This is a genomic window from Streptomyces sp. NPDC088747 (genome assembly GCF_044751025.1).
In the GTDB taxonomy this organism is placed as follows: domain Bacteria; phylum Actinomycetota; class Actinomycetes; order Streptomycetales; family Streptomycetaceae; genus Streptomyces.
Genome location: NZ_JBIVKZ010000003.1, coordinates 478,431 through 535,073, shown reverse-complemented (window position 1 = coordinate 535,073; position 56,643 = coordinate 478,431). Strand labels below are relative to the sequence as shown.

Annotated in this window: 51 protein-coding genes (2 of these 51 running past the window's edge); 34 read left to right on the top strand and 17 right to left on the bottom strand. The window is 70.4% G+C overall.

The annotated features are described in order from the left end of the window. Position 1 carries a 1-nt sliver of a hypothetical protein gene (locus ACIP79_RS10755; RefSeq protein ID WP_401221879.1) on the bottom strand. Its footprint begins 545 nt before the window's first position, so just 1 of its 546 coding nucleotides falls inside the window; only part of the start codon is in view: it crosses the left edge, with 1 base visible at position 1; the stop codon falls past the left edge of the window. 269 nt (positions 2-270) lie between these two features. Between ACIP79_RS10755 and ACIP79_RS10750 the strand changes: the two genes are divergently transcribed. The 5 genes from ACIP79_RS10750 (at position 271) to ACIP79_RS10730 (ending at position 6,536) form a co-directional block, all read left to right on the top strand. Continuing rightward, on the top strand, positions 271-1,083 hold the full coding sequence (locus tag ACIP79_RS10750; RefSeq protein WP_401221878.1) for an enoyl-CoA hydratase/isomerase family protein: 813 nt from the start codon (positions 271-273) through the stop codon (positions 1,081-1,083). 277 nt (positions 1,084-1,360) lie between these two features. Further along, positions 1,361-2,533 (top strand): diguanylate cyclase domain-containing protein, encoded by a 1,173-nt coding sequence (locus ACIP79_RS10745; protein WP_401221876.1) that lies wholly within the window; start codon positions 1,361-1,363, stop codon positions 2,531-2,533. A 138-nt stretch (positions 2,534-2,671) separates the two neighbouring features. Further along, positions 2,672-4,210 (top strand): histidine ammonia-lyase, encoded by a 1,539-nt coding sequence (hutH, locus tag ACIP79_RS10740; protein WP_401222118.1) that lies wholly within the window; start codon positions 2,672-2,674, stop codon positions 4,208-4,210. Between the two features lie 250 nt (positions 4,211-4,460). Continuing rightward, entirely contained in the window at positions 4,461-4,664 is a 204-nt protein-coding gene (locus ACIP79_RS10735) for a cold-shock protein (RefSeq protein WP_168510673.1), read from the top strand. A gap of 111 nt (positions 4,665-4,775) precedes the next feature. Continuing rightward, positions 4,776-6,536, top strand: a complete 1,761-nt coding sequence (locus ACIP79_RS10730; protein ID WP_401221874.1) for a DEAD/DEAH box helicase — start codon at positions 4,776-4,778, stop codon at positions 6,534-6,536. 83 nt (positions 6,537-6,619) lie between these two features. On the opposite strand, the gene ACIP79_RS10725 is transcribed toward ACIP79_RS10730, so the two are convergent. Beyond that, on the bottom strand, positions 6,620-7,357 hold the full coding sequence (locus ACIP79_RS10725) for a DUF2625 family protein (protein ID WP_401221872.1): 738 nt from the start codon (positions 7,355-7,357) through the stop codon (positions 6,620-6,622). A gap of 37 nt (positions 7,358-7,394) precedes the next feature. Further along, complete coding sequence (locus ACIP79_RS10720) at positions 7,395-7,739, bottom strand: LPXTG cell wall anchor domain-containing protein (RefSeq protein ID WP_401221871.1); 345 nt, start codon at positions 7,737-7,739, stop codon at positions 7,395-7,397. A 110-nt stretch (positions 7,740-7,849) separates the two neighbouring features. On the opposite strand from ACIP79_RS10720, the gene ACIP79_RS10715 reads away from it, so the two are divergent. From ACIP79_RS10715 to ACIP79_RS10690, 6 genes are all read left to right on the top strand, one after another. Further along, positions 7,850-8,194 (top strand): hypothetical protein, encoded by a 345-nt coding sequence (locus ACIP79_RS10715; protein ID WP_383687879.1) that lies wholly within the window; start codon positions 7,850-7,852, stop codon positions 8,192-8,194. Between the two features lie 211 nt (positions 8,195-8,405). Beyond that, positions 8,406-9,677, top strand: a complete 1,272-nt coding sequence (locus ACIP79_RS10710) for an Ig-like domain-containing protein (protein ID WP_401221869.1) — start codon at positions 8,406-8,408, stop codon at positions 9,675-9,677. A 174-nt stretch (positions 9,678-9,851) separates the two neighbouring features. Beyond that, positions 9,852-11,339, top strand: coding sequence for an ABC transporter permease (locus ACIP79_RS10705; RefSeq protein WP_401221867.1), 1,488 nt, complete (start codon positions 9,852-9,854; stop codon positions 11,337-11,339). Positions 11,340-11,395: 56 nt separating this feature from the next. Beyond that, the gene (locus tag ACIP79_RS10700) at positions 11,396-12,079 is read left to right on the top strand and encodes an ABC transporter ATP-binding protein (RefSeq protein ID WP_401221865.1); all 684 of its coding nucleotides are present in this window, start codon (positions 11,396-11,398) and stop codon (positions 12,077-12,079) included. 201 nt (positions 12,080-12,280) lie between these two features. After that, the gene (locus tag ACIP79_RS10695; protein WP_401221864.1) at positions 12,281-15,592 is read left to right on the top strand and encodes a S8 family peptidase; all 3,312 of its coding nucleotides are present in this window, start codon (positions 12,281-12,283) and stop codon (positions 15,590-15,592) included. Positions 15,593-15,757: 165 nt separating this feature from the next. Further along, complete coding sequence (locus tag ACIP79_RS10690) at positions 15,758-16,528, top strand: group II truncated hemoglobin (RefSeq protein WP_401221862.1); 771 nt, start codon at positions 15,758-15,760, stop codon at positions 16,526-16,528. Positions 16,529-16,820: 292 nt separating this feature from the next. Here the strand turns inward: ACIP79_RS10690 and ACIP79_RS10685 are convergent, their stop codons facing one another. Next, entirely contained in the window at positions 16,821-17,324 is a 504-nt protein-coding gene (locus tag ACIP79_RS10685; protein WP_401221860.1) for an N-acetyltransferase, read from the bottom strand. Between the two features lie 208 nt (positions 17,325-17,532). Continuing rightward, positions 17,533-18,453 (bottom strand): helix-turn-helix domain-containing protein, encoded by a 921-nt coding sequence (locus tag ACIP79_RS10680; protein WP_401221859.1) that lies wholly within the window; start codon positions 18,451-18,453, stop codon positions 17,533-17,535. Between the two features lie 384 nt (positions 18,454-18,837). Between ACIP79_RS10680 and ACIP79_RS10675 the strand changes: the two genes are divergently transcribed. After that, positions 18,838-19,998: an aminotransferase class I/II-fold pyridoxal phosphate-dependent enzyme gene (locus tag ACIP79_RS10675; RefSeq protein WP_401221857.1), complete on the top strand. Its 1,161-nt coding sequence runs from the start codon at positions 18,838-18,840 to the stop codon at positions 19,996-19,998. Then, the gene (locus ACIP79_RS10670) at positions 19,995-20,930 is read left to right on the top strand and encodes a 2-hydroxyacid dehydrogenase (protein WP_401221855.1); all 936 of its coding nucleotides are present in this window, start codon (positions 19,995-19,997) and stop codon (positions 20,928-20,930) included. Before ACIP79_RS10675 ends, ACIP79_RS10670 begins: the two co-directional genes overlap by 4 nt. An 84-nt stretch (positions 20,931-21,014) precedes the next feature. On the opposite strand, the gene ACIP79_RS10665 is transcribed toward ACIP79_RS10670, so the two are convergent. Continuing rightward, positions 21,015-21,920: a helix-turn-helix transcriptional regulator gene (locus ACIP79_RS10665; protein ID WP_401221853.1), complete on the bottom strand. Its 906-nt coding sequence runs from the start codon at positions 21,918-21,920 to the stop codon at positions 21,015-21,017. Positions 21,921-22,108: 188 nt separating this feature from the next. On the opposite strand from ACIP79_RS10665, the gene ACIP79_RS10660 reads away from it, so the two are divergent. Then, positions 22,109-23,149: an NAD(P)-dependent alcohol dehydrogenase gene (locus ACIP79_RS10660; protein WP_383682549.1), complete on the top strand. Its 1,041-nt coding sequence runs from the start codon at positions 22,109-22,111 to the stop codon at positions 23,147-23,149. A gap of 68 nt (positions 23,150-23,217) precedes the next feature. Here the strand turns inward: ACIP79_RS10660 and ACIP79_RS10655 are convergent, their stop codons facing one another. Continuing rightward, positions 23,218-23,670: a hypothetical protein gene (locus tag ACIP79_RS10655; protein ID WP_401221851.1), complete on the bottom strand. Its 453-nt coding sequence runs from the start codon at positions 23,668-23,670 to the stop codon at positions 23,218-23,220. A gap of 204 nt (positions 23,671-23,874) precedes the next feature. On the opposite strand from ACIP79_RS10655, the gene ACIP79_RS10650 reads away from it, so the two are divergent. Then, entirely contained in the window at positions 23,875-25,170 is a 1,296-nt protein-coding gene (locus ACIP79_RS10650) for an ArgE/DapE family deacylase (protein WP_401221850.1), read from the top strand. A 102-nt stretch (positions 25,171-25,272) separates the two neighbouring features. On the opposite strand, the gene ACIP79_RS10645 is transcribed toward ACIP79_RS10650, so the two are convergent. Next, a complete protein-coding gene (locus ACIP79_RS10645; protein WP_401221849.1) occupies positions 25,273-26,790 on the bottom strand; it encodes a hypothetical protein in 1,518 nt (505 codons plus the stop codon). A gap of 396 nt (positions 26,791-27,186) precedes the next feature. Between ACIP79_RS10645 and ACIP79_RS10640 the strand changes: the two genes are divergently transcribed. Continuing rightward, positions 27,187-27,669, top strand: coding sequence for an SRPBCC family protein (locus ACIP79_RS10640; protein ID WP_387187460.1), 483 nt, complete (start codon positions 27,187-27,189; stop codon positions 27,667-27,669). 108 nt (positions 27,670-27,777) lie between these two features. Here the strand turns inward: ACIP79_RS10640 and ACIP79_RS10635 are convergent, their stop codons facing one another. Further along, complete coding sequence (locus ACIP79_RS10635) at positions 27,778-28,371, bottom strand: DUF4291 domain-containing protein (protein ID WP_401221847.1); 594 nt, start codon at positions 28,369-28,371, stop codon at positions 27,778-27,780. A 113-nt stretch (positions 28,372-28,484) separates the two neighbouring features. Between ACIP79_RS10635 and ACIP79_RS10630 the strand changes: the two genes are divergently transcribed. The 7 genes from ACIP79_RS10630 (at position 28,485) to msrA (ACIP79_RS10600) (ending at position 35,500) form a co-directional block, all read left to right on the top strand. Further along, on the top strand, positions 28,485-29,234 hold the full coding sequence (locus tag ACIP79_RS10630; protein ID WP_401222116.1) for a hypothetical protein: 750 nt from the start codon (positions 28,485-28,487) through the stop codon (positions 29,232-29,234). A gap of 36 nt (positions 29,235-29,270) precedes the next feature. Continuing rightward, the gene (locus ACIP79_RS10625; protein ID WP_401221845.1) at positions 29,271-30,128 is read left to right on the top strand and encodes a helix-turn-helix transcriptional regulator; all 858 of its coding nucleotides are present in this window, start codon (positions 29,271-29,273) and stop codon (positions 30,126-30,128) included. 172 nt (positions 30,129-30,300) lie between these two features. Next, positions 30,301-31,947, top strand: coding sequence for a phosphodiester glycosidase family protein (locus tag ACIP79_RS10620; protein ID WP_401221843.1), 1,647 nt, complete (start codon positions 30,301-30,303; stop codon positions 31,945-31,947). 306 nt (positions 31,948-32,253) lie between these two features. Then, positions 32,254-32,619: an STAS domain-containing protein gene (locus ACIP79_RS10615; RefSeq protein WP_401221842.1), complete on the top strand. Its 366-nt coding sequence runs from the start codon at positions 32,254-32,256 to the stop codon at positions 32,617-32,619. Positions 32,620-33,357: 738 nt separating this feature from the next. Continuing rightward, positions 33,358-34,092 (top strand): ANTAR domain-containing protein, encoded by a 735-nt coding sequence (locus ACIP79_RS10610; RefSeq protein ID WP_401221840.1) that lies wholly within the window; start codon positions 33,358-33,360, stop codon positions 34,090-34,092. Between the two features lie 5 nt (positions 34,093-34,097). Further along, the gene (locus tag ACIP79_RS10605) at positions 34,098-34,832 is read left to right on the top strand and encodes an ANTAR domain-containing protein (RefSeq protein ID WP_401221839.1); all 735 of its coding nucleotides are present in this window, start codon (positions 34,098-34,100) and stop codon (positions 34,830-34,832) included. A 155-nt stretch (positions 34,833-34,987) separates the two neighbouring features. Then, positions 34,988-35,500 carry a peptide-methionine (S)-S-oxide reductase MsrA gene (gene msrA, locus ACIP79_RS10600; protein ID WP_383682567.1) on the top strand — a complete coding sequence of 171 codons (513 nt, stop codon included), beginning with the start codon at positions 34,988-34,990 and terminating at the stop codon, positions 35,498-35,500. 107 nt (positions 35,501-35,607) lie between these two features. Here msrA (ACIP79_RS10600) and msrA (ACIP79_RS10595) read toward each other — a convergent pair whose 3' ends face one another. Both msrA (ACIP79_RS10595) and ACIP79_RS10590 read right to left on the bottom strand, forming a co-directional pair. After that, a complete protein-coding gene (gene msrA, locus ACIP79_RS10595) occupies positions 35,608-36,273 on the bottom strand; it encodes a peptide-methionine (S)-S-oxide reductase MsrA (RefSeq protein WP_401221837.1) in 666 nt (221 codons plus the stop codon). A gap of 221 nt (positions 36,274-36,494) precedes the next feature. Continuing rightward, on the bottom strand, positions 36,495-37,613 hold the full coding sequence (locus tag ACIP79_RS10590; RefSeq protein WP_401221835.1) for a hypothetical protein: 1,119 nt from the start codon (positions 37,611-37,613) through the stop codon (positions 36,495-36,497). A 166-nt stretch (positions 37,614-37,779) separates the two neighbouring features. Between ACIP79_RS10590 and ACIP79_RS10585 the strand changes: the two genes are divergently transcribed. After that, positions 37,780-38,934 carry a cystathionine gamma-synthase gene (locus tag ACIP79_RS10585; protein WP_401221834.1) on the top strand — a complete coding sequence of 385 codons (1,155 nt, stop codon included), beginning with the start codon at positions 37,780-37,782 and terminating at the stop codon, positions 38,932-38,934. 37 nt (positions 38,935-38,971) lie between these two features. On the opposite strand, the gene ACIP79_RS10580 is transcribed toward ACIP79_RS10585, so the two are convergent. The 3 genes from ACIP79_RS10580 to ACIP79_RS10570 all read right to left on the bottom strand — a co-directional run bounded on the left by ACIP79_RS10580 (position 38,972) and on the right by ACIP79_RS10570 (position 40,421). After that, complete coding sequence (locus ACIP79_RS10580; protein ID WP_401221832.1) at positions 38,972-39,220, bottom strand: hypothetical protein; 249 nt, start codon at positions 39,218-39,220, stop codon at positions 38,972-38,974. Beyond that, positions 39,217-39,717: a sigma factor-like helix-turn-helix DNA-binding protein gene (locus tag ACIP79_RS10575; RefSeq protein WP_401221831.1), complete on the bottom strand. Its 501-nt coding sequence runs from the start codon at positions 39,715-39,717 to the stop codon at positions 39,217-39,219. The genes ACIP79_RS10580 and ACIP79_RS10575 overlap by 4 nt, the downstream gene beginning before the upstream one ends. Before the next feature lie 200 nt (positions 39,718-39,917). Further along, a complete protein-coding gene (locus tag ACIP79_RS10570; protein ID WP_383682593.1) occupies positions 39,918-40,421 on the bottom strand; it encodes a MarR family winged helix-turn-helix transcriptional regulator in 504 nt (167 codons plus the stop codon). A gap of 164 nt (positions 40,422-40,585) precedes the next feature. Between ACIP79_RS10570 and ilvA the strand changes: the two genes are divergently transcribed. The 3 genes from ilvA (at position 40,586) to ACIP79_RS10555 (ending at position 43,908) form a co-directional block, all read left to right on the top strand. After that, complete coding sequence (gene ilvA, locus ACIP79_RS10565) at positions 40,586-41,815, top strand: threonine ammonia-lyase (protein ID WP_401221829.1); 1,230 nt, start codon at positions 40,586-40,588, stop codon at positions 41,813-41,815. A 216-nt stretch (positions 41,816-42,031) separates the two neighbouring features. Next, positions 42,032-43,054 carry an ATP-binding cassette domain-containing protein gene (locus ACIP79_RS10560; protein WP_401221827.1) on the top strand — a complete coding sequence of 341 codons (1,023 nt, stop codon included), beginning with the start codon at positions 42,032-42,034 and terminating at the stop codon, positions 43,052-43,054. Then, positions 43,051-43,908 (top strand): ABC transporter permease, encoded by an 858-nt coding sequence (locus tag ACIP79_RS10555; protein WP_401221826.1) that lies wholly within the window; start codon positions 43,051-43,053, stop codon positions 43,906-43,908. Before ACIP79_RS10560 ends, ACIP79_RS10555 begins: the two co-directional genes overlap by 4 nt. Before the next feature lie 127 nt (positions 43,909-44,035). Here ACIP79_RS10555 and greA read toward each other — a convergent pair whose 3' ends face one another. After that, positions 44,036-44,533, bottom strand: a complete 498-nt coding sequence (gene greA, locus ACIP79_RS10550; protein WP_383682582.1) for a transcription elongation factor GreA — start codon at positions 44,531-44,533, stop codon at positions 44,036-44,038. 168 nt (positions 44,534-44,701) lie between these two features. After that, positions 44,702-45,100, bottom strand: a complete 399-nt coding sequence (locus tag ACIP79_RS10545) for a DUF4307 domain-containing protein (RefSeq protein ID WP_401221824.1) — start codon at positions 45,098-45,100, stop codon at positions 44,702-44,704. A gap of 183 nt (positions 45,101-45,283) precedes the next feature. Here ACIP79_RS10545 and mca point away from each other — a divergent pair, with 183 nt between their 5' ends. After that, on the top strand, positions 45,284-46,144 hold the full coding sequence (mca, locus tag ACIP79_RS10540; RefSeq protein WP_401222114.1) for a mycothiol conjugate amidase Mca: 861 nt from the start codon (positions 45,284-45,286) through the stop codon (positions 46,142-46,144). After that, positions 46,137-46,439 carry a hypothetical protein gene (locus ACIP79_RS10535; protein ID WP_401221822.1) on the top strand — a complete coding sequence of 101 codons (303 nt, stop codon included), beginning with the start codon at positions 46,137-46,139 and terminating at the stop codon, positions 46,437-46,439. The genes mca and ACIP79_RS10535 overlap by 8 nt, the downstream gene beginning before the upstream one ends. An 86-nt stretch (positions 46,440-46,525) precedes the next feature. Here ACIP79_RS10535 and ACIP79_RS10530 read toward each other — a convergent pair whose 3' ends face one another. Further along, a complete protein-coding gene (locus tag ACIP79_RS10530) occupies positions 46,526-49,738 on the bottom strand; it encodes a tetratricopeptide repeat protein (RefSeq protein WP_401221821.1) in 3,213 nt (1,070 codons plus the stop codon). 188 nt (positions 49,739-49,926) lie between these two features. On the opposite strand from ACIP79_RS10530, the gene ACIP79_RS10525 reads away from it, so the two are divergent. The 5 genes from ACIP79_RS10525 to ACIP79_RS10505 form a co-directional block, all read left to right on the top strand. After that, entirely contained in the window at positions 49,927-51,963 is a 2,037-nt protein-coding gene (locus tag ACIP79_RS10525) for a thioredoxin domain-containing protein (RefSeq protein WP_401221819.1), read from the top strand. A gap of 200 nt (positions 51,964-52,163) precedes the next feature. Next, a complete protein-coding gene (locus tag ACIP79_RS10520; RefSeq protein ID WP_383686785.1) occupies positions 52,164-53,417 on the top strand; it encodes a glycosyltransferase in 1,254 nt (417 codons plus the stop codon). Between the two features lie 125 nt (positions 53,418-53,542). After that, complete coding sequence (locus tag ACIP79_RS10515) at positions 53,543-55,273, top strand: ArnT family glycosyltransferase (RefSeq protein ID WP_401221816.1); 1,731 nt, start codon at positions 53,543-53,545, stop codon at positions 55,271-55,273. After that, positions 55,270-56,478 (top strand): glycosyltransferase, encoded by a 1,209-nt coding sequence (locus tag ACIP79_RS10510; RefSeq protein ID WP_383686780.1) that lies wholly within the window; start codon positions 55,270-55,272, stop codon positions 56,476-56,478. Before ACIP79_RS10515 ends, ACIP79_RS10510 begins: the two co-directional genes overlap by 4 nt. A 155-nt stretch (positions 56,479-56,633) precedes the next feature. Continuing rightward, positions 56,634-56,643, top strand: partial view of a galactose oxidase-like domain-containing protein gene (locus tag ACIP79_RS10505; RefSeq protein WP_383686787.1) — the 5' end (the start) only. The gene runs 2,261 nt beyond the window's last position; the window shows 10 of its 2,271 coding nt (coding positions 1-10); it begins with the start codon at positions 56,634-56,636; its stop codon lies beyond the right edge, outside the window.

Below are 56,643 nucleotides of genomic sequence, written 5' to 3'. Positions count from 1 at the left end.
CGGCGAAGAGCATCCGCCGCGGGCGGGGCCTGCGATGGCGTCCACGTGTCGTCTCCCGGTCCGTCATGGCCGTACCTCCCCTGACTGCCCGCGCTCCCCGGTGCGCCGCGGCGGTGCGCACGCTATGCGGCGGGCGGGAGCGGGGGCCGGGAGTTGGGGCGGGTGTCACCCGAACGGGGAGGTACGGGCCCGGGGGTGGCTTTCGGTGGGCGGCCGCTGCTGCGATGATCGGGGGGTCGGTAGTTAACCCGCGTTAACCGGGAGGGTGTCATGGCGGAGCTGGAGCAAGGGGACGAGCGGCGGTTCGGGGAGTTCGTCGTCGTACGGCGGCACGGGCACGTCGCCGAGCTCGTCCTCGACCGGCCGAAGGCCATGAACGCGGTGTCCACGGCCATGGCCCGTTCCCTCGCCGGCGCCTGCGAGGCGCTCGCCGCGGACCGGGACGTCCGGGTGACCGTGCTGACCTCGACCCATGAGCGGGCCTTCTGCGTGGGCGCCGACCTGAAGGAGCGGAACTCCCTCACCGACGCCGAGCTGGTGCGCCAGCGGCCCCTCGCGCGGGCCGCCTACACCGGGGTCCTGGAGCTGCCGATGCCGACCGTCGCCGCCGTGCACGGGTTCGCGCTGGGCGGCGGGTTCGAGCTCGCGCTGTCCTGCGACCTGATCGTGGCCGACCGTACGGCGGTCGTCGGGCTGCCCGAGGTGTCGGTCGGAGTCATTCCCGGCGGCGGCGGTACGCAGCTGCTGCCGCGCCGGGTCGGCGCCGCCCGCGCCGCCGAGCTGATCTTCTCGGCCCGGCGGGTCGAGGCGGTGGAGGGGCGGGAGCTGGGGCTTCTCGACGTGCTCGTGGATGTGGGGCGGGACCGGGCGGAGGCGCTCGCGCTGGGCGGGCGGATCGCCGGGAACTCTCCCGTCGGGTTGCGGGCGGCGAAGCGGGCGCTGCGGTTGGGGCAGGGGCTCGACCTGCGGGCCGGGCTTGAGGTCGAGGACGCCGCGTGGCGCTCCGTCGCCTTCTCGGGGGACCGGGCGGAGGGTGTGGCGGCGTTCAACGAGAAGCGTGCGCCGCGGTGGCCCGGGGAGTAGGCGTTTTTCGCCCCCTCCGCCCCTTCCCGTCCCGTTTCTGGGGGCTGCGCCCCCAGACCCCCGCTGTCGCGCTGACGCGCTCGTCCTCAATCGCCGGACGGGCTAGAAAGGATTAGCCCCTCCGGCGTTTGAGGAGCGGGGGTTCGGGGGCGGAGCCCCCGAGAGACGGGACGGGAAGGGGCGGAGGGGGCGAAGAAACCCCCGCCGGAACCGTCGTACCGCCCCCGTTAGCCCGCTAAATATCCCGAAATGCCCTCGTTCTACCTAGCCTGGAGTGATGGGCGAGGACAGACGGCTGAGGGCCGTGGTGGAGCTGGCGCAGGGGATGGCGGCGGCGCACACCCCGCGCGAGTCCTGGCGGGCGGCAGCCACCGGCGTCTGTCACGCCCTGGCGGGAAGCTTCGCCGCGCTCTCCGTCTGGGAGCGCGAGCTCGGCCGGCTGCGGGTCCTCGCGAACGTGGGCGAGCGGGCCGAGGGCGAGGAGGAGTTCCCGGAGGAGGAGGCCTACCCGGTCCACCAGTTCCCGGAGATCACCGAGTTCCTGCACGAACGGTGGGCCGGCGGCGGCGAGCCCGACGCCTGGGTGGAGACCGCGGAGGGCCCCGCGGGGGGCCACGCCGGTTACTGCCACCAGCGCGTCGCCGCCCTGCGCAGACGGGGCCGAGGCTGCTGCGTGGTGGCCCCGATCGTGCTGCACGGCCGCGCCTGGGGCGAGCTGTACGTGGCCCGTCCGGCCGGCGCCGCCGTCTTCGACCGGGCCGACGCCGACTTCGCGACCGTACTGGCCTCGGTCGTCGCCGCCGGGATCGCCCAGACCGAGCGGCTGGAGGAGGCCAGGCGGCTGGCGTTCACGGACGCCCTCACCGGTCTCGCCAACCGCCGCGCCGTCGACGCGCGGCTCGACGAGGCCATCGACCGGCACAAGGCGGACGAGAGCGTCGTGGTCAGCCTCGTCGTCTGCGACCTGAACGGCCTCAAGCGGGTCAACGACACCCGTGGGCACGCGGTCGGTGACCGGCTCCTCGAACGGTTCGGGTCCGTGCTCTCCCTGTGCGGCGCGATGCTCCCGGGCACCCTCACCGCCCGGCTCGGCGGTGACGAGTTCTGCCTGCTCGCGGTCGGTCCCGCCGCCGACGAGGTGGTCCGGGTGGCCGAGGAACTCTGCCGTCGCGCCGCCGAGTTGGAGCTCGGTGAGGGGGTGGCCTGCGGGGTCGCCTCGACCGCCGACCCGATCGGCCCGGTGCGCTCGGCCCGGCGGCTGTTCCGGCTCGCCGACGCCGCCCAGTACCGGGCGAAGGCCGTACGGGCCGCGCGGCCCGTGGTCGCCGGGCGCGAGGGTCCCGACGACCCCGTCGTCCGCCTCGCCGACGCCCCGCCCAGGGAGGGAGTGGGCGAGCGCCGCCGCTTCCGCGGCCGACCCGGACCCGGTGTCCCCGGACGCCCCCAGTGACGTACCTCCCTGGACCTCTGCCTGGACCTCTACCGAGACCTCTGCCGGGATCTCTTCCGGGAAGGAGCCGGTAAGGGGTCTACCCGCCACCCGGTAGTGACATCATCGAATTCACTGCGTACGCTCCTGAATATGGATATGCACACTGTGGTGGTGGGGACGTCCGGGGTGACCGCGTCCGACGTTCTCGCCGTGGCGCGCGCCGGCGCCCGGATCGAGATCTCCGGCGAGGCGGTGGCGGCCCTCGCCGCGGCCCGCGAGATCGTGGACGCGCTGGCCGCCAAGCCGGAGCCCGTCTACGGCGTCTCCACCGGGTTCGGCGCCCTCGCGAGCCGGCACATCAGCCCGGAACTCCGCGCCCAGCTACAGCGCAACATCGTCCGCTCGCACGCCGCCGGGATGGGCCCGCACGTCGAACGCGAGGTCGTCCGCGCGCTGATGTTCCTGCGGCTCAAGACCGTCTGCTCCGGGCACACCGGCGTGCGGCCCGAGGTCGCACAGACCATGGCCGACATCCTGAACGCCGGGATCACCCCGGTCGTCCACGAGTACGGCTCGCTCGGCTGCTCCGGCGATCTGGCCCCGCTGTCCCACTGCGCCCTGACCCTCATGGGCGAGGGAGACGCGGAGGGCCCGGACGGCGCCGTACGGCCCGCCGGCGAGCTGCTCGCCGAGGCCGGCATCACCCCCGTCGAACTGCGCGAGAAGGAGGGCCTCGCCCTCCTGAACGGCACCGACGGCATGCTCGGCATGCTGGTCATGGCCCTCGCCGACCTGGAGACCCTCTACAAGTCGGCCGACGTGACGGCCGCCCTGTCGCTGGAGGCCCTGCTCGGCACCGACAAGGTCCTCGCGCCCGAACTGCACGCCATCCGCCCGCACCCCGGGCAGAGCGCCGCCGCCGCCAACATGCTGGCCGTGCTGAAGGGTTCGGAGCTCACCGGCCACCACCAGGACGGCGCCCCGCGCGTCCAGGACGCCTACTCCGTGCGCTGCGCCCCGCAGGTCGCCGGCGCGGGACGCGACACCCTCGCGCACGCCCGCACGGTCGCCGAACGCGAACTGGCCGCCGCCGTCGACAACCCCGTCGTACTGCCCGACGGGCGCGTGGAGTCCAACGGCAACTTTCACGGCGCCCCGGTCGCCTACGTCCTCGACTTCCTCGCCATCGCCGCCGCCGACCTCGGCTCCATCGCCGAGCGCCGCACCGACCGGCTCCTGGACAAGAACCGCTCGCACGGCCTGCCGCCGTTCCTCGCGGACGACGCCGGGGTCGACTCGGGCCTGATGATCGCCCAGTACACGCAGGCGGCCCTGGTGAGCGAGATGAAGCGGCTCGCCGTACCGGCGTCCGCGGACTCCATCCCGTCCTCCGCGATGCAGGAGGACCACGTCTCGATGGGATGGTCGGCCGCCCGCAAGCTGCGCACCGCCGTGGACAACCTCACGCGCATCGTCGCGATCGAGCTGTACGCCGCCACCCGCGCCATCGAGCTCCGCGAGGGACTCGTCCCGGCCCCGGCGTCGCAGGCGGTCATCGACGCCGTCCGCGCGGCCGGCGTCCAGGGCCCGGGACCCGACCGCTTCCTCGCCCCGGACCTCGCGGCGGCCGACGCGTTCGTGCGCGGTGGCCACGTGGTCGCGGCGGTGGAGCCGGTGACGGGTCCGCTGGCCTAGGGTCCGACCCACGCGGTCGGGGTACGTGGCGGGGCCGCCGTCGGTTGTACGGTGGTCCTCGTCACGTCCGGGCCTTTCGGGGGCCGGACGCGATCAGGGGTGTGCTACTGTCACATTGATACGTTTTTGGTACCCATTTACTTTGTGCGCCTGATCGGAATCTTCCGCAGGCGCGTTTTGTTTTACCGGCATCTCCGGCTTTTCCCGGTGCATCTCCGGATTGGGGCCCCTACCTATTCAGGAGAGAAACATGGCTACAGGCACCGTGAAGTGGTTCAACTCGGAAAAGGGCTTCGGCTTCATCGAGCAGGACGGCGGCGGCCCCGACGTCTTCGCTCACTACTCCAACATCGCCAGCTCCGGCTTCCGTGAGCTGCTGGAGGGCCAGAAGGTCTCGTTCGACGTCGCGCAGGGCCAGAAGGGCCTTCAGGCGGAGAACATCGTCCCCGCCTAAGCCGGGTAGCGCTTTTCCAGAGCCGGGGCCCCGCACCTACGGGTGCGGGCCCCGGCTCGCGCTGTGCGTGTGTGCTGTCCGTGTGGCCCAGGAAGGAAATCCAGATCCAGCATGACTCGATCCGAACGTCCCGTCCGTAAGAGGCCGGCGAACGCACGCGGTACCCAGCCCCAGGCCGGCGCCGCCTCCGCGAGGAACCCGGGCCGGGGTGCCGGCGGCAACAAGGGCGGGGCCCGCAAGGTCGCGCCGCCGCAGGAGTTCTCCCTGCCCGAGAGCGTCACGCCCGCGCTGCCCGCCGTCGAGTCCTTCGACGCGCTGGACATGCCGGCGGCGCTGACGAAGACCCTGGCGGCCCAGGGCGTCACCGAGCCCTTCCCGATCCAGGGCGCCACCCTGCCCAACTCCCTCGCCGGGCGCGACGTGCTCGGCCGGGGCCGCACCGGCTCCGGCAAGACGCTCGCCTTCGGCCTCGCCCTGCTGGCGCGCACCGCGGGCCGCCGGGCCGAGAGCAAAGCGCCCCTCGCGCTGGTGCTCGTCCCCACCCGCGAGCTCGCCCAGCAGGTCGACGACGCGCTGACGCCGTACGCGACCGCCGTGAACCTCCGGGTCGTCACCGCCGTCGGCGGCATGTCGATCGGCCGCCAGGCCGGGACGCTGCGGCGCGGTGCCGAGGTGCTCGTGGCCACCCCCGGGCGGCTCAAGGACCTCATCGAGCGCGGCGACTGCACGCTCGGCCAGGTGGCCATCACCGTCCTCGACGAGGCCGACCAGATGGCCGACATGGGATTCATGCCGCAGGTCACGGCGCTGCTCAAGCAGGTCGAGCCGGGCGGCCAGCGGCTGCTGTTCTCGGCGACGCTGGACAAGAACATCGACCGGCTGGTCAAGATGTTCCTCGACGACCCGGTCGTCCACTCCGTCGACCCCTCCGCGGGTGCGGTGACCACCATGGAGCACCACGTGCTGCATGTCGCCGACGAGACCGACAAGAAGGCCGTGGCGATGCGGATCGCGGCGCGCGACGGCCGGGTCCTCCTCTTCGTGGACACCAAGCGCGGTGCCGACCGGTTCACCAAGCGGCTGCTCGCCAACGGTGTGCGGGCCTCCGCGCTGCACGGCGGGCGCAGCCAGCCGCAGCGCAACCGCACGCTCGACCAGTTCAAGAACGGTGAGGTGACCGTGCTGGTCGCCACCAACGTGGCCGCCCGCGGCATCCACGTCGACGACCTCGACCTGGTGGTCAACGTCGACCCGCCGGCCGACCACAAGGACTACCTGCACCGCGGCGGCCGTACGGCCCGCGCCGGTGAGTCCGGCAGTGTCGTCACCCTCGTACTCCCGGAGCAGAAGCGGGAGATGACCCGTCTGATGTCGGACGCGGGCATCACCCCGCGGACCGCGCGGGTCACGTCGAGCGACGCGGAGCTGGCCCGGATCACCGGGGCCCGTGAGCCCTCCGGTGTCCCCGTGGTCATCGAGGTGCCGCAGCAGGCCGAGCAGCCCAAGCGGCCCAAGTCCCGTCCCCGGGTGGGCGGCGGAGCCCGTCGTCCGCAGGGCACGGGGACGGGCGCACGCGCCCAGGGCTCGGGTACGCGGACGCAGGGCAGCGGCACGGGTACGCGGACGCAGGGCGGCGGCTCCGGTACGCGGTCCCAGGGCAGTGGCTCGGGTACGCGTGCGCAGGGCGCGGGTTCAGGTGCCGGTGCCGAGTCGCAGGGGCGTCAGCCCCAGCGCTCCGGCGGCCGGCGCACCGAGGCCGGTGGCGCCGCGGGCGCGAGCCGTGCCGGTGGCCGTGGCCGTGCCCCGCAGCGCCGCACCGAGCGCGGTGGCCAGGGCGGCGGTCAGGGCGGCGGCGGACGCCGGGCCGCGTAGCACGGAAGCGACAGAACGAGGGGGTGTCCGCGAGCCGTCACGGCTCGCGGACACCCCCTCGGCGTTCGGCAGGACGCCGCGGCTCAGTCGCGTACCTCGCCGAAGAACCCCGGGTCGACCGAGTCCAGCTTGAAGGCCGAGCTGCGGTGCAGGTCCAGGAGTTCGGCCAGCGGGGCGGGGCGGCGGGTGGTGGCCGAGAGGTCGCGGCGGGCGTCGGCGGACCAGAGGAACGGGAGTACGGAGAGGCCCTGGGTGCCGGTCAGGGGGCCGGACTCGCCGCGCCAGCCGGGCCAGCGCAGGGTGTCGTAGAACTGCTCCATGCCGCCGGTCAGCAGCCAGTTCAGCCAGGCCGCGTGGCCCACTTCGAGGGACTCCCAGCGCAGGGAGTCCGGCGCGAAGTAGATCATCTCGCCGGGCCGGCCGGGGCGGCCGTCGGCCTCCGGGCTGGGCCCGTTGAGGACGAAGACGCCGCCCAGCACGTCATGGCCGACGACCAGGCCGCCCTCCGGCCGCCAGGCGGGATCGAAGCGGGCGGGGAACTCGTTGACCTCGGCGAGGGCGGGCGGTCCCGCCGGGGTCAGGTCGCCCGGACTGCCGTAGATGCGCAGCCACCCGCTGTCCAGGAGCAGCCCGCCGCAGTTGAGCGCGAACGCGCCCAGCCAGGACCGGGCCGTGACCTGGAGCTGGAGCAGGGTCTCGCGGCCCTGTACGGGGTCCACCGGGAGTACTTCCAGGGACACCGAGCTCGTGTTGGAGAGCTGGTCGGACAGGAGCGGCCACGCGGGCTCCTCGACGTCGGTCAGCTCGGTCAGGTCTCGCATGGATTCCCCGATGGGTCCGGGCGCCGCAGCACCGCGCTCAGTAGGCCGCCGTGCGCTCCCGGCGCACCGAGTAGGTCACGAATCCGGCGCCCAGGCCGAGGAAGAGGGTGCCGCCGACGACGTACGGCGTCGTGTCGATGCTTCCGGTGTCGGCCAGCTGGGTCCGGTCGCCGTCGGAGTCCGCGACCGGCTCCGTGGCGGTCCCGTCCTCGGTGGTCGTCGTCGTGGCAGCGGCCGACGGGGCGGCCGGGGCACTGGCCGGCGCGGAGACCTCGCCGACGGGTGTCTCCTGGGACGCTTTGGCGGACGGGACGAACCACAGGGCTCCCAGGAGGGTCCCCGCGGCGGTGGCGGTCAGCAACGATCGACGTGCGGCGGACACGAAATATCGATCCCCTTGTGGCGCTGGCGAATTGGCCGTGTGGACCGATGCTAATGAAAGGCGCGGGTCGTGGGAAAGTCGCGGAACCTGTGGGTCGTACGCTCCGTTCCATGAGTACACCTGAGACAGCACAGTTTGTACGGCTTCGTGTCGAACTGGTGCTTGAAGTCGACGACGCCGACGCCGTCGCCAAGGCCGCGCTGCGGCGGATCGCCGAGGACACCGGCATGCCCGCCGACGAGCGGACGCACGCCGAGAACGCCGTGACGGAAGACACTGCCGAGGCCCTCGCCCATCTCGTCGATCCGTTTGACCTGGTCAGCGAGGTGCCCGGGGTCGAGCTCGCCCAGGCCTCGTGGAGCAGCGAGCCCATCGACTACGACCCCGATTCGCCGGATTGGGACCTCGACGAGGATGATGACGCCGAGGACGACGAGGAAGTCGGAGTGCGCTGAAGCTTCTTGGGGAAATCGTGACCCCGGGCGGCAACCGCCGTCCGGGGTTTTCTCGTCTCAGGAGTTCGCGGGAGGCGCACCGACCACCTTCGTGCCACCCGCCGCGAACGTGGTGTGCCCCACACATCCACCGGATGTGGAACGGGATGAACCGGTCGTAGCGTTGAAAGTTCTTACGGGGCTCTCACGGTTTTTTGGGTATTCGGCAACGATGGAGAAGCGTGTGATGACGAACAGTAAGCGGCGCAGGGGCCTCATGGTCGCGTCCACACTGCTCGGCGGGGTGCTGGTGCTCTCTGCGTGCAGCGGAGGCGACGACAAGGCCACGGGCAGCGACGGTGGCAGCACCGGCAGTGCGCAGGCCAACGCCGACGAGGCCGCCGCGAAGAAGACCTCCGAGGCGTCGATCACGATCACGCCCAAGGACGGTTCGAACAACGCCTCCATCAACAACGCCGCCAAGGTCACCGTGAGCAAGGGCACGCTCACTAAGGTCACCATGACGACCGCCGACGGCACCGCCGTGGCCGGTGAGATATCCGCGGACAAGGCGAGCTGGGCCCCCACCGGCCAGCTGGAGCGCTCCACGACGTACAAGGTCACGGTCACGGCCGCCGACTCCGAGGGCCGCGTCGCCCACGAGAACGGCTCGTTCACCACGGTCTCCCCGGCCAACAGCTTCATCGGCAACTTCACGCCGGAGGACGGTTCCACCGTCGGCGTCGGCATGCCGGTCTCGATCAACTTCGACAAGGCGATCACGAACAAGTCCGCCGTGCAGAAGGGCATCACCGTCACGTCGAGCAGTGGCCAGCAGGTCGTCGGCCACTGGTTCAGCGCCAACCGCCTGGACTTCCGCCCCGAGGACTACTGGACCGGCGGCTCCACCGTCACCCTCAAGCTGAGCCTCGACGGGGTCGAGGGCGCGAGCGGTGTGTACGGCGTGCAGCAGAAGACGGTCACCTTCAAGATCGGCCGCAACCAGGTCTCGATCGTCGACGCGAAGACCAAGACCATGAAGGTCACGCAGGACGGCAAGACCATCAAGACCATCCCGATCTCCGCCGGTTCGCCCGAGAACAAGACGTACCAGGGCGTCATGGTGATGTCGGAGAAGTTCAAGGAGACGCGCATGAACGGCGCGACCGTGGGCTTCACCGACGACGACGGCAAGGGTGAGTACGACATCAAGGACGTGCCGCACGCCATCCGGCTGTCCGCGTCCGGCACCTTCATCCACGGCAACTACTGGGGCGCCAAGTCCGTCTTCGGCAGCGTCAACACCAGCCACGGCTGTGTGGGCCTGTCGGACACCAAGGGCGCCAACGACCCGAACACCCCCGCCGCCTGGTTCTACAACAACTCCATGGTCGGCGACGTGGTGGTCGTGAAGAACACCGGTGACAAGACCATCGCCCCGGACAACGGCCTCAACGGCTGGAACCTGAGCTGGGCGGACTGGACGGCCGGCTCGGAAGCCTGAGCCCACCCCGCTCCACCCGCCGGCGGCGGCAGCTCCCAGGAGCTGCCGCCGCCGAGGCGTTTCCACAGCGTTCCAGTGTTGCGCACAGGTGAACTCCCGCTCCTGCACAGCCTTCTCATCATTCTCTTATGTCGGCCTTATCTCTTCATCACGCGCCGTCCTTACCTTGCGGCCATGTTCTTCACCTACCTGAGGCGCGAACTGCGCCGCCGCAGAAAGGCGGCCCTCGTCGTCGCCTCCGGGCTCGCCCTGGGCATCGCCCTGGTCATCGTGGTCAGTTCCGTGTCCTCGGGCATGGAGAAGGCCCAGGGCAAGGTCCTCCAGTCGCTGTACGGACTGGGTACGGACATGACGGTCACGAAGGCGGCAGCGGCTCAGACCGACACCACTGAACGCCCGCGATTCAACTTCGACGCCAACGACGGCGACGCCGAGCAGAGCAGCGACCGCGTCATGGTCCAGGGCTTCCAGACCCTGGCCTCGAACACGGTCACCAAGGTCGACTCGCAGGCGGGTGTCGCGGACTCCGTCGGCGGGCTGAGCCTCCAGGTCATCAAGGTCAACGGCCAGTTCCGGCAGGGCCAGTTCCAGCAGGACCAGGGCGCGAGCGCCGCACCCGGAGGCGGCGGTGGCGCCGGCGGCGACGGCGGCGGCAACGGCCAGCCGCAGGGCCGGGTTCAGGGCGGCGGCGCCGAGTTCGACGTCAACAACTACTCCGTCTACGGCACCGACGTCACCAAGCCGGACCTCGGCCCGCTGACCTCCTCCAAGATCACCAGCGGCCGTACGTTCACGACCTCCGAGACCGACGCCAAGGTGGTCGTCGTCGACAGCTCGTACGCCAAGGAGAAGAAGCTCAAGCTCAACGGCACCGTCACCATCAAGAGCGTCAAGTACAAGGTCATCGGCATAGCGACGCCGGAGAGCGGTGACGCCGCGGCCAACCTGTACATCCCGCTCAAGCAGGCGCAGACGCTCAGCGACTCCAAGGACAAGGTCACCACGATCTACGTCAAGGCGTCCGACTCGCAGCAGATCGACAGCGTCAAGAGCACCATCCAGAAGAACATCTCGGGGACGACGGTGACCACCTCCGCCGACCTCGCGAGCACCGTCTCCGGTTCCCTGTCGACCGCCTCCGACCTCGCCTCGAACGTGGGCAAGTGGCTGTCCGTCGCGGTGCTCGTCGCCGCGTTCCTGGTCGCCGGTCTCCTCACCTCCTCGGCCGTCTCCCGCCGCGTGCGCGAGTTCGGCACCCTGAAGGCGCTCGGCTGGAAGTCGGGCCGGGTGACCCGCCAGGTCGTCGGCGAGGCCATCGTCAACGGACTGGTCGGCGGCGTCCTCGGTATCGCGCTCGGCCTCGCAGGCGCCTTCGTCGTGACCGAGATCAGCCCCACCCTCCAGGCGGAGCTGGGCAGTTCGGGCGGCGGAGCGGGCGGTGGCGGCGGTCCTGGCGGCGGCGGTCCCGGTGGCGGCGGCTTCGGCGGCGCCCGGCAGAGCGCGTCCCAGGCCCTCGACGTCGCGCTCACCGCGCCCGTCAGCGTCAACACCATCGTCGTCGCGGTCGGCCTCGCCGTCGCCGGCGGCCTGATCGCCGGTGCCTTCGGCGGCTGGCGCGCCTCCCGGCTGCGCCCCGCCGACGCCCTGCGCCGCGTCGAGTAGTCCGGCCCCGCACGGCTCACGCGGCCAACCCCCTCAGCAGAAGCAGGAGTTGTTCCATGTACGAACTCAGAGGCGTCACCAAGCGCTATGCGCGGGGCAGGGACACCGTCGACGCGCTCGCCGGCGTCGACCTGACCATCGCGGACGGCGACCGGCTGGTCATCCAGGGCCCCACCGGTGGCGGAAAGTCCACCCTTCTCCAGATGCTCGGCGGACTCGACCGGCCCACCGCCGGCAGCGTCGAACTCGACGGCATCGATATGGCCAAGCTGTCCGAGGCGCGGCTCACGAAAGTACGCGCCGAGAACATCGGATTCGTTTTCCAGAGCTTCAACCTGATTCCCACGCTCACCGCCCAGGAGAACGTGGAGACCGCTCTCGTACCCCTCGGTGTGAAGACGAAGGACCGGCGGCAACGGGCCGCCGACGCACTGGAGTCGGTGGGTCTGGCGGAGCGGCTCGGGCATCTGCCCGCCGAGCTCTCCGGCGGTCAGCAGCAACGCGTCGCGATCGCCCGCGCGCTGGTCAAGCAGCCGAAGGTGCTGCTCGCCGACGAGCCGACGGGCAACCTCGACGAGTCGATGCGCGACGAGATCATGGACGTACTGGAAACCATGTGGAAGGAGCACGGGCTCACTTTCATCATGGTCACGCACGACTCCTCGATCGCTAAAAAAGCCCCGCGGCTCGCCACGATCCGCAAGGGGAAAATCACCGTCAAGGAGAACGCGGGGGCGTAGCGGAACGCGACAGGGGGGCGCGGGAGTGGGCCGGAATGAGCCGGTCAACTCTTCGTCGAACTCCCTCTATTGAGAAGCCGATCACCCCCCGGGCATAATTGCTGTTCCGGGGGGTGCACGCACATGCGTGCGGAAGGTCCCCCGACCGGACGAATGGGGATTCGTCCGGATCTCATCTCAGGGGGAGTTTTGCGCAGACAAGTGAAAAGAGCGTGCCTCGCGACCGTCGCCACGGCGGCCGCGGTGGCGCTGGCGGCGGGAATGACCAGCCCGGCGTCGGCGGAGCACGCGAGCGGCGCGTCCGCGTCCGGCCAGGCGGCGAAGGCGAAGCAGGCGGCGGAGAAGGCCGAGCGGCACATCACGCTGATCACCGGGGACCGGGTCGCCGTCGACGCCAAGGGCCGGGTCGTCGGCGTCGAGCGCGCCGAGGGCCGCGAGAACATACCCGTCAAGATCCGCAAGGCCGCCGGCCACACCCTCGTGGTGCCGGCCGACGCGCAGCGGCTGATAGCCACCGGCAAGCTCGACCAGCGGCTCTTCGACATCACCGAGCTGAACACGGCGGCCGGCCGCAAGTCCCAGAAGCAGGGCCTGAAGGTCATCGTCGGCTACCGCGGCACGGCCGCGGCGGCCAAGGACGACGTCCGCGACGCGGGCACCCTCCGCAGGACCCTCAAGTCGCTCAACGCCGACGCGGTCGTGACGCCCAAGCAGGACGCGGCCGAGCTGTGGCACGCGGTCACCGAGGACGGCGCCACCGCCTCCGGCGTCGCGCACATCTGGCTGGACGGCGTGCGCACGGCCAGCCTCGACAAGTCCGTGCCGCAGATCGGCGCCCCCAAGGCGTGGGCGGCCGGTTACGACGGCACGGGCGTGAAGATCGCCGTCCTGGACACCGGGGTCGACGCGGCCCACCCGGACCTCAGCGGTCAGGTGGTCGAGTCCAAGAACTTCTCCACCGCGCCCGACGCCACCGACAAGTACGGCCACGGCACGCACGTCGCCTCCATCGCGGCGGGCACGGGCGCCAAATCGAACGGCAAGTTCAAGGGGGTCGCGCCCGGCGCGAAGATCCTCAACGGCAAGGTCCTGAACAACGAGGGCTCCGGCGACGACTCCGGCATCCTCGCGGGCATGGAGTGGGCGGCCGAGCAGGGCGCCGACATCATCAACCTCAGCCTGGGCGGCGCTGACACCCCCGAGATCGACCCGCTCGAGGCCGAGGTCAACAAGCTGTCCGAGGAGAAGGGCATCCTCTTCGCGATCGCCGCGGGCAACGAGGGCTCCGGCGAGCAGACCATCGGCTCCCCGGGCAGCGCGGCCGACGCGCTCACCGTCGGCGCGGTCGACGGCAGCGACAAGCTGGCCTCCTTCTCCAGCCGCGGCCCCGGCCTGGACGGCGCCGTCAAGCCGGACGTCACGGCTCCCGGCGTGGACATCACCGCGGCCTCCGCCGCCGGCAACGTCATCGCCGAGGAGGAGGGCGAGAGCCCGGCCGGCTACCTGACCATCTCCGGTACGTCGATGGCGACCCCGCATGTCGCGGGCGCGGCGGCGATCCTCAAGCAGCAGCACCCCGACTGGACGTTCGCGGAGCTCAAGAGCGTGCTGACCGGCTCCGCCAAGGGCGGCGCGTACACGCCGTTCCAGCAGGGCTCGGGCCGGATCCAGGTCGACAAGGCCATCGCGCAGACCGTGTTCGCCAAGACGTCCTCGGTGAGCTTCGGCGTCCAGCAGTGGCCGCACACCGACGACACCCCGGTGACCAAGCAGATCACCTACCGCAACCTCGGCGCGGCCGACGTCACCCTGAACCTCACGGCGACGGCCACCAACCCCTCCGGCCAGGCGGCTCCCGCGGGCTTCTTCACGCTGGGCGCGACCTCGGTCACCGTCCCGGCGGGCGGCGAGGCCTCCGTCGACCTGACGGTCGACTCGAAGCTGGGCGGCACCACGGACGGCGCGTACTCCTCGTACGTGACGGCGACCGGCGGCGGCCAGAGCGTGCGCACGGCGGCGGGTGTGCAGCGCGAGGTGGAGTCCTACGACGTCACCGTGAAGTACCTGACGCGCGCGGGTGAGCAGCCCATCCACCTGACCGACCTGTGGGCCTACTCGGGTGCGGCGAACGGGCGGGACTTCTACCGCGAGGGCACCGGCGCCACCGACACGTTCCGGGTGCCCAAGGGCTCCTACGTCCTGGACGCCCTGCTGGTGAAGGACCTCGTCGAGGCCGAGGGCGGCGTGGACTGGCTGGTCCAGCCCAAGCTGAGCGTCACCAAGGACACCACGGTGACGATCGACCAGCGCACCGCCAAGGGCGCCGACATCACCGTGCCCGACGCGGCGGCGAAGCAGATTCTGGGTTCCGTCTCCTACATGTACGACCCCGCGGGCGTCGGCGTCGGTCTCACCATGGGCTCCTTCAAGGACCTGCGGGTGGCGCACGTCGGCCCGGCGATCACCTCGGGTCTCAGCCAGAGCTGGTCGGGCACCTGGACGAAGGGCGCCGCCACCGAGTACGACATCCTCACCGGCGGCAAGGTCACCACGCTCCAGGGCGCCAAGGTCAAGCACTACAAGGCGAGTGAACTCGCCACGGTGAAGGCGAACCTGGGCGCCTCGGCGACGGGGAAGACGGGTGCGATCTCCGCCTACGGCGAGCTGGCGAACGACTTCTCCCTCGGTGCCGAGGTCGCGCAGAAGCTGCCCGGCACCCGGACGATCCACCTGTCCACCGGTGACCAGGCGAAGTGGGGCCTTGTCTTCGTCCAGTACGGGCCCACCTCCCCGGAGGGCTTCCCGACCGCCGAGATCGTCTACACCCTGGACGACTCGCGGACCTTCGCGGCGGGCAAGACGTACACGGAGACGTTCAACACCGGCGTCTTCGGCCCGAAGCTCAGCAGCCTGTACGGGGTCTACCGCAGCGACGACTACCTGTACGGCTACCTGCCGCTGTTCGCCGACCGCTCCGGGCACGGCGGGGACTCGCTCTACACCTCGGTGAAGACGATCCTGTACCGCAACGGCACCAAGATCGCCGAGGCGGCCGATCCGCTGAGCGGCGGCGGCCAGTTCAAGGTGCCGGCGGCGGACGCCGAGTACAAGCTCTCCACGTCCATCACGCGCTCCTCGAAGGTGGCCGCGGCCTCCACGAAGATCAACGCGAGCTGGACGTTCCGTTCCAAGAAGGTCGCCGACGCGAAGCTGCCGATCTCCACGGCGCGCTTCGGCTCCACGGTCTCCCTGGACACCCGGGTCACCGCGGGCAGGACGGCGACCGTCCCGGTCACCGTCCAGGGCGCGGCGGCGGGCTCCAACCTCAAGTCCCTCGCGGTGTACGTGAGTTACGACGGCGGCACGAAGTGGACCAAGGTGACCGTCAAGAACGGCAAGTTCACCATCAAGAACCCGGCCAAGGGCAAGAGCGTCTCCTTCAGCGCCAGGATCGCCGACAAGAAGGGCAACAAGTCGACGGTCTCGGTCTTCAACGCGTACTACGGCAAGTGAGCCTGTACGTGAGGTGAGCCCGTACGTGAGGTGAGCCTGTACGTGAGGTGAGCCTGTACGTGAGGTGAGCCCGTACGCGAGGTGAGCCTGTACGCGGGGTGAGCCGACAGCGAACGGCCCGTCGGAGGGAAGCCTCCGGCGGGCCGTTCGTGTTTGTGTGGGGCCATGACTGTTCAGACCGTCGAGTACATCCGGTACCGCATCCCCGAGGAGCAGTCGCCGCAGTTCCTCGCCGCCTACACCCGTGCCGCCGTCCAGCTGGCGGCGGCGCCTCAGTGCGTCAGTTACGAACTCGCGCGCAGCGAGGAGGACTTCGAGAACTTCATTCTGCGCATCATCTGGACATCGACCGAGAACCACCTCGAAGGCTTCCGCGAGTCGGAGCTGTTCGAGGACTTCCTCGCAGAGATCCGCCCCTACGTCCCCAGCATCCAGGAGATGCGCCACTACAAGCCGACGGCGGTACGGGGGCAGGGCGCGGCCGTTCCCACGCTGTACGCCTGGGCGGGCGGCGCCGAGGCCTTCGCCCGCCTCACCGAGGTCTTCTACGAGAAGGTCCTCAAGGACGACGTCCTGGCACCGGTGTTCGCCGGCCTGGCCTCCGAACACGCCGAGCACGTCGCGCTCTGGCTCGGCGAGGTCTTCGGCGGCCCGGCCGCCTACTCCGAGACGCAGGGCGGCCACGGGCACATGGTCGCCAAGCACCTAGGCAAGGGCATCACCGAGGTCCAGCGCCGCCGCTGGGTCAACCTCCTCCAGGACGCCGCCGACGAGGCGGACCTCCCCACCGACGCCGAGTTCCGCTCGGCCTTCGTCGCCTACGCGGAATGGGGCACACGCCTGGCCGTGCAATTCTCCGGCCCCGACGCGGTGCCCCCGGCGGAACAGCCGGTCCCACGCTGGACGTGGGGGGCGGCGCCGCCGTATCAGGGGTGACTTCAGTTCGTCCGGCAATTGAGGACGACGCCGTTCGGGCCGATGGCCGGGCGTCAGGGACGGCACCTCCCCGGCGCTGGACGCGAGGGCGGGGGCTCAAGGAGTCCTGCGGCGGTGACGCAGCGCCCAAATGGGTCCGCGTCCCGCTTTCGGCCAGGTCGAGTGCGTTCCGCAGAGGGCGACCGCGCCTGGGGTCCGCCTGCGGCCGTGGGGGTCGTCCACCTGAAGGCGAAGGCTCCTGCTGCTAGCCGGCCTTCCAGCCGCCCTGCCTCGAACCCTTCCTGCGCGATGCTCAAGTCCGGCGAGCTGACCGCCTGAAGAGTCCGGGCCGGCGGATGAACTCGTACTGCTGGGAGCGTGGGTCGTAACTGAAGCCGGAGAACGGCCAAGTGAGGCGCAACCAACTGTCGACGGTGTCGTACAGCGGTGCGTCCAGGTGGGCGTGGTCCTCGCGTACCCAGGAGCGGACGACCGCGTGGCCCGGACGGTTCGATGGGTAGATGTACACGCAGCCGATGACATCGTCCTCCTCGTCCATCGCGGAATACGTAAATCCGGTCCGGTCGTGGAAATCCGCGGTGTGCTGGACGAGATCGTTCATGTTCTCGTCGATCGTCATGGAGATCGGCCAGCTGTACTTCTCGAAACCGGGGGTGCGCCGGATGTGTTCCATGCTCGTGGTCCAGGCACGGTAATCACGTTCGTTGTGCTCGGGACGAAGCGGGACCAGGCGGAACTTTCCGTCGTCGTATCCCTCGGGCACCTCGAAGTTCGCGGGCACGAATGGGTCGCTCACCAATGCATCTCTCCCACCTCTCCTGGAGGTCACGTCCGCTGACTGGTCCATCCGAAGGCACCCCATCTTGGAAGATCTGAATCCTGGAAGATCCGACGGAACCTCAAATCACCGGTCGGGTCCTGCGGTGACCGCTGCGGATCTCGGTGTTGGGTTATCTGCGTCAGCATACCAACGGGGGCCGTTGTCGCCTCCCTGCTCCACCGGGTCACATCGGCTTCGCGTGGGACCAATCACGGTTGAACTGACGGAGCGTCGAGTGCAGGTAGAGCGGTTCGATGGTTACGCCTCCCTGGGCGTCCGGGCGCTCGATGGACATATAAGCCCAGACCCCGTCTGGAGAGATGTTGTCCTGGTGGCGCTCCCAAAGGATCGGCTCCTGGCGTTTGATCAACGGCAGGTCGAGGTCCAGGATGCAGACCGAGCTGACCAGTTCCTGGTCGAGGGAACGAAATTGCAGCAGGTCCTGGGAGAGTTCTCCGGGAACGCCGCTGCGGATCACCAACTTCCGGAACGACTGGACGGCGGGGATCCATGTCTCGCGATCGCCGTAGAGCAGGTACTGGTACGGGCGGAGAAGGCGCAGGTTGTCGGAGACCACTTCGAAGAACGCGCCCGGCTCGCCGTCCTGGGTGTCCGACTGGAACTTCCTGGTCATGATGCGCATCTGAGTGATGCACGCTTCCAGGCCGATCGCTTCGGAGTCGGTCACGAAGCCCACCGGTCCCCAGCCCTCGGTCTCCTCGGCCAGGGCACGGGCGACGTCATCAATCTTTGCCTCAAGGCGGCGGCTGATCCGGGTGAACATGTCCAGGTGTCGCCCGCTGAGGTCACTCGATTCGACGATGGCGCGCCGGATCTGGGCCCGCAGGCCGACCGGGTCCTGGGGGGCCTCCAGGCGCGGCCGTTCCCCGAACACCAGGTAGTCCAGGCTGACGTTGAAGAAGCTGGCGATGCCGAGGAGGGTTTCGAAACTGGGTTTGATACGCCCGTGCAAGTAGTGCGAGATGGTCGCCTCGTTGACGCCGAGGGCACGGGCCAGCTTTTTCCTGTTCCCGGCTAGTGCCGGGCTGTCCAGCAGACTGCGCAGGGATGCCTGGAACACAACAGGACGTGGCTCTGACGTCATGGTCACTACCTCAACGCAGGACGATTCCCGCCGTCGGCGGAACCTGGCTCTATCCACGCTATAGGTCGTCGTCTCCTCAGTACAGAAGGGAGTTGATGAATCGTGATATTCGCCCTTACCGTGAAATCAGAAGGGCCGGGGAGGCAGTCATGATCCGTTTGAGGGGCCGTTTACTGCGATCACGACGGATGCGCCGTCGGCTGGCAGTATCCGCTGTCGCACTGGTAATGGCGCTTCCTCTGTTGGTGCGACCGGAGTTGTGGCAGTACCTCACAGCTGCACTTCTCGTACATGATCTCATTCTGCGACTGCGCGGTGGCGAGGATGAGGATCCGGAAATTCCGGACCCGATGCCAGGGCTATGTCCTGGGGAAGAAGAGCAAAATGAAAACACGAGGCAGGCTTCCGAATCTGACTCAGTACGAGCGTCTGGGTATCGATTGTGAGTTCAATCTGGCCGACGGTCATGCCCATCAGTTCCAGGACCGGGTGCAGCAGTTGATCATCCAGCAGCTTCCATTGCTCTTCTCAGAGAGTGAGAGGCACTCGCAGTGGGATCTCGAACAGGAATTCCAGCGGCGTTTCTATGGGCTGGCCGGCCAGTCGACCGCGATCGACCGACCGCACACGCTGCTGTGTCAGTCGGCGTCCATGTCCATCGACCTTGTCGCGGCCTTCCTCAGTGCCCGGGGGACCCCGGTCGGCCTGCTGCAGCCCTGCTTCGACAACCTGTCGGGGATCCTGCGGCGGCGCGGGGCAGCACTGCGCCCGGTCGCGGAGCGCGAACTCACCGGCCCAGGACTGGAGCGGTTGCTCGGACCTTCTGGACCGGGTGCGCTCTTCCTGACGTTGCCCAACAACCCCACGGGATTCGCACTGAGCGAGCCGGAGTTCGTCCACCTCGTCCAGCGGTGCGCTGCGACCCGTACCCTTGTTGTCGTCGACTGGACTTTCCGCTTCTACGGCGACTATGAGCGGTGGGACCAGTACGCGATTCTTGAGCGGTCCGGCGTCTCCTATCTATGTGTTGAGGACACCGGAAAGACCTGGCCGACCCTGGAAATGAAGTGCAGCATCCTGGCCACGAGCAGGGACTTGCACGAGTCCCTGTACGAGCTGCACAACGACATGTTGCTCAACGTGAGTCCGTTCGTGCTCCATCTGATGAGCCGATACCTGGAGGACTCAGGGCGCCGCGGCCTGGAGGCGACAGTACGGCGGCTGGTCAGGAGGAACCGTGCCGTTCTGCGGCGGACTCTTGCAGGAACGGTGCTGGCCCCGGCCCAGCCCGCCCCGACCATCAGCGTGGAGTGGACACACATCATCTCACCGACGCTGACCGCCCTCGATGTGGTGAGGCTCCTCGGCGAGGCGGGGGTCGGGATTCTGCCCGGCGATCACTTCTACTGGGACGACCCGGCGATCGGCTCCAGGTATGTGCGATTCGCACTCGCTCGCGATCCGGCTGTGTTCGCGGCTGCTTGTGCCCGGATGCGCGCCGTGCTGATCGCCGACTCGCTACCGCAGCGGACCGGTGCGGCATGAAGATTGTCCACCTGGACGAGCCGACGTATCTGCCCGAGGTATGGAGGCTGCGATTCGCCGAGCTGGGCGACTTCGAGGTTTTCGACGACCGACCCGATCCCCGTACCGCCGCCGCCCGGCTCAGTTGTGCCGACGCCGCCGTCGTGGAGTGGACGAAGCTGGACGCCGACTTGCTGGCCAAGGTGAGCCGACTGCGGTACATCACCCTGGTGACCAGCAGCTTCGACATGATCGACCTGTCGGCCGCGCAGGCTCGCGGGATCACCGTGGCGCACTGCCCCGACTACTCGTGCCAGGCGGTGGCCGAGCACACGTTCGCTCTGTTGCTCGCGGTCAGCCGTCGGCTGGTGGCGGCCGATATCGCGGTACGTCAGGGGGCGAGCCACCTCTACCGGCCCTTTCTCGGCCGGCAACTCAGAGGCGTAACGCTGGGACTGTTGGGCACCGGACGGATTGCCACAGCCGTCGCCCGGATCGCCGGCGGCTTCGGCATGCGCGTGATCGGCACCAACCGAACCGGCACCGCCGTTCCCGGCATTACCCCGGTTCCCCTCAAGGACCTGCTGCGCTGTAGCGACGTCCTGTCGTTGCATCTGCCGCTCACGCCTGCTACCAGACACATTCTCAGCGCTGACCGGCTGGCCGCGCTTCGGCCCACGGCGGTGCTTGTCAACACCTGCCGGGGCTCCCTCGTCGACCAGGCGGCTCTTGTCGGCATGCTCGCGGACGGCCGACTGGCGGGCGCCGCACTGGACGACCTCACTGAGGACGACGTCGATCGGTTGCGCAGCCTCGACAATGTCGTGCTGAGCCCGGGTATCGCCTGGTACACCGACGTCGCTCGCATGGCCAATCTCGCCGAGATCCACCACAACCTGCACTCATACCTCGCCGGGCGGCCTGCCAACGTACTTGTCGCGCCCGTCGGTTGACAGGATCACGCGCCAACCAATTCGTCGACATTCGGCACGGGCATTCCGGGAGGGGTGCCGCCGGAGGACCCGCGGCAGCGGTTGCTAAACAGCCCCTGCCCGCGTTGCGTCGCGGCCCCAGCTGCCCAGTAGGCGGAGCGCCTCGGCCGAGGGGGAGCCCGGCTCGGCGTGGTAGGTGATCAGCATCTGGTCGCTGTCGCCGGTCAGTTGGAAGGACTCGAACTGGAGGGCGAGGTCGCCCACCAGCGGATGCCGCAGCCGCTTCACGCCGTACGTCTTCTCCTTCACGTCGTGCGTGGCCCACAGCCGCCGGAACTCCTCGCTCTTCACGGAGAGTTCGCCGACCAGGGCGGACAGCCGGGGATCGTCCGGGTAGCAGCCCGCCTCCATGCGGAGCATGCAGACGATGTCGATCGCCTTCTGCTCCCACTCCACGAACAGCTCCTGGTACTCGGGCTTGAGGAACACCATCCGCGCCCAGTTCCGGTCCTGCGGCGGCACCTCCGACCAGTCGCCGAACACGGCCGCGGCCATCTGGTTCCACACCAGGACGTCGGTCCGCCGCCCGGTGATGTACGCCGGCACCCCGTCCAGCGTGTCGATCAGCTGCCGCAGCGCACCGCGCACCTGCTGCGGCCTGGCCCCCTGCTTCTTCTTGTGCTGCTTCGGCTTGGCCAGGTGGGTGAGATGCGCGTGCTCGGCGTCCGAGAGCCGCAGCGCGCGCGAGATCGCGCCGAGCACCTCCGCCGACACGTTCTGTCCGTTGCCCTGCTCAAGGCGCGTGTAGTACGCCACCGACACCCCGGCCAGCTGCGCCAGCTCCTCGCGGCGCAGCCCCGGCACCCGGCGGTGCCGGCCGAAGTCCGGCATCCCCACGTCCTCGGGCTTCAGCCGGGCCCGGCGCGTACGCAGGAACTCGCTGAGCTCGGCACGCCGGTCCAGCGGAGGCCCCGCCGCACCGGCGGGCTGCTGAGAAGGCTCTGGTTCCATGCCTCCAGTATTCACCGTATCCACGGTCGTACGCCGCTGAGCCTGACCCGGTCAGTAGTAGGACCAGCGAACGTACGCAAAGCCGTGACCTGGGTGAATGCCGGGCGGCCCGGCACGCTGGACGTCGTACCCGGTCGAAAGGTCAGAAGGCAGCCGGGTACACGACCACTCCTTAGGAGAACCCCGGCATGACCACTGTTGCTGCGTACGCCGCTCCCGCCTCCAAGGCGCCCCTGGAGCGCACCACGATCGAACGGCGCGAGGTCGGTGAGTTCGACGTCCTGATCGACATCAAGTTCGCCGGTATCTGTCACTCGGACATCCACCAGGCCCGCGAGGGCTGGGGCGAGGCCATCTTCCCGATGGTCCCGGGTCACGAGATCGCCGGAATCATCACCGAGGTCGGCTCCGGTGTCACCAGGTTCAAGGTCGGCGACCGGGCGGGCGTCGGCTGCATGGTCGACTCCTGCCGCGAGTGCGACAACTGCAAGGCGGGCCTGGAGCAGTACTGCGTCAAGGGCAACATCCCGACGTACAACGGCATCGGCGTGGACGGCACGCCCACCTACGGCGGCTACTCCACGCACGTCGTCGTCGACGAGAACTACACCGTCCGCATCCCCGACGGCCTCGCCCTCGACGTGGCCGCCCCGCTGCTCTGCGCCGGCATCACCACGTACTCCCCGCTGAAGCACTGGAACGCCGGTCCCGGCAAGAAGGTCGCCGTCCTCGGCATGGGCGGCCTCGGCCACATGGGCGTCAAGATCGCGCACGCGCTCGGCGCCGAGGTGACCGTCCTGTCCCAGTCGCTCCGCAAGAAGGACGACGGCCTGAAGCTGGGCGCCGACCACTACTACGCGACCAGCGACCCGAAGACCTTCGAGGAACTGGCGGGCAGCTTCGACATCATCCTGTCGACCGTCTCGGCCCCGCTGGACTTCGGCGCGTTCCTCGCCCTGCTGAAGACGGACGGCGCCCTGGTGAACGTCGGCGCCCCCGAGGAGCCCGTCTCCCTCAACCTGTTCTCCCTGCTCAGCGGCCGCAAGACCCTCGCGGGCTCCGGCATCGGCGGCATCCAGGAGACCCAGGAGATGCTCGACTTCTGCGCCGAGCACGGCCTGGGCGCCGAGATCGAACTGATCGCGGCCTCCGAGATCAACGACGCCTACGAGCGGGTCCTCGCGAGCGACGTCCGCTACCGGTTCGTGATCGACACCGCCACGATCTAGTTCTCGGACATGCGAAATGAAGGGCGCCGACCGGTCCGTACGGGACCGGTCGGCGCCCTTTGCGCGATCTACCGCTCGGACTGCCGGCGGACCGCCGCCAGCAGACGCCGTACGCCGATGGCATGCCCTCCCGTTCCGACGGCGAGCCGCCGGTACAGGCGGCCCGCCAGGCCGGGGAAGGCGGCCCTGGTCTGGGCGCTCAGCCGGGTGCGGCCGGGGCCCGCGTGGTCGAGACGGAAGACCAGCGCGTAGACCGAGTAACGGTGGCGCCCTTCGAGGACCAGCTCGCGCCCCGGCACCGCGCTGACCACCCGGAACCCGGGGAAGGTCGCCCCGTCGCCGACGGGCCGCGGCCCGGACGCCGTACGGTCGGCGCATCCGACCAGCCGCGCGTACCCGGCCGCGCGGGGCCGCGAGAAGGAACGGTCCAGCGTCTCGCCCAGACCCCGCCAGACGTCCTCGGCCTCCGCCGCGACCACCGTGACGTGCTCATCGACGTACGGCAGCGAAGCGTTCCCCACGGTGCCTCCCGAGACGGATACCGGCGTGACAGCCCGACCGAGTCTCCATGGTCGAGCGGAACGGAGATTGAACGCCCAATTGCCGCGCCCTAGGATCCGGGGTGGTCCAGGGGACCGGTGGACGGGGGCCTCGGGCGGTGATCCGGAGGGGGGCCGGGCCGTACCTGGTGTGGCGGAGCGGACCCTGACAGGGAGTGATTGCCCATGACGACGACCGACGTGCCCGGTGCGGAGTTGACCGCGGCGGAGGCCGCGGCCCTGGCGGCGGTTGACGAGCAGGCGATAGCGCGAACCCTCCTTGAGCTGATGGCCATCCCGAGCGTGACGGGGAGCCCGGCCGAGTCCGAGGCGCAGCACCATCTCGCGGGACGGCTGGAGCGGTTGGGGCTGGACGTCGACCTGTGGTCCATGGACCTGCCCGCCCTGCTGGCGCATCCCGGATTCCCCGGCTCGGAGGTGCCGCGGGAGGAGGCGTGGGGGCTCGCGGCGGTCACCGAGGACGGCGGGGACGGGCCGACGCTGATCCTCCAGGGGCACGTGGACGTCGTACCGCCCGGTGACCCGGAGGCATGGGACGGCGACCCGTTCGTGCCGAGGGTGGTCGGGGACACCGTCCACGGCCGGGGCGCGTGCGACATGAAGGCCGGTCTGGTGGCCCACCTCGCCGCGCTGGCCGCGATCCGGGCGAGCGGGGTGCGGCTGCGCGGCCGGATCGCGGTGCACTTCGTGGTGGGCGAGGAGGACGGCGGACTCGGTGCGTTCGGCACACTCCAGCGGGGTCACGGGGGCGACGCCTGCATCATCACCGAGCCGACCGCGGGCACGCTGGTGACGGCGAACGCGGGCGCGCTGACCTTCCGTATCGCCGTTCCCGGGCTGGCCGCGCACGCCAGTTCCCGCGACGCCGGGGTCAGCGCCATCGACGCGTACCTGCCCGTCCACCACGCGCTGGCCCGCCTGGAGGCCGAGCGGAACACCGACCCCGACCCCCTCATGGCCGAGTACGCCATTCCCTACGCGCTGTCCGTAGGCACGGTCCGCTCCGGCGACTGGGTCAGCAGCGTGCCCGATCTCCTGGTCGCCGAGGGCCGGTTGGGCGTACGCCTCGACGAGGAGCCCGCGGACGCCCGCGCCGCCCTGGAGACCAGGGTCGCCGAAGCCTGCGCCGCCGATCCGTGGCTGCGTGACCATCCGGCGACGGTCACCTGGTCCGGGGGCCAGTTCGCCGCCGGACGCCTGCCGGCCGGAGACCCACTCCGCGACGTCGTACGAAACGCCGCGCAGGCCGTCACCGGCGGCACCCCCGCCCCACGCGAACGCGGCGCCCCCTACGGCAGCGACCTGCGCCTCTACACCGGCGCCGGCATCCCCACCCTCCAGTACGGCCCCGGCGACATCCGCGTCGCCCACAGCACCCGGGAACACGTCACCCTCTCCGAGATCACGCACGTCACACGGACGTTGGTGCTGAGCGCGCTTCGGGTGGTGGGGACGGGGTGAGCGGGCTGACGTAACGCTCCTACGGGCCGTAGGAGTTGGGCCCCGGGGGGCTGGTGAGGACGGACCCGTGACGGGACACGCGGATCCAGCGGGGGCGGGTGACTACGGCGACGGCATCAGGCCGGACATCACGGCGAGCGGCAGCGACGGATTGGCGGCCGCCGCTTCCGCCACCTGCCAATCGGTATCGGTGAGCAACTCCGTGATGACCGGCGCCGGGAGCGCCGGATGACCGGCCGCGATGGATCTCGCCTGCCAGTCCGCCAGGCAGGCGAACAGTGCGGTCGCCGTGGCGTTGCGATGACGGGCGACCTCGCGGAACACCTTCCGCACAGAGGGCTCGTGCCGGGTCAGATCCGTCAGCAGTTCCGGGCTCGCCTGCGGGTTGGTGGCCACCTTGGCGAGGACCCGGACTCCGTGCCGGTCGACCATGGCGCGCAGTTGCGCTTCGGAGAGGCCAGGGTGCGGAGCGACGGACTTGACGACCTTGGCGTCGGGGTCCGTGGCCAACTCGTCGCGGATCACCGTCGGCAGATCGCGCCGCAGGGCAACGAGCATCCGTGCGGCTGGAATCGGGGACCGCGCCAGCTCGCGAACCTCGTCGGCCGACGCAACGGCGATCCGGGGTAGCGGAGTTGGGCCGATCCTGGTGGTGCGGGCCAGGTCGGTGAGCACGTCGAGCGGTATCCGCGGGTTGTCGGCCAGAGCGCGCCGCACGAAGGGCTCGCGGTCGTCGGCCAGTGCGCGGATCAGGTCGTCGGCGATGGCGGGGTTCGCGGCGATGTCCGCCCGGATACCGGGAGTCGCGTCCGCGGCGAGCCGCCCGTAGACCTCCGACGGCAGATCGGGGCGAGTGGTGAGCGCCCAGCGCAGGAGCGTCGAAGGATGGCCGGCGAAGCCGATGACGGCTTCGGTGGGTGTGGCCGTGTTCCCCAGCGCGGCCCGCAACATGTCGTGCACGGTGGACTCGTGGGAGCCGTCGCAGGACGCGCCCGGCGGCAGATCGCAGTCGGGGCGCGGGCAGTGCGGATCGTGCGCGTACGGTGTCTCCTCGCGGTCGCAGACCAGGCACCAGCGCGCCGGAGGCAACCCTTCGCCGCTGATCAGCGCGGCGAGTACGGCCGGGGGCGTGGCCTCGTTGGCCGCCACCGCTCGGCGGACCTCGGCGTGCGGATGCGCCGCCAGGGCCGCGGCCGTCTCCGGCGTCGTCCGCGACGCGAGTCCCGCGACGACCCGTGCGTCCGAGTCCGCCGCGAGCGCTGCCACCACGTCGACCGGAAGTCCGGCGCAGGCGGCCAGCCTCTCTCGACGTTCGACGACCGGATCGGCCGCCAGCAGGCGCGCCCATTCCGGATCGCCGGCGCCCTCGTCGAGCAGCGCGAGAGCGGCGTCCGGCTGAGCCGTGGGATCGATGTCGGCGGCGGTCAGCTTGCCCTCGTACACCAGCCGCACAGCGCTCTCCTCCACACGCGACGCCAACGCGACCGCCTGCGCTCGGCTGAGGTCCGCGCGACCGGCGAGCTCCACGGCGATGTCGGCGTCCGCCGTCGCGACCAGCCGGTCGACCAGCTCGGGCGGCAGGGCGGTGTTGGCGGCGAGCCCGCAGAGGACAGGATTCACGTGGGCATCCTGCCTGGACGGCGGCTCGGGGGCGAGAGGATTTCGCCGTGGGGGAGTGGTGGGGTGGAGGAGTGGTGGGGTGGGGGAGCGGTGGAGTGGGGGATCGGTGGGTGGCTCCGGGGAATCGACCCGGGCCCGTCCGGACCTGCCCGGTGCTCGTCGAGCCCTTCGGTACGGAGGGCCGGGCCACTGGTACGGAGAGCGGGGCCACGGGTACGGAGCGCCAGGCCACCGGTACGGAGGGCCAACCCATGTGCACCGAGGGCCAGTCCACCGGCACCGAAGGCCCGAGCGTCGGCTCCTGCGGCCGGTCGTCGCGGACGACGAGCGGCCCGTCTCCGACACGGCCCTCGTGCGACCTTTCCGGTCCCCGGGACCCGTCCCTAGACTCGGTCCATGGACAGTTCGGACCGTAGGACAGACCGCGCCGACCGGCTGATCGCGGCACCACCGGCGATCGTCTACGGCGCTCTCCTCGACCGGGAATCCCTGGAGGCCTGGCTGCCGCCGGACGGCATGCGGGGGCGGGTCGAGCGGTGGGATCCGCGGCCCGGCGGCGGGTTCAGGATGGTGCTCACCTACCTCGATGCCGGTGACAGTCCTGGCAAGACGTCGGACGCGACGGACGTCGTGGACGTCGAGTTCGCCGACCTGGTGCCGCCGATGCGCGTGGTGCAGCGGGCGGTGTTCGAGGCCGACGACCCTTCCTTCGCGGGCACCATGACGATGACCTGGCACCTCGCCCCCGTCGGCGACGACACGGAGGTGACCGTCACCGCCACGGACGTGCCGCCCGGCATCGACCAGGCGGCCCACGAGGCCGGGATCGCCTCCTCACTGGCCAACCTGGCGTCGCACGTGGAGGTGGCCGCCGGCTGAGCTCGCGTCGGCCGCGAGCCGCTTCTTGTCAGGGCTGACCGGGATACGGCGCGGCTGCCGGGGTGGTGGTTGGTGGCGCGGTCCGTTGTCGGACGGAGGACCGCCGGGTCATGGACGCAGGTGGGCCAGCAGATCGTCCGAGGCGGCGTAGGGGCGTTCCTGGGGCAGCAGCCGGGCGGCGGAGTCGAGGTCGCCGCCGCTGACCAGCGCGTGGATCTCGTGGGCGAGCGGCGTCACATCGCGGACGGTGACCGTCCAGTCGTCCGCGTAACGCCGTACCGCCTCCCCCGAGAGACCGAGTTGCAACGACCGGTACGGCAGGGGGTTCAGGCGCAAGTCCCGTTCCGGATCCCACTGGACACGAGCGGGCGCCCGCCTCAACTCACGTTGCCAGGCGGCGAGATCGGGATGCGCCCCCCGCACAAAACTCGACAGACACGCGTGCCGCAACGCCCACTCGAACCCGTCACGCGTGATCTCCACCGCCAGCACCGTCTCCTGGCCTTCCTTCCTCCCCCAGCCGCAGCGGTACATCATCCACAGAAAGCTGGGCTTGATCCACGTCATCCGGTCCCGCTTCCACGGGCTGACGAACCGGCCCTCGCGGGCCGCGGGCAGGCCGATTTCGGGGGAGTACGCCTGGTAGACGGTGATCGTGGATTCCGTGTGGAGCGCGCGGATCCCGCGGTGCGGTTGTTCCATGGCGTACAGCCTGGGCCGGACCGGTCCGGACAGCTACCGGTTTTCCACCGTCACCGGACGGGTATTCCGGCTTGTGGGTTCACTTCAGCAGCCACTTCAATGGGCCCGTGGACATGGCATCGAGGGACCATGGCAGGACTGTCGCCGGACGTGTCTCGCTCGACGCCGTCATCGCGCAACTCGGCCGTGAGAGGCCGGTATTCCACTCCGAGGCCGACCTTCAGCACAGTTTCGCCCGGACGATGTGGGAGCTGGCGCGGGAAGTCCACTCCAGGCTTGAGGTACCGCAACGGCTCCTTGGCAGGGCCGAGTACCTGGACCTGCTGTGCATCGGTCCCTCGGCCCGTACCGCGATCGAGTTCAAGTACTTCACCCGGAAATGGACGGGCACGGCGGGCACTCCGGCCGAGGACTACGCCCTGAAGGGGCATGCCGCCACGGACCTCGCTCGCCTGCACTTCGTACGGGACATAGCCCGACTGGAACGCTTCTGCCACCGGGCCGACCAGAACGGTCTTGCCGTCATGCTGACCAATGACGCGTCCCTGTGGATTCCGCCTGGCAACGGCCGTGCGCAGACCCGGGATCGGGACTTCCGGATCCACGAGGGCCGCGAACTCGCCGGTACCCTCCTGTGGGCCGAGGGCGCCTACCGGCCGAACACCTGCGTGCTGCGAGGTGCGTACTCCCTCGGCTGGCAGCCGTACTCCGAACTGGGCGGAACAGGCGGTGAGTTCCGCTACCTCGCCGTGTCCGTCGGACCGGCGCCGGGCGGGGCTGACGACATGCGTGAGCGTGCCCAGCGGCGCCTCCGCACTGAAGTGCTGCGCGGCGCACCGGGGATGGCTACCGTCGCGACATGACGTCCGTCGACGAGTGGAACCGGGAGTTCCGTCATCGTGTCCGGGCAGCAGGGTCAGGTGGGCCAGGCAGGTCAGCGGGATCAGCGCCATGAGCTGGGTGAGTTCCTGCGCAGTCGCAGGGAGCGGCTCAGGCCGGACGAGGTCGGGCTGCCCACGACCGGTCGCCGTCGCACCCCGGGGCTGCGCCGGGAGGAACTCGCGTTGCTCGCCGGTATCAGCGCCACCTGGTACACGTACCTGGAACAGGGGCGGCAGATCCGGGCCTCGGAACAGGTACTGACCGCCCTCGCCCGCGCACTGCGGCTGGAGCGGCACGAGCACGACCACCTCCTCCAATTCGCCGGCCACCTGCGGGCGGACGACGTCGAGGAGCGCGAGTCGCTCACGGCCGACGTGGCAGCCGTCCCCATGCTGCTGGGGCCGAACCCGGCGTACATCATCGGCGGCAACTACGACGTGCTCAGTCACAACCCGGCGGCCGACCAACTGTTTTCCGGGCTCGTCACCGAGGAGGAGAGGCCCGCCAACTTCGTCCGCTGGACGTTCCTCGAACCAGCCGCCCGGCACGTCGTGGTCGACTGGGAACGCGAGGCCCGTGGCCTGCTCGCCCGCCTTCGGGTGCTGGCCGCGCGCCATCCCCGCGACCCGAGGTACAGCCGGCTGGTCGACGAGTTGCAGGACGGCAGCCCGGAAGCGCGTGACTGGTGGTCCCAGTACGACGTACAGGCCCGGCACAGCGGGCGGAAACGGCTGAGGCGTCCGGGACGTGGCCCGGTCGAGTACGCGTACACCGCCTTCCACCTCGCCGAACAGCCGGAACAGACACTGGTGGTCTACCTCGAAAGCACCGATCCGGCATCATCGGCCGACGCGGGGCGACACCGAACCGTGTGAGCGTCCGCCCGCGCAGGCACCGGTAGCCTCTGCCCGCTGTTTCCCGCCTTCTTTCCTGATCTTCACGTGCCCGAGCCGTGGGAGTCTTGGCGGTTGTCTGGGATGGGTCGTGCGCGCGGCCGCACCACACTGCCCCGCCCGGCCGGCATCGCGCTCCAGCCGTGAGGAAGCCATGGACCACAACGCCCTCGACGAAGCCCCGCACCGCGCGGCCCCCGGCAGATCCGCCCGGGGTACCGCGCGCGTCCGTGCGGGCCTGGGCGTCGCCGCCGTACTCGCCGTCGCCGTTCCCTCCCTGATGCCGACCGCCGCGCAGGCCGACCCCGCGAGCCGCGCGGCGACCACCCAGTGGTCGACCGAGACCCTCGCGCCCGGCGTACAGGTCCGCACCGGAACCATCCGGCACACCGGCGTCACCCACACCTGGACGATCACCGTCCAGTCCCCGGCCATCAGCCGGCTGACCGGCGCCGCCACCTGGTCCGAGGTCGGCACCCGCACCTGGGCCGACACCACGGCGCGGAATCTGCGCGCCGCGGACTTCCAGCCGCGCGTCGAGAACGTCCGCTGGCCCGACTACTCCGACACCCCGCACGGGACGATGGGCCTGCGGGTACGGATCGGCTCCTACTCCACCCAGGCGGAGGCCCAGTCCGCGGCGGCGGCGATCACCGCGGCCGGATTCCGCACCTCGGTCGCCTGGACCGGCTACGACATCCAGCAGCCGGCCGACCGCGAGAACGTGCACGTCGCCGTGATCGACCCGCGCGTCTTCAGGGGCAGCGTCGAGGGCACCCACGACGGCGATGTCGCGCAGCGGCGGACCACGTCGTCGGTCGCCGCCCGGCTGCGGTCGCTGGTCGCCGTCAACGGGGGCTTCTTCGTGACCTCGAACGCCGATGGCGTCCAGGGCACCATGTCCGGCCTCGGCGCCTACGACGGTGAGTTGGGGTCGATGGCGGTCGGCTCGCGGGCCGCGCTGATCCTCGGTGACGGCGGCCGGCACATCCGGGTGGCCGATCTGACGACCACCGTCACCGCCCGCGCCGGCCACTCCTCGTACCGGATCCAGGGCATCAACCGCGTGCCGGGACTGGTGCGCGACTGCGGCCGTCCGGGCGCCTCGCCCAGTGACCTGCCCTGGCAGGACGTCACCTGCCGGCTGACCGACGACCTGGTCCGGTTCACTCCGGAGTTCGGCGCCGACCTGCCCACCGGGCCCGGGGTCCAGGCGGTGCTGGACGCGTCGGGCCGGGTGGTCTCCGTAGGGGCGCGCGGCGGGCGGGTACCGGTGGGCGGAAGCGTCCTCCAGGGCATCGGCGGCGCCGCCGACTGGCTGACCGCGAACGCCGAGGCCGGCAGCCGTGTCCGCGTCGGCGAGGTCGTCCGCGACACCAGCGGGCGGCGCGTCGAACTCGACGGCGACGACTCCGTCGTGAGCGCCGCCCCCACCCTGGTGAGGAACGGCCGCGTCGACATCGACGCGGCCGCCGAGGGCGTGGTCGACCCGCAGGACCTGTCCTTCGGATACGCCTGGGCCAACACCCGCCAGCCGCGCACCATGGCGGGCGTCGACCGGAAGGGCCGGCTGATCCTGGCCACGGTCGACGGGCGGCGGACCGGCGGCAGCGAGGGCTTCACTCTCCAGGAGGCGGCCGAGTTCATGCGCTCGCTCGGCGCCGTACAGGCCCTGAACCTCGACGGCGGCGGTTCCGCCGCGATGGCCGTCCGCGGCACCCTCGTCAACAACCCCTCCGACGCGACCGGCGAACGCGCGGTCGGGGACACGGTGCAGGTGCTTCCGGCGGACGCGGGCTGACAGCGGGGTACGGCCCACGGCCCTCTCCGTACCGCGCCCGGCACGGCTGGGTGCGGTACGGGCCGCTCCGGCAAGACGGTCATATCCGACCTCCGGCCGGTCGGAACAGGTCAGGACCGCGCACATGATGCTGACTAACCGCTTTCCGGGGAACGGGCGTCGGCGCGGATCTTAAGGTGACGGGAAGCGGTACGCCCAGGCCCCCGGCTCCTCCGCGCAATGCAGTCCCGCGCCTGTGCAAGCTGGAGTTGGTCCGTCATGAACGTCTGTGACCCGCTATCGCTGCTGAAATACAGTGTCGTGCGTGTGAAGGGCGAGATTGATCTCTACACCGCGGGGGAGTTCGCCGCCCTGATGAACCCGCCCTCCCCGGGCCCGGCGTCGTTCAAGCTGGTCGTGGACCTCCGAGCCGTGTCGTTCATGGACTCCAGCGGGGTCCGCGAACTGTGCCTGGCCCGGACCAGGTGTCTGGGCCAAGGCGGTTGGACACGCCTGGTCTGCCGCCGGCGAAGCGTTCACGTCCTGCTGCGGGCGATGCGCCTCGACGGCGAGTTCCCCCCTTACGCCACCATCGCGGACGCCCGCGTCGGCCGTGCCCGGCGGATCGGTCCCGAGCCACTCGCGGGCGGGTCCGGCGCACCCTCGGCCCTACGCCCCTCCGGTAGCCGTTGATGCCGGTCCGGCCGGAGCGCCCTGTGACGGGAACTGGCACCGAAAGCGTCCGGAATTCACCCTCCGGGCCGAGGTCGGGCGTCCTACGGTGGAAGACGAAAGCCGTCGCGATCGGAAAATCGACCACGTCGTACACCTGGCCCCCTGCCCCTGGGTCGTGTCATGGCCGACCGAGAACGGGCTGGAGCCGTGTCGCCGACGAAGCGGCTCCCGCCGATGTCCTCCCAGTGCTGCGCCGGGGTGCATCCCGCGTGCCCCAGGCGCCCGGTGAGGACACCCAGCGCGGGGGCACCGTTCAGTGATTCGGGGGGAACTGCGCGGTGTTCTCGCGTCCGGTGGCCGGCTTCCGCACCGGCATCACGGGAAACCGGGCGGAGCCGGACACCGGGGAGCCGTGCTCGACGCGGGCGCCTCGACGGGACTCGACGCGGGCGCCTCGACGGGGGCTGCCCGGTGTCTCGTACCGCCTGGTCTCGTACCGGCTGCGGTGGATCCGTACGGGGCCCGGTGTGCCGTACCGGCCACGGCGGAACCGTAGCGAGTGAGGACGCACCCGTCGCCGCGACAGCCGGGAACGCGACGGCGGCCGGGAAGGCGACTGCCGCGAACGCGACAGCCCGAAAGAGGCCCTACGGCGAGTTCCGTGCCCGGGGTCGCCGTCCGTGCACCCTGTGTAGGGTCTGCGGGGTGGCCGCCCAGCTCGGGTGGTGCCCTCAGCGCGAGCCTGAAAGCGGTGACATGACGGGCACGAGCGCGATCATGGCCCGTATTCTGCGCGATCTTCCGGCCGGTGGCGGACCCGATCTCCTCGGCGGTGACCCGGCGCTGTGCGCACGCGTGCTCGGCGTGGACGGGATCGCGGTGTCGCTGGGGACGGACGGAGCCCTGACCGAGTTGGTGTGGTCAACCGCGGGCCGCAGCGCCGAACTCGAGGACGCGCAGTGCACCCTCGGCGAGGGGCCGGGGTTCGACGCCTACCGCCATCGCACCCTGGTCGCGGCGACGGATCTGGAGCACGTCGACCCGCGGCGGTGGCCTGCCTTCCTGCCCGAGGCCGGGCGGCTCGGCGTGCGGGCGCTCTTCTGCTTCCCGCTGCACCTGGGAGCCGTCTCGCTCGGAGTCCTCACCGCGCAGCGCTCCGTCCCGGCCCCGCTGAACGCCGTCCAGACGGACGACGCACTCGTCCTGGCCGCGGCCGTCACCGCGGCGCTGATCAGGGACAGCGGGAAGCGGCAGTCCTTCGCCCAGGCGGAATCCCACACCACGCTCCACCGCGCCGCCGTTCACCAGGCCGCGGGCATCATCAGCGTCCAGGCCAGTGTCTCCCTCGTCGAAGCCATGGCCATTCTGCGCGCCCACGCCTACCGCGCCGAGGCACCTCTGCTCAGCACCGCCGAAGACGTCGTGGCGCGACGACTGCACTTCCGGGACAATCGAGACGGGACGGCAACACCGTCCGGGAACAAGGACTGAAGACGATGACAAGTCAGCAACGCGTGCTGGACATCCTGGTGGAGGCCGTGGACACGCTCACCGACGACTTCGACCTGATCGAGTTCCTGCACCGTCTCTCCATCCGCTGCGTCGAGCTCCTGGACATCGACGCGGTCGGCGTGATGATCGCCGACCAGCACGCCGAGCTCCAGCTCATCGCCGCCTCCGACGAGAACACCCGTCTCCTGGAACTCTTCGCCCTCCAGCACGCCCAGGGCCCCTGCGTCCGTTGTTGCCGAACCGGTCAGATCCAGTTGGACATCGATCTCACCTCGGCGCCCGCCACCCTCGGATTCGGCCCCTTCGCCGCCCGGGCCCGGGACGCGGGCTTCACCGTCACCCACGCGCTGCCGATGAAGCTGCGCCACCAGGTCGTCGGCGCCCTCAACCTCTTCCAGTCCCGGCCCGGCCGCCTCAGCGCCTCCGACATCCAGATCGGACAGGCACTCGCCGACGTCGCGACCATCGCCATCCTCCAACAGCGCACCATCGAACAGGCCCATGTCGAGAAGGCCCAACTCCAGGCCGCCCTGACCAGCCGTGTCACCATCGAACAGGCCAAGGGCATCCTCTCCGAACGCCACGGCCTCAGCCTCGACGAGACCTTCGACGCGATGCGGGTGTACGCCCGCCCGCGCCATCTGCGCCTGACGGAGCTCGCCCAGCAGGTCATCGACAACGACTTCGACGGCGAGTTCGGACCCATCGACGGCCCTTAGCGGGCATCCACCGCTCCGCTCCCCGCCCAGGGCCGGTCGGGAGGGGACGGAATCGCCAGGAACCCTCGTGCGTTGAGGGGAGTGGGCAGGGGATGCCGGTGGTGTGCGAGCCGGGCAGACCGAGTGAGCGAGCTGACAGAGTTTGGAGGGCCGTAATGGCTGCGCAGACGCAGAGGGCCGTGCTGGCGGGCGGATGCTTCTGGGGGATGCAGGACCTGATCCGCCGGCAACCGGGAGTGACGGAGACCCGGGTCGGTTACACCGGGGGTGACGTGCCCAACGCGACGTACCGTAATCACGGCACGCACGCGGAGGCCATCGAGATCCTCTTCGACCCCGCGGAGACCGACTACCGCGCGATCCTGGAGTTCTTCTTCCAGATCCACGACCCGAGCACCAAGAACCGGCAGGGCAACGACATCGGCCTCAGCTACCGCTCGGCGATCTACTACGTGGACGACGAACAGAAGCGCATCGCCGAGGACACGATCGCCGACGTGGACGCCTCCGGACTGTGGCCGGACAAGGTCGTCACCGAGGTCGAACCGGTCGGCCCCTTCTGGCAGGCCGAGCCCGAGCACCAGGACTACCTGGAGCGTTACCCCGACGGCTACACCTGCCACTTCCCGCGCCCGGGCTGGCGCCTGCCCGTCCGCACGGAGAGCTGACCGAGCGAGCACGGGCCCGGCGGAGCCGGAGGCCCACCAGCACCCGTACGCAACGCCTTGCCGCGACCGCCCTCAACAGGGCGGTCGCCGCGTTTCAGCCCTGCGTTTCAGCCGCCGGCCGGAGCGACACCGATCGGACACGAAACCCCGGTCCCGCCGATCCCGCAGTACCCCGCCGGGTTCTTGTCCAGGTACTGCTGGTGGTATCCCTCGGCCGGATAGAAGATGCGGCCCTCCGCCGGGAGGAGTTCCGTGGTGATCGTGCCGTGGCCCGATGCCGTGAGGACCTTCTGGTAGGCCTCGCGGGAGGCGGCGGCGGTGGCTGCCTGGGCGGGTGTGTGGGGGTGGATCGCGGAGCGGTACTGAGTGCCCGAGTCGTTGCCCTGGCGGAAGCCCTGGGTCGGGTCGTGGGACTCCCAGAAGACCTGGAGGAGGCGCTCGTACGAGATGAGGGAGGGGTCGTAGACCACGCGGACCGCCTCCGTGTGGCCGGTCAGGCCCGAGCAGACCTCCTCGTACGTGGGGTACTCGGTGTAGCCGCCCTGGTAGCCCACCACGGTCGTGTGGACGCCTGCCGGGAGCTGCCAGAACTTGCGCTCGGCGCCCCAGAAACAGCCCATGCCGAAGTCGGCGATCTCCAGGCCCTCCGGGTAGGGGCCGAGGAGCGGGGTGCCGAGGACGGTGTGCCGGTCGGGGACGGTGTAGAACGGCTCGGAGCGGCCCCTCAGAGCCTGCTCGGGGGTGGGCAGGACGGGCGTGCGGCCGAAAAACATGACGCGAACTCCTTCGTTTCCTCGCCGGTTCCCGGTTCTCGGCCGGGCGGGACGGCATGAGGGGAACGGTCTCTTCTCGCCGCGCATTCCGCGGCGCGTCCGCTACGCGTCCCGACGGACGCGCGGCCGTCGCACCTTCCCCGGCGCGTCCGTCGGGTACGCGCCAGGCATCCGTGTGGGCAACCGGCTCGGTGCGGCCGATCAGGGCCTGGCCCGCGGCCTCAGCGCGGGAGGCTCGCCGGGCTGCCCCCGTTCGCCTCGTACCCCGCCACCGCCAGTGCCCGGTACAGCGCGTAGTCCGCCGCCGGGTCGGGCGTGAGGGTCCAGGGCAGCGCGCCCACGTGACCGTCGACGTGCACGAGCTGGTTCATGGCCTCCGCCCAGCGCTCGCCGCGGACCAGGAAGAAGACCAGCAGATGGCGGACGTGGGCGAGCATCGGGTCGTCGGGGCGGGCCGCGTGCACCGCGTACAGGGCGCCGTGGACGGCCTTCGTCACGACCTCGCTCTGGTAGAAGCTGCGGACCAGATTCACCTCGGGGAGGTGCTCGAAGACCGCGAAGAGGGGCATGGCGGCCAGCAGAGACCCCTGCGGGGCCCGCGCCGCCGCCGCCTCGGCGAACGAGTACGACACATCGCGCGAGCCGTGCCACTTCTCGCACCAGTAGTGCAGGGCCGCGAGATGCGCCCCCATGTGGGCCGGGGCGCGGTCCAGGATCTTCAGCCAGAGCTTCTCGAACTCCGGCTGGGAATAGGCCAGTCCGCGGGCGACCGAGAGCTCGACGATGTACGGGATCGGGTCGGCGGGGGACAGCAGCGCCGCCTCGCCGCACGCGGACCTCGCCTCCTCCATGATGATCCGGAACTCGTCCGTCCCCGGCGTCGACGTACGCCACGCCTGCTGCACCAGGAACTCGGCGTGCACCGCCGCGCCGCCCGGGTCCTTGGGCTGCTCGGCACGCCACACCCGCAGCCACTGCCCGCCGGGCGTCTCGCTGACCCCGCCGGGGTGCTGCCGCAGCTCCAGGGACGCGGCGCCCGCGAAGGCCTGCACCCGCTGCCAGCGCCGCTCGCCGGTGGTCTCCGTGCCCGCGAGCAGCTGCGAGGCGGAGCGGTAGTCCTGCGTGCGCTGCACCAGGTCCAGCACGTCCAGCAGGTCCTTGTCGGGGCCGGGCATGCGGATGTCCAGCTCCTCCTGCAACAGGAACCCGTAGTTCGCCGGGTCCGCCGCGTCCGGGTCGCCGGGCGAGACCAGCTGTATACCGGCACGCCTGCGCCTGAGAACCGGCAGCAGGACCAGGCTGAACATGGCCAGCGCCATCAGGACCCACAGAATCTCCATGCCACAAGCGAACCAGACGGGTCCGACAATTGGCGAACCCGCCCCGAGCAGCGGCCGGCCGCCGGCGCCCGTCACCGCCGTACACCCCGCCTCAACGCCGCCGTACACCCCGCCTCCACCGGGGCGCGACGTCATCGGGGCCGCGAGCGCACTACCCTCGGGACGCATGAGCGACAGGCACATCAGTCAGCACTTCGAGACCCTCGCGATCCACGCGGGCAACACCGCCGATCCCCTGACCGGCGCGGTCGTCCCGCCGATCTACCAGGTCTCGACCTACAAGCAGGACGGCGTCGGCGGGCTCCGCGGCGGCTACGAGTACAGCCGCAGCGCCAACCCCACCAGGACCGCCCTGGAAGAGAACCTCGCCGCCCTTGAAGGCGGTCGCCGCGGCCTCGCGTTCGCGTCCGGACTGGCGGCCGAGGACTGCCTGTTGCGTACGCTGCTCAGCCCCGGCGATCACGTGGTCATCCCCAACGACGCGTACGGCGGCACCTTCCGGCTGTTCGCGAAGGTCGTCTCCAAGTGGGGGGTGGAGTGGTCGGTCGCCGACACCAGCGACCCCGCGTCCGTACGGGCCGCCCTCACCCCCACGACCAAGGTCATCTGGGTGGAGACCCCCTCCAACCCCCTCCTCGGGATCACGGACATCGCCGTCGTCGCGCAGATCGCCCGTGACGCGGGCGCCCGGCTGGTCGTGGACAACACCTTCGCGACGCCCTACCTCCAGCAGCCGCTGGCGCTCGGCGCGGACGTCGTCGTGCACTCGCTGACCAAGTACATGGGCGGTCACTCGGACGTCGTCGGCGGCGCCCTGGTCACCGGCGACCAGGAACTCGGCGAGGAACTGGCGTACCACCAGAACGCCATGGGCGCGGTCGCCGGGCCCTTCGACTCCTGGCTGGTGCTGCGCGGCGCCAAGACGCTCCCCGTCCGCATGGACCGGCACAGCGAGAACGCCGCCAGGGTCGCCGAGATGCTCACCCGGCACGCGCGCGTGACGCGCGTTCTGTACCCGGGTCTCCCTGAGCACCCCGGTCACGAGATCGCCGCCAAGCAGATGAAGTCGTTCGGCGGCATGATCTCCTTCCAGGTCGAGGGCGGCGAGGAGGCGGCCGTCGAGGTCTGCAACCGTGCCAAGGTGTTCACGCTCGGCGAGTCCCTCGGCGGTGTGGAGTCCCTGATCGAGCACCCGGGGCGCATGACGCACGCGTCCGTCGTCGGCTCCGCCCTGGAGGTCCCCGCCGACCTCGTGCGCCTCTCCGTGGGCATCGAGAACATCGACGACCTGCTCCAGGACCTCCAGCAGGCGCTCGGCTAGCCGGACACCGGGTCACCGGTCCGTGGGTAGGACCGGGTCACCAACCCGTCAGCGGTGGGGTCGTCTCCGACGGCGGCTCCACCCAGGGCTGCGCCGCCAGCGCCCAGACCACGAAGGCGACGGTCGCGGCGAACAGCAGCAGCCACATCAGCCGACGGGCCGCCGTCCTGCGGCGCAGAATGCGGGCCCCGCGGCGTACGACGTCCGCGTGCAGGTCGGGCGGCACCCGGGCCGGCGTCTGCTCCAGCATGCGCCGCACGGCGGTCTCCCGTTCACGCATGCTCATGACGACGACACCGCCTTCGCCAGGGCCGGTGCCGGTCCGCGCGGCGGGTGCAGCAGGGTCGCCATCGCCCGCGCGTATATGGCCCGTACTCGCTCCGCGGGGAGCCCGAGCAGAGCCGCCGTCTGCTCCTCGGCGACCCCCTCGTACAGCCTGAGGACCAGGATCAGCCGCTCCTGGGGCGTCAGGCGCGCCAGGACGCTGTCCGGTGCCTGACGGGCCCGGCCGAGTCTGCCGTGCTGGTGCCAGGCCCCGCGGGCGAAGTGGACGGCCAGCTGCTGGCGGGCGTGGTCGTACGGGTCCTCGCCGCGCAGCCGGTCCCAGGAGGCGTACGTCCGCGCGAGGGCCGCCGTCAGCAGGCGCCGCGCGCGCGGGTTGGCGCGGGGGGACTCCGCCGTGAGCAGAGTGGCCGCATGCAGCAGCCGCCCTGCCGCGCCCGCGACGAAAGCCTCGAACTCCCGGGCCCGGCGGACGCCTTGGGACACCTGCCGTTCTCGCACCGCGCCTCCTGCCCGAGGGCGACCCTGACTGGAACGGGATCCCGGCCGTGTACGACAGGTCGCACCATGTACGACAAGGACCCGGTCTCATATGAGGCCAGACGCGGCCTTCCGGTCAAGAGCCCGGCGCACATGGCACGCGCGCGGGGACCGCGCGCGGGGACAGGGACGCGCGCCCTGGACGGAGGCGCCGGGACCGGTCAGGAAGCCGGCGACTCGCCCACCGGTACGCCCTGGGCGGCCTGGCGGGCCGAGAGCGCGCTGTTGAAGCGCGTCAGGAGCGTGCAGAACGCCTCGCGCTCCTCCGGCGCCCAGTCGTTCGTCAGCTCGGCCATCAACTGACGCCTGGAGGAGCGCACTTCGTCGAGGCGGGACTGCCCGCGCGGCGACAGCTGAAGCACCACGGCGCGCCCGTCCTCGGGGTGCGAGGTGCGCTTGACGAGCCCGGTGTCGACCAGCGGGGCGACCTGCCGGGTGACCGTCGAGGAGTCGATCCCCATGCTCGCGGCGAGCGCCTTGACGCCCATCGGGCCTTCCTTGTCCAGGCGGTTCAGCAGCAGGTAGGCGGCGCGGTCCATCGAGTTGCGCACCTGCCCCACTCCGCCGAGCCGGGTCTGTTCGGCACGGCGCGCGAAAACCGCGACCTCGTGCTGAAGCGTGTCGAGGAGGCCGGTGTCACCGACGGTCGTCATGTCCATCGACATCTCTGGTGTTGTGGGCATGGCCGGGGGCTCAATTCATGCGTGGGGAGCTGGTTTGGGGGACAGGGTACGCGGCCGGGACGCGGGCCGTACCGACGCTGCGTAAACCGGTCTCGGAGGGTGGTCACACCGCGAGCGGGCCCGTGTGAACTGCGAGACTGGTGGTCATGAGCTACGGCACGGCTGACCCCTTGCGCAGTGTGACTCTCGACGACGTACGCGGTGCGCAGAAGATGCTCGCGGGTGTGGCGCGGATGACCGCGATGGAGGGCAGCAGGTACCTGTCCCAGCTGGTGGGCGCACCGGTGCACCTCAAGTGCGAGAACCTCCAGCGGACCGGTTCATTCAAGCTGCGCGGCGCGTACGTGCGTATCGCGGGGCTGCTGCCGGAGGAGCGCGCCGCCGGTGTCGTCGCGGCGAGCGCCGGCAACCACGCGCAGGGGGTCGCGCTCGCCTCCGCACTCCTCGGCGTGCGCTCCACGGTCTTCATGCCCACCGGCGCGCCGCTGCCGAAGGTCGCGGCCACGCGCGAGTACGGCGCCGAGGTGAGGCTGCACGGCCAGGTGGTCGACGAGACGCTGCGCGCCGCGCAGGAGTACGCCGAGCGGACCGGGGCCGTGTTCATCCACCCCTTCGACCATCCCGACATCATCGCCGGGCAGGGCACCGTCGGCCTGGAGATCCTGGAACAGTGCCCCGAGGTGCGCACGATCGTCGTCGGGATCGGCGGCGGAGGACTCGCCGCGGGCATCGCGATCGCGGTGAAGGCGCTCCGCCCCGACGTGCGGATCGTCGGCGTACAGGCGGCGGGCGCGGCGGCGTACCCGCCCTCGCTGGCGGCCGGACGCCCGCTGTCGATCGAGAACCCGGCGACGATGGCCGACGGCATCAAGGTCGGGCGGCCGGGCGACGTGCCGTTCCGGATCATCGGCGACCTGCTGGACGAGATCGTCACGGTGTCCGAAAACCATCTGTCCAGCGCGCTGCTGCTCTGTCTGGAGCGGGCCAAGCTCGTCGTCGAACCGGCGGGCGCGAGCCCCGTCGCGGCGCTGCTGGCCGAGCCGGGCACCTTCGAGGGTCCGGTCGTGGCGCTGCTCTCGGGCGGCAATGTGGACCCGCTGCTGATGCAGCGCATCCTGCGGCACGGCATGGCGGCGAGCGGACGCTACCTGGCGGTCACCCTGCGTCTGACGGACCGTCCCGGCGCCCTGGCCACACTTCTCGGCGTGTTGTCAGTGGCCGACGCTAACGTCCTCGATGTGAGCCACGTACGGACCGATCCCCGGCTCGGGCTCACGGAGGTGGAGGTCGAGCTGCATCTGGAGACGAAGGGCCCCGAGCACATCGCCGAGCTGAATCACGCGCTGCGCGAGGCGGGTTACACCGTCATCGAGTAAGGCCCGTCCGCCCTGTTTCCCCAGGTCGGAGCCGTTGTCAGTGCGAGATGGCAAAATCTGTTGAGTGACGCGATACATCGCGTTATGGTGTGTCTCTCGCCACACATCCCACCACGAACCCGCCCGCCGGGTCGAACGATTTAGACCACCGTGCGGGCGAACGAACGACGACAATCCCCTTTCCCGGTAATTCCCCAACCACTTGGGAGACCCCAAATGCCAGGCGCCATCTACGCCGAAGGCCTGGTGAAGACCTTCGGTGACGTAAGGGCTCTGGACGGCGTCGATCTCGATGTCCCGGAGGGCACCGTGCTGGGCCTGCTCGGGCCCAACGGCGCGGGCAAGACGACCGCCGTCCGCTGTCTGACCACACTGCTGCGCCCCGACAGCGGCAAGGCGATCGTCGCGGGTGTCGACGTGCTCAAGGACCCCGACGAGGTGCGCCGACGGGTCGGTCTGTCCGGGCAGTTCGCCGCCGTCGACGAGTATCTGACCGGCCGCGAGAACCTCCAGATGGTCGGCCAGCTCTACCAGATGAGGGCGAAGGCCGCGAAGGTCCGGGCGGAGGAGCTGCTCCAGCAGTTCAACCTCGCGGACGCCGCCGACCGCACCGCGAAGACGTACTCGGGCGGTATGCGCCGCCGGCTCGACCTGGCCGCCGCGCTGGTCGTCTCGCCGCCGGTGATGTTCATGGACGAGCCGACGACCGGCCTCGACCCGCGCAACCGGCAGCAGCTCTGGGAGGTCATCAAGCAGCTCGTCTCCGGAGGTACGACGCTGCTGCTGACCACCCAGTACCTGGAAGAGGCCGACCACCTCGCGCACGACATCTGCGTGGTCGACCACGGCCGCGTCATCGCCCGCGGCACGGCGGACCAGCTCAAGGCCCAGACGGGCGGGGAGCGCGTCGAGGTCGTCGTGCACGAGCGCGAGCACATCGCGACGGCGTCCGCCATCTTGAACAAGTACAGCCTGCGCGGCGTCGGCAAGGGCGAGACCACGGTCGAGGACCACACCCGAAAGATCACGACACCGGTCTCCGGCGGCGCCAAACTGCTGGCCGAGGTGATCCGGGAACTGGACACGCACGGTATCGAGATCGACGACATCGGCCTGCGCAGGCCCACCCTGGACGACGTCTTCATCTCCCTCACCGGCCACGCGGCCGAAGAGCGCCAAGAGGCCGACGAAGCGGCCGGCGGCAAGGGCCGCAAGAAGAAGAAAGAGGACACGAAGTGAGTGCCGCCACCGACGCCGTGCAGGTCGCGTCCCCCAGCAACCCCTTCGGGCAGTCCGTCCGGGACTCCCTGGTCGTCGCCAAGCGCAATCTGATCAGGATGTCCCGGATTCCCGAAATGGTGATTTTCGGGCTCATCCAGCCAATTATGTTCGTGGTGCTGTTCAGTTACGTCTTCGGCGGTTCCATGCAGATCGGCGGCAGCACCAGCTCCACCGACTACCGGAACTTCCTGATGGCCGGCATCTTCGCGCAGACCGTCACCTTCGCCACGGCGGGGGCGGGCGCGGGTATCGCCGACGACATGCACAAGGGCCTCATCGACCGCTTCCGCTCTCTGCCGATGGCGCGCGGCGCGGTGCTGACCGGGCGGACGCTGGCCGACCTGGTGCAGACCGCGCTCACCCTGCTGGTGCTCGCCATCGTGGCCCTGCTCGTCGGCTGGCGGGTCGGCTCCGACGGCGACACGAACGCCGGCAAGGTCCTCGGCGCCTTCGGCCTGCTCCTGCTCTCCGGGTACGCGTTCACCTGGATCGGCGCGCTCATCGGCCTCTCCGTACGCACCCCGGAGGCGGCCACCTCGGGCGGGCTGATCTGGCTGTTCCCGGTGACGTTCATCTCGAACGCGTTCGTGGACTCCAGCAACATGACGCCCTGGCTGCGTCATATCGCGGACTGGAACCCGTTCAGCGCCACCGTGCAGGCCTCCCGCGAGCTCTTCGGCAACCCCGGCGTCTCGCAGTCCGACGCCTGGCCCATGCAGCACGCCGTCTGGGCCTCGCTGATCTACTCGGTGGTGATCGTCCTGGTCTTCAGAACGCTGGCGGTGCGCAAGTACCGCTCCGCCACCGCGTGACCCGTCGTACGACCCGCACGAGGATCTGGACGACGACCCGCATCACCCGGGCATGACGATGCCCCCGGGAGCGCGACCGGGGGCATCGTCGGAGTGTTCGGGCCGGTGGTCCCGGTCTCAGGCCGTCTCAGCCCTGGTAGGGCACGGACTTGAGGATCTTCACCGAGGCGAGCTTTCCGTTCGGCAGCTCGTACCGGGCGTCCTCGCCGACCTTCTTGCCGTTCACACCGGAGCCCAGCGGGGACTGCGGCGAGTACGTCTCGATGTCGGAGCTCGCGTACTCCCGCGAGGCCAGCAGGAAGTCCAGGGTGTCGTCCTCGTCGCCGTCGAAGGCGATGGTGACGACCATGCCGGGCGCGACCACACCGTCCGTCGTGGGGGCTTCGCCGACCTTGGCCTTCTCCAGGAGCTGGGTCAGCTGGCGCACACGGAGCTCCTGCTTGCCCTGCTCCTCCTTGGCCGCGTGGTACCCGCCGTTCTCGCGCAGGTCGCCCTCCTCGCGCGCCGCCGCGATCTTGGTGGCGATCTCCGTGCGCGCGGGACCAGACAAATACTCCAGCTCGGCCTTCAGCTGGTTGTACGCCTCCTGGGTCAGCCAGGTGACGTTCTCGCTGGTCTGGGTCACAGGTGCTCCTCGTAGGTACTGGGAATACAAAGCATCGCCCTACCCAGAAGAATGTGCCTTCACGGGTGGGCGAAACCACGAGCCTAACAATTCAGCGGCTGAAGGGGGAGGACATAAGACGTCAGAATTCCGTCGGCGCAGGTCAGCACGTAAGTGCCAGGGGTGACGTCAGTCGTCGTGGCAGCCGAGCAGCTCCGCGGTGGTGCCCTTGGACGTGGTGCGCAGCGTGAGGACCTTGTCGACGCGGGAGGCGTCCTGGTCGAAGCGGAAGTCCGCGCGGCCCACCTCGGCGCCGTTCGCGGCCTGTGAGCGCAGGGTGCAGTAGCCGTGGGTGCCCGCGTCCTTGTGCACTTCCAGGTGCACCTCGACCTCGTTCTCCGAGGCGCTGAAGGTGATCACCTGGGCGCTGATCCCGGTCCCGCTGATCTGGTCGTAGCCGATCCAGCCGATGAGCGCGAGCAGGATCACACCGAGCGTGATGCCGGTGACCTTGAGTTTCCGGTCGGAGCGCGGGTCCGCGGAGCGGCCGTACCGGCCCTCGGGCAGCTGGGTGCTGGCCGTACTCATGGTCGTCCTCTCGGCGGGGGCGGCGGCGTGGGCCCGGGAGAGCCCGGGAGCCGGGACCCGGAATTATTCGCCCCCCGGTTCCGTCACTATAGAAGCCGCCCATCAAGCTGATTCACGCCGGGCGCCGACTAGCCGACTGGCCGACTTACTGAGGATTGAGTCTTGACTGACCAGCTGCGACTGATGGCCGTGCACGCCCACCCCGACGACGAGTCGAGCAAGGGCGCGGCCACCATGGCCAAGTACGTGTCCGAGGGGGTGGACGTGCTGGTGGTGACCTGCACGGGCGGGGAGCGCGGCTCCATCCTCAATCCGAAGCTCCAGGGCGACAAGTACATCGAGGAGCACATCCACGAGGTACGCAAGAAGGAGATGGACGAGGCCCGCGAGATCCTCGGGATCAAGCAGGAGTGGCTGGGCTTCGTCGACTCGGGGCTGCCCGAGGGCGACCCGCTGCCGCCGCTGCCCGAGGGCTGCTTCGCGCTGGAGGATGTCGACAAGGCCGCCGGGGAACTGGTTCGGCAGATCCGCTCCTTCCGTCCGCAGGTGATCACCACCTACGACGAGAACGGCGGCTATCCGCACCCCGACCACATCATGACCCACAAGATCTCGATGGTCGCGTTCGAGTCGGCGGCGGACACCGAGAAGTACCCGGAGCAGGAGTACGGCCCGGCGTTCCAGCCGCAGAAGCTCTACTACAACCAGGGCTTCAACCGCCCCCGCACCGAAGCGCTGCACAACGCCCTCCTGGAGCGTGGCATGGAGTCGCCTTACGGGGACTGGCTGAAGCGGTGGTCGGAATTCGAGCGCACGGAGCGCACGCTGACCACGCATGTTCCGTGTGCGGAGTTCTACGAGATCCGTGACAAGGCGCTGATCGCGCACGCCACGCAGATCGACCCCGAGGGCGGCTGGTTCAAGGTCCCGCTGGACCTCCAGAAGGAGGTCTGGCCGACCGAGGAGTACGAGCTCGTGAAGTCCCTCGTCGATACCTCCCTCCCCGAGGACGACCTCTTTGCGGGCATCCGCGACAATGCCTGATATGAGCGCAAGCCTGGCACTGACGCACCTCGTCCCCCTCGCCAAGGAGGTCGACGAGAACAAGGTCACCCCCGGCGTCCTCGGCTTCATCGTCTTCGCGGTGATGGCCCTGGCGGTATGGGGACTGATGAAGAGCATGAACCGCCACATGGGGAAGGTCGCCGAGAACTTCGAGGCGGCGGCCTCCGGCAAGGGGAGCGGGGGTGACACCGGCGAGACGCCCGGCACCCCGGCCGCCTCCACCGGCAAGCCCTCTCCCACGGCGACCTCCTCGTCGCCGGCCGAACGGGGCTGACAGCCGAACGCGGCTGACGGCCCCGCCGCGCGGGCGGCACCCCCGGTCCCGCCCGCCCGTCGGAGATCGCCCCCGCCCGTCGGAGGTCACCCCCGTCCCGCCCGCACCTCCACCCCCATCACGTCCCGTGCGTGTCGCTTCGGGACCATTTGGAGGCGCCAGGCCTGCCAGCCGGTTTCGAGGCTCGCGCCGCGTTCCAGGAGGAGCTGGTAGGCCTCGACGTAGTCGTCGAGTTTGGGGTCCCGGGTGGCGTGGCCGGTGCGGGAGAGACGGCTCAGTTCCTCCTGGGCCACCGCGGTGCCGATCTCGGAGCCGCCGGGGGCGGCATAGGGGAGCAGGGTGCAGCGCAGGAAGCGGGCCCAGTCCTCGCCGCGCCGGTCGCCGTACGAGGTGAAGAGGGCGATGGCCTCGTCGCAGAGCTTCAGGGCCTGCTGCGTACGGGCGTTGCCGCCGTCGACCACGGCCAGTTCGAGGCAGGTCCACGCCTCCCCGTGGGCGACGCCGATGCGGTGGAAGTCGGCGCGGGCGTCGACCAGGAGCTGGCGGGCGAAGCCGGAGTTGCGCAACGAGCCGGTCTGGCCCGCCCGTTGGTCGCGGGTGACGCGCGCCGAGTGGTGGCGGGCGCAGGCCAGCCCGTACACGTCCCGCATACGGGAGAACATCGTGCGGGAACGTTCCAGCTCGCGGACCGCCTGGTCCAGGTTGCCGGTCTCCTCCAGGGCCTGGCCCAGGTAGTACAGCGTCCAGGCCTCGCCCCGCGCGTCCTCGTTGTCACGGTGCCGGGAGGCCGCGTGCCGCAGCCCGTCGACCGCGGGGGAGGGGTCGCCGGCGACGAGCCGGGCGCGGGCCAGCTGGGTCAGCGCCCAGGCCTCGCCACGGGGATCGCGGGTACGGCCGTACAGTTCGAGCGCCTCACGCAGCTCGCGTTCCGCGAGCGGGACGTCGCCCATCCGCAAACCCAGCTGGCCCAGGTGGAAGTGCGCCCACGCCTCGCCGTGCACGGACTCGCTCTCGCGGTGCAGGACCAGGGCCCGGGTGAGCAGGTCCAGGGCCACGGCGAGCCGGGAGCGGTCGCGTTCCACGCCGGCCAGCGCGTGCATGGTCCAGGCGCGGTCTCCGGCCAGCTCGGGCGCGGCCTGGAGATCGATGGCCTCCTGGAGCTTCGCCGAGGCCTCGATGAGGTTGCCCTGGTGGTGCAGGGTGATGCCGAGGGAGCACAGGGCCAGGGCGGCGCCCGCGTCGTGATGTGCCTCGAAGTAGAGGTCCACCACCGAGGAGAGCGTCGTACGGGCCTTGTCGAGCTCGCCGAGCTGGCGGGCCGCGATGCCCGTACGCCACTGGACCGAGCGGACCATCAGGCCCTGGTCGACGGCCTGCGTCAACTCGCTTATCTCGCCCAGCCGGTAGAGGTCACCGCGCAGCAGGCAGTAGTCGCAGAGGGCGCCCAGCAGATGGAGCACGGCCGCCTGGTCCACGCCCTCCGCGTGCCGCAGGGTCGCCGTGATGAAGCTCGACTCGTCGTCCAGCCAGCGCAGCGCCGCGTCGAGGGAGGTGAAGCCGTGCGGGCCGAACTGGTCGGCCCGGGTGGACGTCTTGCCGTCGACCAGGCGGATCACCGAGTCCGCCAGTTCCGCGTAGTTCACGATCAGGCGTTCCTGCGCCGCCGTACGCTCCGACGGTTCCTCCTCGTCCAGCAGGCGGGCCTGCGCGAAGCCGCGGACGAGGTCGTGCAGGCGGTAGCGGCTGCCGCGGACATGGTCGACGAGGCCCGCCCGGGACAGCGCGGTCAGGTGCCGGGTGGCCTCCGGTTCGTCCGTGGCGAGGAGGGAGGCGGCGGCGACCGCGCCCAGGGAGGCGCGGCCGGCGAGAGCCAGCCGGCGCAGCAGCCGGCGGCCCGTGTCCGTCTGGTCCGTGTAGCGCAGCCACAGGGCCCGCTCGACCGGGTCGACCGGGCCGTACGCCTCCAGGTCCGAGGCGAGTTGGCGCGGCGTCCGGGGGCCGAGCGAGGAACCCGCGACGCGCAGGGCCAGCGGCAGTCCGCCGCACAACTCCCTCACCCGGTCGGAGGATTCGGCTTCGTACGGGCTGGACCTGTCCTGCGCCACCGCGTTCAGCAGCTCCTCGGCGCCGCCGGCCTCCAGCGCCTCCACCGGGAGCTGGTGCACCCAGGCGGCGAGGTCGGCGGGCAGGTCGAGGGGCTTGCGGGTGGTGACCAGGACCAGGCTGTCGGAGCGCTCGGGGACCAGGACACGCACCTGCTCGGCGTCGCTCGCGTCGTCCAGCACGATCGTCACCGGCAGACCCGTCAGATGCTGGTGGTACAGCTCGCTCAGCCGCCTGACCTGCTGGTCCTGCTGGTCCCGGGAGGAACGCTCCCGGAAGAGGAGCTGCTCGCGCGGCGCGCCGAGACGATTCAGCAGATGCAGCAGCGCGTCCCGGGTGGTCAGCGGGGGCTCCTCGGCGCTGTCGCCGCGCAGGTCCACCACGCAGGCGCCGCGGAACTGGTCCTTCAGCGCGTGGGTCGCCCGGATCGCGAGTGTGGTGCGGCCGGAGCCGGGTGCGCCGTACAGCACCACCACCGTCGGCTTCGTCTCGGTGCTCGCGCGGGCCGCGTGCACCCACTGGGCGACCCGTGACATCTCGTTGCGCCGACCGGTGAACGGGCCCTCGGGGTCAGGAAGTTGGCCGAACGAGTGCTCCAGGACGCTGCGTCGCCGTGCCGCCGCGCTCTTGTCGGTGCGGCGCAGTTGGGGGGCGCCCTGCTTGGCTCCCGTGGTGGCGGCGAGCAGGCGCTGCTGGTCGAGAAAGGGCCGGATGCCGCGTACTTCCAGGGCGGTCAGCCACTGGAGGCGCAGCTGTTCGGCGCCGCCCGGCTGTCCGAGCGCCCCTGCGCGACGGCTCGCCGCCGGCAGGTGCGAGGCCGTCACCCTGACCACGGTGGCCGCCGCGCCGACCACCGCCACCGTCGCTCCCGCGCCGAGAGCGGTGCCGGTGCCCGTGCCGAGCGCCAGGTCCGCGACCACGGCCGCGACGGCGGCAACGACCGCCACCAGCAGGGGAGTTCCGGCGCCCTCGCGGGCGTAGCGCTGCCCGAACGAGAGCCGTCCGGCCTCCGCCTCGTCGAGTGCGCCCGTGTACGCCTCGTACTCCTCGGCGGCCGCCTCGCCCATCGTCTCCAGGGCGCCCCGGGCCCGCGAGAGCAGCACGCTCGCGTCGGTACGTCCCCCCGACCGCCGTACCTCTTCCTCGACGGCCCGCACCAACAGCCGCTCGGCGTCCGCCCGATGGCTGTCCCGCATGTCACGTCCCCCTCCGACGGCACCATCTGTCGCCGCCAAGTGTCCTGCGTACGGGGCATCCGCGACAGGGCGCCAGCGGATCATCGTGGTGCTTTCGGCGATCCGGGGATCAGCGGGGTGTTTCGCGGCGACGAGGGGCGCGTGCCGATCCCGGAGTCGCGCGGAGGCATTGTGAGAGGCTGGATCGCATGAACCGGTTGGCTGGTGTGACCTCGCCGTATCTCCTTCAGCACGCTGAAAATCCGGTCGACTGGTGGCCCTGGACGCCGGAGGCCTTCGAGGAGGCGCGACGGCGTGACGTGCCCGTCCTGCTGTCAGTGGGCTATTCCGCGTGCCACTGGTGTCATGTGATGGCTCACGAGTCCTTCGAGGACGAGGCGACCGCCGCGTACCTGAACGAGCACTTCGTCAGCGTCAAGGTCGACCGCGAGGAACGGCCGGATGTCGATGCCGTCTACATGGAGGCCGTGCAGGCGGCGACGGGGCAGGGTGGCTGGCCCATGACCGTGTTTCTCACGGCGGACGCCGAGCCGTTCTACTTCGGTACGTACTTTCCGCCCACCCCGCGGCACGGCATGCCCTCCTTCCGGCAGGTCCTGGAGGGCGTGCGCGGTGCCTGGACCGAGCGGCGTGGTGAGGTGGACGAGGTCGCGGAGAAGATCGTGCGGGATCTCGCCGGGCGGGAGCTGAGCTACGGCGACGCCACGGTGCCGGGGGAGGAGGAGCTCGCCGGCGCGCTGCTCGGGCTCACCCGGGAGTACGACGCGCAGCACGGCGGGTTCGGCGGGGCGCCCAAGTTCCCGCCGTCCATGGTGCTCGAGTTCCTGCTGCGGCATCACGCGCGGACCGGTTCCGAGGGCGCGCTCCAGATGGCCGCCGACACGGCTGAGCGAATGGCGCGCGGCGGGATCTACGACCAGTTGGGCGGCGGGTTCGCGCGGTACTCCGTGGACCGCGCGTGGGTGGTACCCCACTTCGAGAAGATGCTCTACGACAACGCCCTGCTGTGCCGGGTGTACGCGCATCTGTGGCGTTCCACCGGGTCCGAGCTCGCTCGGCGGGTCGCGTTGGAGACCGCGGACTTCATGGTGCGCGAACTGCGCACGGACGAGGGCGGGTTCGCCTCCGCGCTCGACGCGGACAGTGACGACGGGAAGGGCGGGCACGCCGAGGGCGCTTACTACGTGTGGACGCCGGCGCAGCTCACGGACGTGCTCGGCGCGGACGCCGAGCTCGCCGCCCGGCACTTCGGGGTGACCGAGGAGGGCACCTTCGAAGAGGGCGCCTCCGTCCTGCAACTTCCCGAGCAGGACGGGGAGTTCGACGCCGAGCGGATCGAGGCGGTGCGGAGCCGGCTGCTCGCCGCGCGGAACGAGCGGCCCGCTCCCGGCCGGGACGACAAGGTCGTCGCCGCCTGGAACGGCCTCGCGGTCGCCGCCCTCGCGGAGACCGGCGCCTACTTCGGCCGCCCGGACCTGGTCGAGGCCGCGATCGGCGCCGCCGATCTCCTCGTACGGCTGCACATGGACGACCGGGCGCGGCTGGCCCGTACGAGCAAGGACGGCCAGGCCGGGGCGAACGCGGGGGTGCTGGAGGACTACGCGGATGTCGCCGAGGGGTTCCTCGCGCTGGCGGGTGTGACCGGTGAGGGAGTGTGGCTGGAATTCGCCGGGTTCCTGCTCGACCATGTGCTCGCGCAGTTCACGGACTCCGCGTCGGGCGCCCTGTACGACACCGCCGCCGACGCCGAGCGGCTGATCCGGCGTCCGCAGGATCCGACCGACAACGCGACGCCCTCCGGGTGGAGCGCGGCGGCCGGCGCGCTCCTCTCGTACGCGGCGCAGACGGGCGCGGAGCCGCACCGGACAGCCGCGGAGCGGGCGTTGGGAGTCGTGAAGGCGCTCGGGCCGCGGGTGCCGCGGTTCACCGGCTGGGGTCTGGCGGTGGCGGAGGCGTTGGTGGACGGGCCGCGCGAGATCGCGGTCGTGGGTCCGGCGGAGGATCCGGCGACGGGGGAGCTGCATCGCGCGGCGCTGCTGGGCACGGCGCCGGGGGCCGTCGTCGCCGTCGGCACTGCGGACAGTGACGAACTTCCGCTGCTCGCCGGCCGCCCGCTGGTCGGCGGCCTGCCCTCCGCTTACGTTTGCCGAAACTTCACCTGTGATGCGCCGACCTCGGACGTCCAGCGGCTGCGCGAGGCGGTGGGAGGCGGAAACGCCGTCTGACAAGGGACTACACGGACGGGAAACCTCCGACGTAGCGGGATACGTCCGGTTACCCGCCCTTAGTCGACTGAGGATTCCGAAACACTCTATTTATCTGAAGAGCTCCCGGACTTCACAGTTCCCCCTTAGTCTCTCCACGGTGACGCGACAGGAGTGACTCACTGTCGCGACAGGGGGATTTTGGGATCTGGGGGGATCTTTTGCTCACATCTGTCTTTATCGCTGCCGTTTCACTGGCGTTGTTCTGGATGGCGGCCTTCACTCTGTGGTGGCAGATGCACGCGTGGCGTACGCCCGAGGTGCTCGCTTCCACCCGTTTCAGCAGTCCCGACGGCGGCGACGGCCTGTCGTTCTCGCTGCTGCTGCCCGCTCGGCACGAGCAGGCCGTACTCGACCACACCATCCAGCGGTTGCTGGAGTCGAGCCACGACGACTACGAGATCATCGTCATCGTCGGGCACGACGACCCGGAGACCGCCGAGGTGGCCCGCAGCGCGGAGGAGCGCGACCCGCGCGTGCGGGTCGTCGTCGACCACCACGAGAAGAAGAACAAGCCGAAGGCCATGAACACGGCGCTGCCGCACTGCCGCGGCGACGTCGTCGGAGTCTTCGACGCCGAGGACCAGGTCCACCCGGAACTGCTCGCCCACGTGGACCACGCGTTCCGCACGACGGGTGCGGACGTCGTCCAGGGCGGCGTCCAGCTCATCAACTTCAACTCCAGCTGGTACAGCCTGCGCAACTGCCTGGAGTACTTCTTCTGGTTCAGGTCCAGGCTCCATCTGCACGCGCAGAAGGGGTTCATCCCGCTCGGCGGCAACACCGTCTTCGTCCGTACGGACGTGCTGCGGGAGGCGGACGGCTGGGATCCCAACTGTCTCGCCGAGGACTGCGACCTGGGTGTGCGGCTGTCCAGCGTCGGCAAGAAGGTCGTCGTCGCCTATGACTCCGACATGGTGACCCGGGAGGAGACCCCGGGCACCCTGATGTCCCTGATGAAACAGCGCACCCGCTGGAATCAGGGCTTCCTTCAGGTCTACCGCAAGAAGGACTGGAAGCAACTCCCGGGGTTCGGGCAGCGGTTGCTGGCCCGCTACACCCTCATGACGCCGTACCTCCAGGCCGTGTCCGGTGTGGTCATCCCGCTCAACGTGGCCATCGCGCTCTTCCTGGACGTGCCCGTCGGCGTCGCCTTCATCACCTTCCTGCCGGCCGTGACCGCGCTGGTCACCTTCGTCTTCGAACTCGTCGGACTGCACGACTTCGGCAAGCAGTACGGACTTCGCGTCCGGCTCGTCCACTACCTGAAGCTGATCGTCGGTGGCCCCTTCTACCAGGTGCTGCTGGCCGGTGCCGCTGTTCGCGCGGTGTGGCGCGAGCAACGAGGGCGCAACGACTGGGAGTTGACCAGTCACGTCGGCGCGCACCTCACCGAGGTCGAAGCGGCTCGCTAGTCCGCCAGACCCCGCGGTCCGCGTGTCGGTGAATTCGTCTGCCCCATGAACTCGCCGGTCCGCGACCCCTCCGTCCGGTCGTCCGGTAGTCCGGTAGCCCGAGAGTCCCGAGAGGACATTTCCGCGTGACCTCCACCCTTCCCGCGGTGGCCACTTCCACGGTCCCCGCGCAGCGGCCCCTTGCGCCCAAAATCGTCCCCGACCCCCGTCCCCGGCTGCGTTTCCTGACCTCCCGCCCCGATCTGGTGCTGTGTCTCGCCCTCCTCGTGGCGATCATGCTCGTCCAGGGCTGGAACATCGCCGACTACCCGACCCTCAGCGACGACGAGGGCACCTACCTCGCGCAGGCCTGGGCCGTGCAGGAGGGCAACGGCCTGGCCCACTACACGTACTGGTACGACCACCCGCCCCTGGGCTGGATCCAGATAGCGGCGCTGACCTGGATCCCGGCCCAGATCAGCCCCGGCCTGATGACGGTCGGTTCGATGCGCTTCGCGATGCTCCTGGTCAGTGCCATCAGCGCGGTCCTCGTCTACGTCCTCGCGCGCCGGCTCTCGCTTCCGAGGTGGGCCGCCGGACTCGCGATGGTGCTCTTCGGGCTCTCGCCGCTGTCGGTGGTGCTCCAGCGGGAGATCTTCCTCGACAACATCGCGGTGATGTGGACGCTGCTCGCGTTCTGCCTCGCGGCCTCCCCGCGCCGTCATCTCTGGCACCACTTCGCGGCGGGCATCGCGGCGGCGGCGGCCGTGCTCACCAAGGAGACGATGCTCGTCATCCTGCCCGCGCTGCTGGTCACCATGTGGCGCCACGGACACCGCGACACCCGGAAGTTCGCGCTCACCGGAGCCATCACGGCGTGCGTCCTGATCGGCCTGTCGTACCCGCTGTTCGCCCTGCTCAAGGGCGAGTTGTTCTCGGGCGCCGGCCATGTCTCGCTGTGGGACGGCGTCAAGTACCAGATGAGCCGCCCCGGTTCGGGCTTCATCCTCGACCAGGGCACCGGCTCGTACGGCGTCCTCCAGTCCTGGCTCTACTACGACCGGGTGCTGCCCCTCGGCGGTCTGGCGGGCGCGCTGCTGCTCCTGGTCACCTGGCGCTGGTCGGTGACGGCGCGCGCCCTCGCCGGTCCCGCGCTCACCGTCGCGATCCTCGCCCTGGTCGCCATGCGGCCCAGCGGCTATCTGCCCGCGATGTACGTCATCCAGGCCCTGCCGTTCCTGGCGCTGGTGCTGGCCGGCGGCACCGCGAGCGTCGCCCACGCGGTGCTGCGCAGAGGACGCGGCGAGCACGAGACGCCGTATCTCCTGTGGGGGCGCCGGGTGACCGCGTGCCTGCTCGTGGCGGGCGCCGCGTTCTACGTCGTACCGCGCTGGTACGACGGCAACCGCACCGCCGTCACCGTCGACGCCAACGCGCCCTACCGCGCGGCGTCGGCGTGGCTGAAGACCGAGGTCGAGGACCCGGGGAGGACGCGGGTCCTGGTCGACGACGCGCTCTGGCTCGACCTCGTGCACGCCGGCTACCGGCCGGGGCTCGGGGTCATCTGGTTCTACAAGGCGGACCTCGACCCCGCGGTGACCAAGACGATGCCGGACGGCTGGCGCGACCTCGACTACGTGGTGGCCTCGCCGACCGTGCGGCGTGACGCGGTCGACCTGCCCAACGTCAAGGCGGCGATGGAGCATTCGACGCCCGTCGCCACCTTCGGCAAGGGCGAGGACCGGATCGAGATCCGGCGGATCGACGGCAGCACGGGCGGCAACGGCAGCACTGACAGCACGACCAGCACTGACAGCACGGGCAGCACGGGCAGCGCGACCAGGGCAGAGGCCAACAGCACCGGAGGCAGTCGATGAGCAGCTTCGAGAGCACTGTCCCCGGTGAACTGGGCGACCCGGCCGTACGCGGCGCCGAGGTACCCGAGCCCGGGGCCGTCACCATCGTCGTACCGACCTTCAACGAGGCCGCGAACATCGGGGAGTTGCTGCACCAGATCACCGAGTCGGTGCCCGCGCGGCTGCCCTGCGAGGTCGTCTTCGTGGACGACTCCACGGACAACACCCCCGAGGTGATCCGGGAGGCCGCGCAGGACTGCCCGTTCCCCGTCACCGTGCTGCACCGCGCCGAACCCGTGGGCGGGCTCGGCGGAGCGGTCGTCGAGGGACTGAAGGCGGCGACCTCGGACTGGATCGTCGTCATGGACGGCGACCTCCAGCATCCGCCCTCACTGGTACCGGAGTTGGTGGCCACCGGCGAGCGCTCCTCGGCCGGTCTCGTCGTCGCCTCGCGCTATATCAAGGGCGGCAGTCGCGAAGGGCTCGCCGGCGGCTACCGCATCGCCGTCTCGCGGGGCGCGACCTGGCTGACCAAGACGCTCTTCCCGCGCAGGCTGCACGGCATCAGCGACCCGATGAGCGGCTTCTTCGCGATCCGGCGCAGCGCGGTCACCGCCGACATCCTCCAGCCGCTCGGCTACAAGATCCTCCTCGAACTCGCGGTGCGCAGCCGTCCCCGCGAGGTCACCGAGGTGCCGTTCGTGTTCCAGGACCGGTTCGCGGGCGAGTCCAAGTCGACCGCGCAGGAGGGCTTCCGCTTCCTGCGCCACCTGGTCGGGCTGCGCACCGCCTCGCCGGTGGCGCGCATGGTGGTCTTCGGCCTGATCGGCGTCACCGGCTTCCTGCCGAACCTGCTGGGCCTGTACGCCCTCACCGTCGCCGGTATGCACTACCTGCCGGCGGAGATCCTCGCCAACCAGCTCGGGGTGGCCTGGAACTTCCTGCTCATCGAGCATCTCCTCTTCCGCGAGCGCCGAAAGCACCGGCACTGGGGGGACCGCGTCGGCCGGTTCGTCCTGATCGCCAACGCCGATCTGGTGCTGCGCATCCCGCTGATCGCCCTGTTCGTGGGCCACTTCGGGATGGGCGCACTCTCCGCCACCGCACTGGCCCTGGTGACGACCTTCGTCCTGCGCTTCGTAGGGACCGAAGCGCTGGTCTATCTGCCGCGCCGCAGCAACGAGTCCGCGGGCGGGAGCAGCCGCACAGCAAGGAGAGCCGCGTGACACTTCGCGTACGACCACGACTGAGACCACGGCGGGGAACATCGCTGCTGGCCGTGGCGGGCCTGGCCGCCGGCCTGCTGTTCATCTCGCCGCAGCCCGCCTCCGCCGCCAACCTCGTCACCAACCCGGGCTTCGAGACGGCCGGCACGGACGGTATGCCGTCCT

What these genes read in the sequence shown, in the direction of transcription:
- ACIP79_RS10585 (WP_401221834.1), top strand. Translation starts at nt 37,780, where the DNA reads ATGAGCGACAGGCACATCAGTCAGCACTTCGAGACCCTCGCGATCCAC.
- mca (WP_401222114.1), top strand. Translation starts at nt 45,284, where the DNA reads ATGGCCGTGCACGCCCACCCCGACGACGAGTCGAGCAAGGGCGCGGCC.
- ACIP79_RS10535 (WP_401221822.1), top strand. Translation starts at nt 46,137, where the DNA reads ATGCCTGATATGAGCGCAAGCCTGGCACTGACGCACCTCGTCCCCCTC.
- ACIP79_RS10745 (WP_401221876.1), top strand. Translation starts at nt 1,361, where the DNA reads ATGGGCGAGGACAGACGGCTGAGGGCCGTGGTGGAGCTGGCGCAGGGG.
- msrA (WP_401221837.1), bottom strand. Translation starts at nt 36,273, where the DNA reads ATGTTTTTCGGCCGCACGCCCGTCCTGCCCACCCCCGAGCAGGCTCTG.
- ACIP79_RS10730 (WP_401221874.1), top strand. Translation starts at nt 4,776, where the DNA reads ATGACTCGATCCGAACGTCCCGTCCGTAAGAGGCCGGCGAACGCACGC.
- ACIP79_RS10700 (WP_401221865.1), top strand. Translation starts at nt 11,396, where the DNA reads ATGTACGAACTCAGAGGCGTCACCAAGCGCTATGCGCGGGGCAGGGAC.
- ACIP79_RS10530 (WP_401221821.1), bottom strand. Translation starts at nt 49,738, where the DNA reads ATGCGGGACAGCCATCGGGCGGACGCCGAGCGGCTGTTGGTGCGGGCC.
- ACIP79_RS10510 (WP_383686780.1), top strand. Translation starts at nt 55,270, where the DNA reads ATGAGCAGCTTCGAGAGCACTGTCCCCGGTGAACTGGGCGACCCGGCC.
- ACIP79_RS10620 (WP_401221843.1), top strand. Translation starts at nt 30,301, where the DNA reads ATGGACCACAACGCCCTCGACGAAGCCCCGCACCGCGCGGCCCCCGGC.
- ACIP79_RS10630 (WP_401222116.1), top strand. Translation starts at nt 28,485, where the DNA reads ATGGCATCGAGGGACCATGGCAGGACTGTCGCCGGACGTGTCTCGCTC.
- ACIP79_RS10705 (WP_401221867.1), top strand. Translation starts at nt 9,852, where the DNA reads ATGTTCTTCACCTACCTGAGGCGCGAACTGCGCCGCCGCAGAAAGGCG.
- ACIP79_RS10750 (WP_401221878.1), top strand. Translation starts at nt 271, where the DNA reads ATGGCGGAGCTGGAGCAAGGGGACGAGCGGCGGTTCGGGGAGTTCGTC.
- ACIP79_RS10570 (WP_383682593.1), bottom strand. Translation starts at nt 40,421, where the DNA reads ATGTCGATGGACATGACGACCGTCGGTGACACCGGCCTCCTCGACACG.
- ilvA (WP_401221829.1), top strand. Translation starts at nt 40,586, where the DNA reads ATGAGCTACGGCACGGCTGACCCCTTGCGCAGTGTGACTCTCGACGAC.
- ACIP79_RS10670 (WP_401221855.1), top strand. Translation starts at nt 19,995, where the DNA reads ATGAAGATTGTCCACCTGGACGAGCCGACGTATCTGCCCGAGGTATGG.
- ACIP79_RS10545 (WP_401221824.1), bottom strand. Translation starts at nt 45,100, where the DNA reads ATGAGTACGGCCAGCACCCAGCTGCCCGAGGGCCGGTACGGCCGCTCC.
- ACIP79_RS10640 (WP_387187460.1), top strand. Translation starts at nt 27,187, where the DNA reads ATGGACAGTTCGGACCGTAGGACAGACCGCGCCGACCGGCTGATCGCG.
- ACIP79_RS10560 (WP_401221827.1), top strand. Translation starts at nt 42,032, where the DNA reads ATGCCAGGCGCCATCTACGCCGAAGGCCTGGTGAAGACCTTCGGTGAC.
- ACIP79_RS10605 (WP_401221839.1), top strand. Translation starts at nt 34,098, where the DNA reads ATGACAAGTCAGCAACGCGTGCTGGACATCCTGGTGGAGGCCGTGGAC.
- ACIP79_RS10710 (WP_401221869.1), top strand. Translation starts at nt 8,406, where the DNA reads ATGGAGAAGCGTGTGATGACGAACAGTAAGCGGCGCAGGGGCCTCATG.
- ACIP79_RS10680 (WP_401221859.1), bottom strand. Translation starts at nt 18,453, where the DNA reads ATGACGTCAGAGCCACGTCCTGTTGTGTTCCAGGCATCCCTGCGCAGT.
- ACIP79_RS10665 (WP_401221853.1), bottom strand. Translation starts at nt 21,920, where the DNA reads ATGGAACCAGAGCCTTCTCAGCAGCCCGCCGGTGCGGCGGGGCCTCCG.
- ACIP79_RS10610 (WP_401221840.1), top strand. Translation starts at nt 33,358, where the DNA reads ATGACGGGCACGAGCGCGATCATGGCCCGTATTCTGCGCGATCTTCCG.
- ACIP79_RS10725 (WP_401221872.1), bottom strand. Translation starts at nt 7,357, where the DNA reads ATGCGAGACCTGACCGAGCTGACCGACGTCGAGGAGCCCGCGTGGCCG.
- ACIP79_RS10715 (WP_383687879.1), top strand. Translation starts at nt 7,850, where the DNA reads ATGAGTACACCTGAGACAGCACAGTTTGTACGGCTTCGTGTCGAACTG.
- msrA (WP_383682567.1), top strand. Translation starts at nt 34,988, where the DNA reads ATGGCTGCGCAGACGCAGAGGGCCGTGCTGGCGGGCGGATGCTTCTGG.
- ACIP79_RS10590 (WP_401221835.1), bottom strand. Translation starts at nt 37,613, where the DNA reads ATGGAGATTCTGTGGGTCCTGATGGCGCTGGCCATGTTCAGCCTGGTC.
- ACIP79_RS10650 (WP_401221850.1), top strand. Translation starts at nt 23,875, where the DNA reads ATGACGACGACCGACGTGCCCGGTGCGGAGTTGACCGCGGCGGAGGCC.
- ACIP79_RS10580 (WP_401221832.1), bottom strand. Translation starts at nt 39,220, where the DNA reads ATGAGCATGCGTGAACGGGAGACCGCCGTGCGGCGCATGCTGGAGCAG.
- ACIP79_RS10690 (WP_401221862.1), top strand. Translation starts at nt 15,758, where the DNA reads ATGACTGTTCAGACCGTCGAGTACATCCGGTACCGCATCCCCGAGGAG.
- ACIP79_RS10675 (WP_401221857.1), top strand. Translation starts at nt 18,838, where the DNA reads ATGAAAACACGAGGCAGGCTTCCGAATCTGACTCAGTACGAGCGTCTG.
- ACIP79_RS10735 (WP_168510673.1), top strand. Translation starts at nt 4,461, where the DNA reads ATGGCTACAGGCACCGTGAAGTGGTTCAACTCGGAAAAGGGCTTCGGC.
- ACIP79_RS10635 (WP_401221847.1), bottom strand. Translation starts at nt 28,371, where the DNA reads ATGGAACAACCGCACCGCGGGATCCGCGCGCTCCACACGGAATCCACG.
- ACIP79_RS10525 (WP_401221819.1), top strand. Translation starts at nt 49,927, where the DNA reads ATGAACCGGTTGGCTGGTGTGACCTCGCCGTATCTCCTTCAGCACGCT.
- hutH (WP_401222118.1), top strand. Translation starts at nt 2,672, where the DNA reads ATGCACACTGTGGTGGTGGGGACGTCCGGGGTGACCGCGTCCGACGTT.
- ACIP79_RS10660 (WP_383682549.1), top strand. Translation starts at nt 22,109, where the DNA reads ATGACCACTGTTGCTGCGTACGCCGCTCCCGCCTCCAAGGCGCCCCTG.